The organism is Micromonospora sp. NBC_00821 (assembly GCF_036347035.1).
GTDB lineage: Bacteria > Actinomycetota > Actinomycetes > Mycobacteriales > Micromonosporaceae > Micromonospora > Micromonospora hortensis.
In genome coordinates this window covers 2,467,634-2,524,104 of record NZ_CP108880.1, presented here as the reverse complement: position 1 = coordinate 2,524,104, position 56,471 = coordinate 2,467,634, and the positions used below count along the sequence as shown (strand labels likewise).

The 56,471-nt window shown below is 71.8% G+C and carries 50 protein-coding genes, 3 pseudogenes and 1 riboswitch (2 of these 54 running past the window's edge); of the genes and pseudogenes, 29 read left to right on the top strand and 24 right to left on the bottom strand.

Features of this window, described 5'->3' with window-relative positions:
* The 4 genes and pseudogenes from OHB44_RS11520 to OHB44_RS11505 form a co-directional block, all read right to left on the bottom strand.
* Positions 1-234: pseudogene (locus OHB44_RS11520) on the bottom strand (DNA gyrase subunit A); its annotated part reaches 1,848 nt to the left of the window's first position; the annotation flags it as partial.
* A 393-nt stretch (positions 235-627) separates the two neighbouring features.
* Positions 628-1,509, bottom strand: a pseudogene (locus OHB44_RS11515) (LAGLIDADG family homing endonuclease); the annotation flags it as partial.
* A 12-nt stretch (positions 1,510-1,521) separates the two neighbouring features.
* Positions 1,522-1,923, bottom strand: a pseudogene (locus OHB44_RS11510) (DNA gyrase subunit A); the annotation flags it as partial.
* A gap of 62 nt (positions 1,924-1,985) precedes the next feature.
* The gene (locus OHB44_RS11505) at positions 1,986-4,043 is read right to left on the bottom strand and encodes a DNA gyrase/topoisomerase IV subunit B (protein WP_330440772.1); all 2,058 of its coding nucleotides are present in this window, start codon (positions 4,041-4,043) and stop codon (positions 1,986-1,988) included.
* 170 nt (positions 4,044-4,213) lie between these two features.
* Between OHB44_RS11505 and OHB44_RS11500 the strand changes: the two genes are divergently transcribed.
* From OHB44_RS11500 to OHB44_RS11490, 3 genes are all read left to right on the top strand, one after another.
* The gene (locus OHB44_RS11500) at positions 4,214-4,423 is read left to right on the top strand and encodes a hypothetical protein (RefSeq protein WP_266303136.1); all 210 of its coding nucleotides are present in this window, start codon (positions 4,214-4,216) and stop codon (positions 4,421-4,423) included.
* 184 nt (positions 4,424-4,607) lie between these two features.
* Positions 4,608-5,864: a hypothetical protein gene (locus OHB44_RS11495; protein WP_238686303.1), complete on the top strand. Its 1,257-nt coding sequence runs from the start codon at positions 4,608-4,610 to the stop codon at positions 5,862-5,864.
* Between the two features lie 142 nt (positions 5,865-6,006).
* Entirely contained in the window at positions 6,007-6,870 is an 864-nt protein-coding gene (locus OHB44_RS11490; RefSeq protein WP_266303137.1) for an alpha/beta hydrolase family protein, read from the top strand.
* A 19-nt stretch (positions 6,871-6,889) separates the two neighbouring features.
* Here the strand turns inward: OHB44_RS11490 and OHB44_RS11485 are convergent, their stop codons facing one another.
* Positions 6,890-7,060 (bottom strand): hypothetical protein, encoded by a 171-nt coding sequence (locus OHB44_RS11485; RefSeq protein WP_158629581.1) that lies wholly within the window; start codon positions 7,058-7,060, stop codon positions 6,890-6,892.
* A 197-nt stretch (positions 7,061-7,257) separates the two neighbouring features.
* Between OHB44_RS11485 and OHB44_RS11480 the strand changes: the two genes are divergently transcribed.
* Both OHB44_RS11480 and OHB44_RS11475 read left to right on the top strand, forming a co-directional pair.
* Positions 7,258-7,887, top strand: coding sequence for a hypothetical protein (locus OHB44_RS11480; RefSeq protein ID WP_210784097.1), 630 nt, complete (start codon positions 7,258-7,260; stop codon positions 7,885-7,887).
* A gap of 196 nt (positions 7,888-8,083) precedes the next feature.
* On the top strand, positions 8,084-8,455 hold the full coding sequence (locus OHB44_RS11475) for a hypothetical protein (protein WP_210784096.1): 372 nt from the start codon (positions 8,084-8,086) through the stop codon (positions 8,453-8,455).
* Positions 8,456-8,491: 36 nt separating this feature from the next.
* Here the strand turns inward: OHB44_RS11475 and OHB44_RS11470 are convergent, their stop codons facing one another.
* On the bottom strand, positions 8,492-9,397 hold the full coding sequence (locus OHB44_RS11470; RefSeq protein ID WP_330440771.1) for a DUF72 domain-containing protein: 906 nt from the start codon (positions 9,395-9,397) through the stop codon (positions 8,492-8,494).
* A 134-nt stretch (positions 9,398-9,531) separates the two neighbouring features.
* On the opposite strand from OHB44_RS11470, the gene OHB44_RS11465 reads away from it, so the two are divergent.
* Positions 9,532-10,035, top strand: a complete 504-nt coding sequence (locus tag OHB44_RS11465; RefSeq protein WP_238686306.1) for a DinB family protein — start codon at positions 9,532-9,534, stop codon at positions 10,033-10,035.
* Positions 10,036-10,078: 43 nt separating this feature from the next.
* Here OHB44_RS11465 and OHB44_RS11460 read toward each other — a convergent pair whose 3' ends face one another.
* The 3 genes from OHB44_RS11460 to OHB44_RS11450 all read right to left on the bottom strand — a co-directional run bounded on the left by OHB44_RS11460 (position 10,079) and on the right by OHB44_RS11450 (position 13,130).
* Positions 10,079-12,136, bottom strand: a complete 2,058-nt coding sequence (locus tag OHB44_RS11460) for an amylo-alpha-1,6-glucosidase (RefSeq protein WP_238686307.1) — start codon at positions 12,134-12,136, stop codon at positions 10,079-10,081.
* Positions 12,133-12,540: an SCP2 sterol-binding domain-containing protein gene (locus tag OHB44_RS11455; RefSeq protein WP_330440770.1), complete on the bottom strand. Its 408-nt coding sequence runs from the start codon at positions 12,538-12,540 to the stop codon at positions 12,133-12,135. Before OHB44_RS11455 ends, OHB44_RS11460 begins: the two co-directional genes overlap by 4 nt.
* A gap of 80 nt (positions 12,541-12,620) precedes the next feature.
* Positions 12,621-13,130 carry a mycothiol transferase gene (locus tag OHB44_RS11450; protein WP_330440769.1) on the bottom strand — a complete coding sequence of 170 codons (510 nt, stop codon included), beginning with the start codon at positions 13,128-13,130 and terminating at the stop codon, positions 12,621-12,623.
* Between the two features lie 79 nt (positions 13,131-13,209).
* Here OHB44_RS11450 and OHB44_RS11445 point away from each other — a divergent pair, with 79 nt between their 5' ends.
* Together OHB44_RS11445 and OHB44_RS11440 are read left to right on the top strand one after the other, a co-directional pair.
* A complete protein-coding gene (locus tag OHB44_RS11445) occupies positions 13,210-13,725 on the top strand; it encodes a 2'-5' RNA ligase family protein (RefSeq protein ID WP_238686310.1) in 516 nt (171 codons plus the stop codon).
* 209 nt (positions 13,726-13,934) lie between these two features.
* Positions 13,935-14,120, top strand: coding sequence for a hypothetical protein (locus tag OHB44_RS11440; protein ID WP_238677098.1), 186 nt, complete (start codon positions 13,935-13,937; stop codon positions 14,118-14,120).
* A 15-nt stretch (positions 14,121-14,135) separates the two neighbouring features.
* Here OHB44_RS11440 and corA read toward each other — a convergent pair whose 3' ends face one another.
* Positions 14,136-15,266, bottom strand: coding sequence for a magnesium/cobalt transporter CorA (gene corA / locus OHB44_RS11435; protein WP_238686311.1), 1,131 nt, complete (start codon positions 15,264-15,266; stop codon positions 14,136-14,138).
* 155 nt (positions 15,267-15,421) lie between these two features.
* Between corA and OHB44_RS11430 the strand changes: the two genes are divergently transcribed.
* The 5 genes from OHB44_RS11430 (at position 15,422) to OHB44_RS11410 (ending at position 20,288) form a co-directional block, all read left to right on the top strand.
* A complete protein-coding gene (locus tag OHB44_RS11430) occupies positions 15,422-17,380 on the top strand; it encodes an amino acid transporter (protein ID WP_442932667.1) in 1,959 nt (652 codons plus the stop codon).
* A gap of 86 nt (positions 17,381-17,466) precedes the next feature.
* Positions 17,467-17,578: riboswitch (SAM riboswitch) on the top strand.
* 32 nt (positions 17,579-17,610) lie between these two features.
* Positions 17,611-17,751, top strand: a complete 141-nt coding sequence (locus tag OHB44_RS11425; RefSeq protein ID WP_330440767.1) for a hypothetical protein — start codon at positions 17,611-17,613, stop codon at positions 17,749-17,751.
* 99 nt (positions 17,752-17,850) lie between these two features.
* Positions 17,851-18,732 (top strand): ABC transporter substrate-binding protein, encoded by an 882-nt coding sequence (locus OHB44_RS11420; RefSeq protein ID WP_238686314.1) that lies wholly within the window; start codon positions 17,851-17,853, stop codon positions 18,730-18,732.
* Positions 18,733-18,771: 39 nt separating this feature from the next.
* Positions 18,772-19,548: an amino acid ABC transporter permease gene (locus tag OHB44_RS11415; RefSeq protein ID WP_238686315.1), complete on the top strand. Its 777-nt coding sequence runs from the start codon at positions 18,772-18,774 to the stop codon at positions 19,546-19,548.
* Positions 19,545-20,288: an amino acid ABC transporter ATP-binding protein gene (locus tag OHB44_RS11410; RefSeq protein ID WP_238686316.1), complete on the top strand. Its 744-nt coding sequence runs from the start codon at positions 19,545-19,547 to the stop codon at positions 20,286-20,288. The genes OHB44_RS11415 and OHB44_RS11410 overlap by 4 nt, the downstream gene beginning before the upstream one ends.
* A gap of 8 nt (positions 20,289-20,296) precedes the next feature.
* Here the strand turns inward: OHB44_RS11410 and OHB44_RS11405 are convergent, their stop codons facing one another.
* Together OHB44_RS11405 and OHB44_RS11400 are read right to left on the bottom strand one after the other, a co-directional pair.
* Positions 20,297-21,874, bottom strand: a complete 1,578-nt coding sequence (locus OHB44_RS11405; protein WP_238686317.1) for a Na+/H+ antiporter — start codon at positions 21,872-21,874, stop codon at positions 20,297-20,299.
* A gap of 504 nt (positions 21,875-22,378) precedes the next feature.
* On the bottom strand, positions 22,379-25,720 hold the full coding sequence (locus tag OHB44_RS11400) for a BTAD domain-containing putative transcriptional regulator (RefSeq protein WP_330440766.1): 3,342 nt from the start codon (positions 25,718-25,720) through the stop codon (positions 22,379-22,381).
* A 139-nt stretch (positions 25,721-25,859) separates the two neighbouring features.
* On the opposite strand from OHB44_RS11400, the gene OHB44_RS11395 reads away from it, so the two are divergent.
* The 3 genes from OHB44_RS11395 to OHB44_RS11385 all read left to right on the top strand — a co-directional run bounded on the left by OHB44_RS11395 (position 25,860) and on the right by OHB44_RS11385 (position 27,951).
* The gene (locus tag OHB44_RS11395; protein WP_330440765.1) at positions 25,860-26,738 is read left to right on the top strand and encodes an alpha/beta fold hydrolase; all 879 of its coding nucleotides are present in this window, start codon (positions 25,860-25,862) and stop codon (positions 26,736-26,738) included.
* A gap of 368 nt (positions 26,739-27,106) precedes the next feature.
* Positions 27,107-27,556: a hypothetical protein gene (locus OHB44_RS11390; protein ID WP_266303147.1), complete on the top strand. Its 450-nt coding sequence runs from the start codon at positions 27,107-27,109 to the stop codon at positions 27,554-27,556.
* Positions 27,553-27,951, top strand: coding sequence for a hypothetical protein (locus tag OHB44_RS11385; protein WP_238686321.1), 399 nt, complete (start codon positions 27,553-27,555; stop codon positions 27,949-27,951). Before OHB44_RS11390 ends, OHB44_RS11385 begins: the two co-directional genes overlap by 4 nt.
* 42 nt (positions 27,952-27,993) lie before the next feature.
* Here OHB44_RS11385 and OHB44_RS11380 read toward each other — a convergent pair whose 3' ends face one another.
* Together OHB44_RS11380 and OHB44_RS11375 are read right to left on the bottom strand one after the other, a co-directional pair.
* On the bottom strand, positions 27,994-30,144 hold the full coding sequence (locus tag OHB44_RS11380) for a hypothetical protein (RefSeq protein WP_330440764.1): 2,151 nt from the start codon (positions 30,142-30,144) through the stop codon (positions 27,994-27,996).
* 9 nt (positions 30,145-30,153) lie between these two features.
* Complete coding sequence (locus OHB44_RS11375) at positions 30,154-31,071, bottom strand: SDR family NAD(P)-dependent oxidoreductase (RefSeq protein WP_238686323.1); 918 nt, start codon at positions 31,069-31,071, stop codon at positions 30,154-30,156.
* Between the two features lie 131 nt (positions 31,072-31,202).
* Between OHB44_RS11375 and OHB44_RS11370 the strand changes: the two genes are divergently transcribed.
* Complete coding sequence (locus OHB44_RS11370) at positions 31,203-32,024, top strand: helix-turn-helix domain-containing protein (protein WP_266303149.1); 822 nt, start codon at positions 31,203-31,205, stop codon at positions 32,022-32,024.
* A 25-nt stretch (positions 32,025-32,049) separates the two neighbouring features.
* Here the strand turns inward: OHB44_RS11370 and OHB44_RS11365 are convergent, their stop codons facing one another.
* The 3 genes from OHB44_RS11365 to OHB44_RS11355 form a co-directional block, all read right to left on the bottom strand.
* Positions 32,050-32,817 carry a TetR/AcrR family transcriptional regulator gene (locus OHB44_RS11365; protein ID WP_266303150.1) on the bottom strand — a complete coding sequence of 256 codons (768 nt, stop codon included), beginning with the start codon at positions 32,815-32,817 and terminating at the stop codon, positions 32,050-32,052.
* Positions 32,818-32,903: 86 nt separating this feature from the next.
* Positions 32,904-34,538: an MFS transporter gene (locus tag OHB44_RS11360; protein WP_266303151.1), complete on the bottom strand. Its 1,635-nt coding sequence runs from the start codon at positions 34,536-34,538 to the stop codon at positions 32,904-32,906.
* Complete coding sequence (locus OHB44_RS11355; protein ID WP_266303152.1) at positions 34,532-35,227, bottom strand: SDR family NAD(P)-dependent oxidoreductase; 696 nt, start codon at positions 35,225-35,227, stop codon at positions 34,532-34,534. Before OHB44_RS11355 ends, OHB44_RS11360 begins: the two co-directional genes overlap by 7 nt.
* Before the next feature lie 162 nt (positions 35,228-35,389).
* Between OHB44_RS11355 and OHB44_RS11350 the strand changes: the two genes are divergently transcribed.
* From OHB44_RS11350 to OHB44_RS11335, 4 genes are all read left to right on the top strand, one after another.
* A complete protein-coding gene (locus tag OHB44_RS11350; protein ID WP_266303153.1) occupies positions 35,390-36,682 on the top strand; it encodes a sensor histidine kinase in 1,293 nt (430 codons plus the stop codon).
* On the top strand, positions 36,670-37,335 hold the full coding sequence (locus OHB44_RS11345; protein ID WP_238686329.1) for a response regulator transcription factor: 666 nt from the start codon (positions 36,670-36,672) through the stop codon (positions 37,333-37,335). Before OHB44_RS11350 ends, OHB44_RS11345 begins: the two co-directional genes overlap by 13 nt.
* Positions 37,336-37,430: 95 nt before the next feature.
* Positions 37,431-38,492, top strand: a complete 1,062-nt coding sequence (locus OHB44_RS11340) for a Gfo/Idh/MocA family oxidoreductase (protein ID WP_238686330.1) — start codon at positions 37,431-37,433, stop codon at positions 38,490-38,492.
* Positions 38,493-38,737: 245 nt separating this feature from the next.
* Positions 38,738-39,280 (top strand): DUF1062 domain-containing protein, encoded by a 543-nt coding sequence (locus tag OHB44_RS11335; protein WP_330441217.1) that lies wholly within the window; start codon positions 38,738-38,740, stop codon positions 39,278-39,280.
* Between the two features lie 59 nt (positions 39,281-39,339).
* On the opposite strand, the gene OHB44_RS11330 is transcribed toward OHB44_RS11335, so the two are convergent.
* The 3 genes from OHB44_RS11330 to OHB44_RS11320 form a co-directional block, all read right to left on the bottom strand.
* Entirely contained in the window at positions 39,340-39,498 is a 159-nt protein-coding gene (locus OHB44_RS11330; protein ID WP_238686332.1) for a hypothetical protein, read from the bottom strand.
* 396 nt (positions 39,499-39,894) lie between these two features.
* Positions 39,895-40,116, bottom strand: coding sequence for a hypothetical protein (locus OHB44_RS11325; protein WP_030335934.1), 222 nt, complete (start codon positions 40,114-40,116; stop codon positions 39,895-39,897).
* A 296-nt stretch (positions 40,117-40,412) separates the two neighbouring features.
* Positions 40,413-41,507: a PIN domain-containing protein gene (locus tag OHB44_RS11320; protein WP_210784064.1), complete on the bottom strand. Its 1,095-nt coding sequence runs from the start codon at positions 41,505-41,507 to the stop codon at positions 40,413-40,415.
* Between the two features lie 220 nt (positions 41,508-41,727).
* On the opposite strand from OHB44_RS11320, the gene OHB44_RS11315 reads away from it, so the two are divergent.
* A complete protein-coding gene (locus tag OHB44_RS11315) occupies positions 41,728-43,764 on the top strand; it encodes a glycosyl hydrolase family 28-related protein (RefSeq protein ID WP_238686334.1) in 2,037 nt (678 codons plus the stop codon).
* Positions 43,765-43,809: 45 nt separating this feature from the next.
* On the opposite strand, the gene OHB44_RS11310 is transcribed toward OHB44_RS11315, so the two are convergent.
* The 4 genes from OHB44_RS11310 to OHB44_RS11295 form a co-directional block, all read right to left on the bottom strand.
* On the bottom strand, positions 43,810-44,445 hold the full coding sequence (locus OHB44_RS11310; RefSeq protein WP_238686335.1) for a CG0192-related protein: 636 nt from the start codon (positions 44,443-44,445) through the stop codon (positions 43,810-43,812).
* 13 nt (positions 44,446-44,458) lie between these two features.
* Entirely contained in the window at positions 44,459-45,556 is a 1,098-nt protein-coding gene (locus OHB44_RS11305; RefSeq protein WP_330440756.1) for an SRPBCC domain-containing protein, read from the bottom strand.
* A 67-nt stretch (positions 45,557-45,623) separates the two neighbouring features.
* Positions 45,624-46,673 (bottom strand): nitronate monooxygenase, encoded by a 1,050-nt coding sequence (locus OHB44_RS11300; protein WP_330440754.1) that lies wholly within the window; start codon positions 46,671-46,673, stop codon positions 45,624-45,626.
* A gap of 29 nt (positions 46,674-46,702) precedes the next feature.
* Positions 46,703-47,821 (bottom strand): hypothetical protein, encoded by a 1,119-nt coding sequence (locus tag OHB44_RS11295; protein WP_330440752.1) that lies wholly within the window; start codon positions 47,819-47,821, stop codon positions 46,703-46,705.
* A gap of 151 nt (positions 47,822-47,972) precedes the next feature.
* Between OHB44_RS11295 and OHB44_RS11290 the strand changes: the two genes are divergently transcribed.
* The 7 genes from OHB44_RS11290 to OHB44_RS11260 form a co-directional block, all read left to right on the top strand.
* Positions 47,973-48,785 carry a hypothetical protein gene (locus OHB44_RS11290; protein WP_330440751.1) on the top strand — a complete coding sequence of 271 codons (813 nt, stop codon included), beginning with the start codon at positions 47,973-47,975 and terminating at the stop codon, positions 48,783-48,785.
* A 142-nt stretch (positions 48,786-48,927) separates the two neighbouring features.
* A complete protein-coding gene (locus OHB44_RS11285; RefSeq protein WP_238686607.1) occupies positions 48,928-49,395 on the top strand; it encodes a hypothetical protein in 468 nt (155 codons plus the stop codon).
* Entirely contained in the window at positions 49,395-50,786 is a 1,392-nt protein-coding gene (locus OHB44_RS11280; protein ID WP_330440750.1) for a hypothetical protein, read from the top strand. Before OHB44_RS11285 ends, OHB44_RS11280 begins: the two co-directional genes overlap by 1 nt.
* Positions 50,783-52,138: a VWA domain-containing protein gene (locus OHB44_RS11275; protein WP_330440749.1), complete on the top strand. Its 1,356-nt coding sequence runs from the start codon at positions 50,783-50,785 to the stop codon at positions 52,136-52,138. Before OHB44_RS11280 ends, OHB44_RS11275 begins: the two co-directional genes overlap by 4 nt.
* Positions 52,139-52,152: 14 nt before the next feature.
* On the top strand, positions 52,153-53,265 hold the full coding sequence (locus tag OHB44_RS11270; RefSeq protein WP_091401268.1) for an ATP-binding protein: 1,113 nt from the start codon (positions 52,153-52,155) through the stop codon (positions 53,263-53,265).
* Positions 53,262-56,096 (top strand): DUF5682 family protein, encoded by a 2,835-nt coding sequence (locus OHB44_RS11265; protein WP_330440748.1) that lies wholly within the window; start codon positions 53,262-53,264, stop codon positions 56,094-56,096. The genes OHB44_RS11270 and OHB44_RS11265 overlap by 4 nt, the downstream gene beginning before the upstream one ends.
* 161 nt (positions 56,097-56,257) lie before the next feature.
* A protein-coding gene (locus OHB44_RS11260; RefSeq protein WP_330440747.1) for a M64 family metallopeptidase crosses the window boundary here: on the top strand, positions 56,258-56,471 show its 5' end (the start). It continues 2,090 nt past the right edge of the window; 214 of the gene's 2,304 nt are visible here — the first part of the coding sequence; its start codon is at positions 56,258-56,260; its stop codon lies beyond the right edge, outside the window.

Genomic DNA, 56,471 nt, shown 5'->3' with positions numbered 1-56,471 from the left:
GTGGTTGATCAGCCAGCGGGCCGCGGAGACGACCTCCGCCAGGTTGTGCGGGATCATGTTGGTGGCCATCCCGACCGCGATCCCGGACGCGCCGTTGACCAGCAGGTTGGGGAAGGCCGCCGGCAGCACTGTCGGCTGGGTCAGCGAGCCGTCGTAGTTGGGCTCGACGTCGACGGTGTCCTCGCCCAGCTCACCGACGAGCAGCATGGCCTCGCGAGACATCCGCGCTTCGGTGTTGTGGTTGACGAAACCGCCAGCGAGGAAGGAGTGGTCCTCGGACTTGACCCGAACCGAGTAGACCTCCGCCGGCTCGCAGGGCGTCACCTCGGTGACGCGCTCGAACCGGTAGCCAGAGTCCATGATCGGGAGAATGGTCGCCAGAAGTTCCGGCTCTTTGATGCGATCGATGATCCGGAGGCGCTCGGTCTCCCATCGCTCGACGCGATCGAAGTTGTGCGTCGTCAGCCACTTGCGGCCGCTACCACGACGGTCGAAGTCCAAGGTGTCACGCACGTAACTGGCAACGAAGGGAACGTGGTCCTTGCTCAGCCGATGTGGGCGCAACGGCGCGTGTCGCAGAACCTTGTTCAGCTTTGCCTGTTTGGTGCGGAGGAAGCCCACCCGATTGGCGAATGCCTTGATGTTTCGCAGGCCGGAAATCACCAAGCGATGCTCGACCGAGCCGCTGGGGCGCGTGTAACGGCGCCAGCAGGCAACAACCCCGAATTCGGTGAGCAGCTCCTGGACCTCCCTGGTGAGCCGCTCGCTGTAACTCGTGTACTGGATGGTAAAGCTGTCCTTGGCGACCCGCACCCCGCCGTCCCCTTCGAAAAGGGACATGAGGAAGGCGCGCTTAACACCCCAGCCACCGTTCCAGACGAATTGCGGTACGAACTTGTCCCGGGCCTGGTGCCCGATGAATTCGGCCAGCGGACTTGCACGGAAAGCGTCCATACCGCCGGCATAAATCTGAACATCGATTTCCTGGACACGCTTCCGGTCGCGACGGGTCTGCCGTTCGCTCAGGTACCGCCGACCACCAACCACTTGATCGTACGCATGCAGAACCTCACCGAAGAAGTGCTCGTCGGTGTTGTTGAACCCGGCCCTGGACTCACTCGCGAAGCCCTCGGACGCCCACGCGCCGCCGAGGACGCCCAGCGAGTATTCACGAGCGGTGGGTATGACCTGGGACCAAGCGTTCCGTGCCACACAGACGATCGAACCAACTGCAAGCTCGTCTAGCCGTCGCCATTGGAAGAGGGGAACGCCCGCGGGCGCCTCAAGACAGAGCACGAGGTGATTCTCGCTGCCCCGGAGCGAGAACCCGGCCTCCGTGCCGATCCGGACCGTCGGATGGACGCCGGAGTTGAACACCTTGTCGACCTGGACAGCTTTACCGTCTTTGTCGAGCACCTCGAAGTCAACATCGGCTTCGCTGTCTGCAGGGAGGCTTACCAGGTCAGCAATTCGAGGGCTGGTGCCGTCAACAAGTCGAATGCGGGTATCTCCGGTAACGCAGTATCTCGACGCGGCCGGGCCATCGTCGGGGGAGCCAAAGTTTCCATGCCCGTCGATGAGCGGAACGTTGAGCGAGAAGTCCTGCGCGAGGCGGACCATGGCGTCATAGATCGCCGTGTCACCGTGCGGATGGTACTTTCCCATTGTATCCCCGACAATTCGGGCAGACTTCACGTGCCCGCGATCCGGGCGGTAGCCCTGCTCGTACATCGACCAGAGGATGCGCCGGTGCACGGGCTTGAGGCCGTCACGGGCGTCGGGCAGGGCGCGGGAGTGGATGACCGAGAACGCGTACTCCAGGTAGGAGTCGGAGACCTCGGTGACCAGCGGGTTGTCGAACACCCGCGCCCCGGCCTGGTCGAACGAGGAGAGGTCGACCTTGTTTTCCTTACGGCGTGCCATGACTCAGCTCTCCATCGGAACGGAACGGGCGCTGCATCGAAGATTCGCTCGCTGTCGCTCGCTCACGCGTCGATCGCATCCCGGTCGACGCGGTCGGCGGAGTCGATGAGCCAGTTGCGACGCGGCTCGACCTTCTCGCCCATCAGCAGTTCGAGGATGCGTTCGGCGGCGTCGACGTCGTCGAGGGTGATCCGGCGGACGGCCCGGGTGGCCGGGTTCATCGTGGTGTCCCACAACTCGTCGGCGTCCATCTCACCGAGACCCTTGAACCGTGGGATGGGCGTGACGATCTGCTTGCCGGCCTTCTCCAGCTTGCGGACCGTCGTCTCCATCTCGGCCTGGGTGTAGGTGTAGACGGTCTGCGGGCTGCGCCCCTTGGTGGTGATCTTGTGCAGGGGCGGCATCGCGGCGTAGAGCCGACCAGCCTCGATCAGCGGCCGCATGTACCGGGCGAACAGGGTGATCAGCAGCGTACGGATGTGGGCGCCGTCCACGTCGGCGTCGGCCATGATCAGCACCCGGCCGTAGCGCAGCGCGGCGAGGTCGAAGGTGCGCCCCGAACCGGCGCCGAGGACCTGCACGATGGCCGCGCACTCGGCATTGTCCAGAACCTGCTGGAGGTTGGCCTTCTGCACATTGAGGATCTTGCCGCGGATCGGCAGCAGCGCCTGGTATTCCGAGGAACGGGCCATCCGGCTCGTACCCAGGGCGCTGTCACCCTCGACGATGAACAGCTCGCTGCGGTCGATGCCGGTGGCCCGGCAGTCGACGAGCTTCGGCGGCATGGACGCGCCCTCCAGGGCGGTCTTGCGCCGGGCGGCGTCCTTCTGTTGCTTCTGGGTGAGCCGCACCCGGGCGGCGTCGACGATCTTCTGCAGGACGGTGCGCGCCTCGGCCTTGGTGCGCCGGTCCTCCAGCCAGGCCTTGATGTGCGCGTCGACCAGGGATTGGAGAACCTTGGTGATGCCGGTGGTGGACAGCTCGTCCTTGGTCTGCGAGGTGAACTGCGGCTCGGGGATCCGCACGTGCACCACCGCCGTCATCCCCTCCAGGACGTCGTCCAGGGTGGGCGGCTCCTCCTTGGCCTTGAGCAGACCGCGGGTGTTGCGGATCGCGTCGGCGAGCGCGCGGACGAGGGCCCGCTCGAACCCCTTGCGGTGGGTGCCGCCGTGCGCGTTGCGGATGGTGTTGGTGAAGCATTCGACGGTGCGCTCGTAACCGGTGCCCCACCGGAACGCCACCTCGACCTCGGCGCGCCGCTGCACGTTGGACTGCATGACGCCGTTGGCGTCGGCGGCGTTCTCCCGGTAGGTGCCCTCGCCGTTGACCAGCAGGGTGCCGGAGACCGGCCGGTCGCCGGCCGGGGCGAGGAACTCCACCATGTCGCTGAGCCCGTTGGGGTAGTGGAACCGCTCCTCTGCGGGCGCCTCGCCGGTCAGGTCGCGCAGCAGGTAGGTCACGCCGGGGACCAGGAACGCGGTGTTGCGCAGCTTCATCCGGACGGCGTCGACGTCGAGCGCGGCGCCGGTCTCGAAGTAGCGGGCGTCGTGCCACCAGCGGATCGAGGTGCCGGTGCGTTGGCCGCGCTTCATGGCCCCGGTCACCTGGAGCCCGGGGCCGGCGGTGAAGGAGGCGTCCGGACCGTCGCCGTCGAAGATGCCCGGAACGCCGTGTCGGAACGACATCGCGTGGATCTTGCCGGCGCGGCGGACGGTCACGTCGAAGCGGCGGGACAGCGCGTTGACCGCCGATGCGCCGACGCCGTGCAGACCGCCGGAGGTCTTGTAACCGGAGCCGCCGAACTTGCCGCCGGCGTGCAGCCGGGTCAGCACCAGCTCGACGCCGGAGATGCCGGACTTGGCGTGCACGTCGGTGGGGATGCCCCGGCCGTCGTCGTCGACCTGCACCGAGCTGTCGGCGTGCAGGATCACCTCGACGTGGCTGGCGTGACCGGCGACACCCTCATCGGTGGAGTTGTCGAGGATCTCGTTGACGAGGTGACCCACGCCACGGCTGTCGGTGGAACCGATGTACATGCCGGGCCGCTTGCGGACAGCGTCCAGCCCCTCAAGGTGGGTGAGGTCATCGGCCCCGTACAGGGTGTCAGGCTCTGCGGTCAACTGGTCGTACTCCCCGGTCTCGGCGGTGTGCTGCCGGTCACCGGCGACATCAGCCGGCGTGGCGCGCCGCAGCGAGCCTAGCCCGAGGCTAGGACAACTACCGGAGGACCTACGCGACCCGCCGCGCGCGGCCCTCCGGACGTGAGCCAACGAACAGCCACTGGGTGATCATGGGACCACGCAGAGGCACCGCCACCGGAACGCTCCGTCCGGCGCAGCCGTGGCTCACCCCGTTCGGCAGCGTGCGCCACCCGGTCTCCGGCGGGACGAGCGCCGTGACGTGGGTGCGGTGGCTGCGCGTACTCCTGATCCGGGGTGTCGGTCGGAACGCCGTGGGCGCGGCCCTGCTGCGCCGCCGCGACCGCCCGACCGGTCGCTGACTGCCCGCCGAGGGGCGGTCGACAACCCGGAGCACGGGTCCGATCTCGACGCGGTAGCCCGTCATGCCTACGGGCGCATGTCTTTCGTCGAACGAATCTGTTACGGGCCATTGACGCCTGTCGCGCCGGGGTGATCTGATCGCGCTCTCAGAGAATCTTTCATCTTTCGATGGTTGGGGGCCCCATGCCCAGGTTCCGGCGTACCGCGCTCGCCGCGGGACTAACGATCGCCATGGCCGCGTTGTCGACCGCCGTCGCGCTGCCCGCACCCGCGTCCGCCGCGTTGCCCACCGCCGCGGTGGCACTCGGGGACAGCTTCATCAGTGGCGAGGGCGCCGGGGCGTACACCCCGGTCGTCGACGTCAACGGAGTCAGCCAGGGCTTCCCCGGTTGGACCGCGGCGAACAACAACGCGTTCTTCTGCCACCGCTCGGCGAACGCCTCGCTCAACCAGGCCAACCTGCCGGGCATCCAGAACCGGTTCAACCTGGCCTGCTCCGGTGGTCAGCCACACGACATCGCCAACGCCTCCCAGGCGCGCACGAACGGTCGTACCGTCGCCTCGCAGCTCAGCCAACTGCGCGCCGTCGCGCAGACCCAGGACATCGACCTGGTGCTGATCGGCCTCGGCTCCAACAACAGCTCGTTCACCTTCGGCAGCGTCGCCGAGAAGTGCGCCAACCGGTTCATCGCCGACGCCTGGACCGGTTGGTGGGAGTTCTGGGCGTACCTGAACGGGCCGGTGGAGCAGAAGCCCTGCAGCGACGCCGACCTGGCCACCGCCGCGCAGCTCAGCGCCGCGACCGCGGAGACCACCGCGGCCGTACGCCAGATCCTGACCACCCTCGACCAGGTGGACGCGGACGGGCAGCACCGAGTGGTGTTCCAGGACTACACGAACCCGCTGCCGCTGGACCTGAACCAGCAGTTCCACGAGGAGGACAGCCGGGACGACACCCGGGACAAGTTCCGTGACCTGGGTGCCGAGCGGTACGCGGCCGGTTGCCCGATCCACCGGGCCAGCCTGGCGCCGGGGCATCGCTTCTCCCAGGGTCTGGGCAGCATCGTGAAGTCCACCCGGGACACTCTGGCCGCCGAGTTCCCCGCCGACGACCTGGTGTACCTGAGCGTGCAGCAGGCCTTCAACGGTGCCCGGCTCTGCGAGCAGACCAGCAGCCCGAGCGGCGCGCTGGCCACTCCGATTCGGCTGCAGGACGGCGCGAGCGGCACCTTCGTCACCAGCCTGGCCGGCAAGGACAAGATCGCCATCCAGCGCATCGCCAACACCTGCGTCACCTACTTCCAGACCTGCCAGGAGTCGTGGCACCCGAACGCCACCGGGCACCAGGTGCTCGGCCAGTGCCTGAGCGGCGCGGCCTCCACCAGCGCCCGTGCGGTGGCCTGCGTGCGGGCCAGCAACGGGGCGATCTCGGTCTCCTGACCGCAGCGTCCATCGGAGGGCTCCGCCGTGCGGCGGGGCCCTCCGTCGCGTCCGTCGAGCGCGCGGCACGTCCGCCCACCGCTGTCGTCGCCCCCACGGCCTACTGCTACCCGCCGGTAACGTCAGGTCGTAGGCTGGGCCGGTGAACGGGGACCCGGAGTACGCGCAGGAGTTCGTCGACGTCGACGGTGGCCGGTTGGGTGTGCAGGTCTATCCGGAGCCGGCCGGGGTGCCGGGCGCGCCGGTGGTGGTGATCTGGCCCGCGATGGGGGTCCGGGCCCGGTACTACCGGCCCTTCGCCGCCGCGCTGCGCGCCGCCGGACTGGCAGTGGTCGTGGCCGACCTGCGCGGCACCGGGGCGAGCACGCCCGCGCCGAGTCGGGCGGACCGGCACGGTTACGCCGACCTTGCCAGCGACGTCGGCGCCGTCCTGGCCGCCCTCAAACCACGTCTGGACGGACGCACCCGGCTGCTCCTCGGGCACTCGCTCGGCGGGCAGGCCGCGCTGCTGCACCTCGCCCTGCACGGCAGCGACGAGGTGGACGGGTTGGCGCTGGTCGCGGTCGGCATCCCGTACTGGCGGAGCTACCCGGGCCGGCACGGCCTCGGCGTACTGCCCTACACCCAGGGGATCGCCGCCACGGCGGCGCTGCTCGGGGTCTGGCCGGGCTGGGGCTTCGGCGGTCGGCAGGCACGCGGCGTGATCCGCGACTGGGCCCACACCGCGCGGACCGGTCGGTTCCCCCGGCTCGACGGTACGGACACCGAGGCCGCCGTTCGCGCGATGCGGACCCCGGTGCTGGCCGTCAGTGTGGACGACGACCAGTTCACCCCGCACGAGACAATGGACCACCTCTGCGCGAAGCTCGCCGACGCGCCGGTGACCAGGGAGCGGTACACAGTGGCGCAGGCCGGTACGACGTTGGACCACTTCACCTGGGTCCGCTCCAGCGTCCCGCTGGCGCGGCGGATCGCCGGTTTCGTCGGCGACCTGCCGCCCCGCTGAGCCGTACCGGCCGGTCGGCTCACTCGTCCTGGTCCAGCGGCACCAGTTCACCGTCGCGTTCCACCTGGATCTCGGCGTGCTCCTTGCGGGGTGCGACCTCTGCGGTGTTGCGGTGTGGGTCGTTGTCGGGGTGCATGAGCACCGCGTCGGTTTTGGGGGTCTTCTCCCGGCTCTCGTCCGGCTGCGACATCGCGTTCCCCTCTCGTCGGCGTCGCTCGGGATCTACCCGCCACCGGGCGAACGACTCCTGCTCGGGGCAGGTCGACCCGCCGACGCCACGGATGTCCGGTAGCGGCCCTCCACCACGCGGAGCGGCCCACCCGGGGCGGGGTTAGCCGCCCGACCGGCGGGTAAGCCGCACCGCCCGACACGGCGGAAGGGGATCACATGTCCGAACGGCATACCGCACTGCGCTCGATGCACGATCTGGGCCTGGCGGCCTGGTTCGGGGGCTCCCTCATGGGTGCCTTCGGCGTCAACGGCGCAGCTGCGAAAATCAGCGACTCGACCCAGCGGCTCCCGGTCGCCTCGGCCGGATGGTCCAAGTGGACACCGGTCAACGCGGCCGCGATCGGCGCCCACCTGGCCGGCGCCGTCGGCGAGCTGGTGACCGAGAGCCCACGGGTGGCGGCCCAGTCCGGCGTGGGCCGGGCCAGCGCCATCAAGACCGCGTTGACGATCGGCGCGCTGGCGGTCACCGGCTACAGCCGATTGATCGGCATGCGGTTGGAGAAGGCGGGCGGTCCGTCGGTGAGCGGCGCCACCGAGCCGAATCACCAGACTCCGGCCAGCGTGGCCTCGTCGCAGCGGCAGATGAAGCTGCTCCAGTGGGCCATTCCGGCGCTGACCGGGACCCTGGTCGTGGTCACCGCGTACATGGGTGAGCAGCAGAAGCCCGGCCAGGTGTTCCGCGGGATGCTCGGTCGCGCCGGTGGGATGAAGGGCGCCTCGAAGGGCATGATCAAAATGGCGGGAATGAGCAACGGCAAGCGGCCGATGGCGATGGCCGGACGCTGAACGTCGGGCCGGCCGGCGTCCCGCCGCCACTTCGACGGCGGGGCGCTGGCCGGCCTGCGGCGCGCACCGGAACGATGACGGGTCACGCGCGCGGCGGCGCGCCGGCGACAGGTCGTGCGCCGCGCCCGGGCCGGCGGTCCCGGCCCGAGGACGGCACATCGTCCGCCGTAGCGGCGGACCGACGAGCGGGGTGGCCATGACGGCGCACAAGGGACGCAGCGGTGACAACGACCGGCTTCAGCCGGAGGCGACCAAGCCGTGGGGCACCGGCGACGGCTTCGACGCCGACGCGCCCTGGGGCACTGACGACGACTCACCGATGGACGAGGGCAGCGAGGAGACCGCGGTGCCCGAGGGACGGCGCGGGGAGCGACGCGCGGGTGCTCCGGCGGGTCGGTCGGACCCGGCGGGACGACACGGTTTCGGCTCGGTCGAGCCGACCCGTACCACGATGGCCGGACCGGGTGCCCCACCCGATCCCGCCCCCAGCGGCCGAAGCTTTCCCGACGACGCGGACATCGGCGAGTCGACCCAGGACGCCCTGCGCAGCCGGGGACGGCGGTCCTGAGCGGACCGGCGTCAGGCCGGGCGACCGGTACGGCGATCAGCCGGTCGCCGGGACGGCCTGCTCGACGAGCATCGTCTCGGCGAGCAGTTGTGCCAGCCGGGTGGCGTCGCGCTGGGCCTGCCCGGCGCAACAGTTGTTGAACAGCACGTGCAGCTCGTCGGGGAGATCAGCGAACTCGGCCAGCCGTCCGGCCCAGTGCCGCAGCTCGTCCTCGGCGTACGCGTACCGGAACTTTTCCTGCTTGTCGCCCTCGCCCCAGGCATCGCTGTGACCGTGAAACCTGACGATCGCCGGCTCCGCCGTCATGGTCAGGATCGGCGGCACCGACGACGGGTGCCCCTGTGGCATGTCGACGCAGACCACTGACAGGTCGTGGGCACGTAGCAGGTCCAGAGTGTCCCCCGCGGCGTCGTCGTCCAACCAGGAGCCGTGCCGCAGCTCCACACCGACGCGCCACGGGCGGCAGCGCTGCGCCAGCTCGATGATCCGGCGTTCGGCTGCGGGGCTGCGCACCAGCCACGGCGGGAACTGCAACATCACCACACCGAGCTTGCCGGCCGCCGCGATCGGGTCGAGGGCCGCGCGGAACCGGGCCCACAGCTCGTCGTACGCCGGCTCCGGCAGGTCTCGGCGACGGATCCGGCTCGGGCCGCTGGCCGGTCGCAGGTCCCGGGGCAGCACGGCGACCGGTGTCGGGTGACCGGTGAAGAGGCTGAACGCCTTGACGTCGAAGGTGAAGTCGTCAGGTGTGGCGTCCACCCAGCCCTGGGTCGTCTCCGGCACCGGGATGGCGTAGTAGGACGTGTCCACCTCGACCATCGGGAACTGGCTGGCGTAGAAGCCCAGTCGACGGGCCGGCGTGCTGGCCGAGCGTGGGTACCACCCGGAGCGCAGTAGGGACTGGTCCGCCCAGGACGACGTGCCCACCTTAATCACACCCATGTCATTCAGTGGACCGCCACCGGCGCGGATCGGCAACCGCTGGCGGTTCTTCCGTCGAGGAGGTGTCGTGCCCGGAAAGTGTCGGTGCATCGCCCTACGGTGGCACCGGGTGGACATCAACGAAGGGTGGCGGCATGACCAGCACTGAGCAGCTCACCGGTGAGCGCGCCGACCTCCTGCAGGCACTCCGCAGGCACCGCGGTTTTCTCCTGCAGACGGTCGACGGGCTCACCGACGAGCAGGCGGCGAGCCTGCCCACCGTCAGCGGGCTCTGCCTCGGGGGCCTCGTCAAGCACGTGTCCGGCGTCGAGCACCGGTGGATGCTCTTCGCCGTCGGTGGCGCGGAGGCGATGGGCCGCGAGGAGATCGACTGGGTCGGTCAGTTCCAGATGTTGCCGGGCGAGACCCTGGCGGGGCTGGTCGCGCGCTTCCAGGAGGTGGCCGCCCAGACCGACGAGTTGACCGCCACCCTCGACCTGGACGCGGCACACCCGCTGCCGCAGGCGCCGTGGTTCGAGGCGGGAGCGAGTTGGACGGTCCGCCGGGTGCTGCTGCACCTGATCGCCGAGACGGCCCAGCACGCCGGGCACGCCGACATCCTGCGGGAGTCGATCGACGGCGCCAAGACCATGGGCTGACTCCGACGCCGACCGTCGCCGGGCCGAGGGGTGCCGCACCCCCTCAGCGCAGGCGGTGCCGGCGTTCGGTGGTCCGATCTCTCGCGTAGGCGTCGGAGTGACCCCAACGGCCCGGGATGTCCAGCAGCTCCAGCCGACCGAAACCCTCCGGCACCGCCGGGTTCACCAACAGGTTGTCGCCGGTGGGTCGCAGCCCCAGCATGGTGCCGAGCAGCATCAGCAACGCTCCCGACGCCCACGCCTGCGGGCGGCAGCTCGTCGTCAACTGCACGGGGTAGGTCGTCAGGTCGCGCGCGTAACCGGCGATCACTCCCGGCGCCGCGCCGCCCAGCGTCTGCGCCATGTCGAAGATGCCGTCCGCGATCCGGGCCGCCTGCGCGTCGAGGCGGTAGCGGCGCAACCCGGCGGCGATCAACGCGTTGTCCGACGGCCACACCGCGCCCAGGTGCGTGCCCACCGGGTTGTACGTGCGCTGCCCCGCTGCGAACGTGCGTACTCCCCACCCACTGAACAGTCGCGGCCCGACCAGGTGCTCGGCGACCGCCTCCGCACGGTCGTCCGCGACGATCCCACTCCAGAGCAGATGCCCGATGTTGGAGGCCAGCGCATCGACCGGTTCGCCGTACGGGTCGAGCGCCAACGCGTAGTACTCCCGGTGTGGCAGCCAGAAGTCCCGGTTGAAGCGCTCCTTCAGCGCTGCCGCCTCCCGTTCCAACCGGTCGGCGTACGCGGGGTCGCCCCAGAACTCCCGGGCCAGCCGGGCGCCACGCCGCTTCGCGTCGTACGCGTAGCCCTGCAACTCGCAGGTGGCGCGGGGGAAGGCGGGTTGCCGACCCTGGGCGTCGACGATGGCGTCCGGGGAGTCCTTCCAGCACTGGTTGATCGTGCCGTCGCGCTCGTTGCGACTCTGGTAGCGCAGGTAGCCGTCCCCGGTCAGGTCGCCGTACTCGTCGATCCAGTCCAGAGCCATCCGGGCCGGGTGGCGCAGCTCGCGGACCAGGTCGGCGTCACCGGACCAGCGCTCGTACTCGTCGAGCAGCACGACGAAGAGCGGTGTGGTGTCCGCCGCGCCGTAGTAGAGCGCGCTCGCCCGGTCGCTGAACGCCCCCGTCTCGCCGTAGCGGAGCTGAGCCAGGATCTTGCCGGGCTCCTCGTCCAGCGCGTCGTCGAGTTGCCCGCCCTGCATGAGCGCCAGCATCCGTAGCGTCGCGGGAGCCAGTTCGGGGGTGAAGGCCATCGTCTGGAGGCAGGTGATGATCGCGTCCCGCCCACACAACCCCATCGCCCACGGCAGACCACCGATCGGCACCCGCTCGCGGTACGACAGCGGCCTGTAGCGCAGCGCCGCCAGGTCCGCGAGACTGCCCTGGTAGAGCTCCTCCAGGCCCTTGCGTTCGGCCACCAGCTGCGGTGCCCGGTCCAGCCACTGCGCCAGGTCCTCGCGCATCCCCGTCCGCACGGTCTGCTGGTGCGACTGGAGGTCGGCGCGGAGATCCCGGCCGTCCTCGCCGCCCATCGTCACGCTGACGTGCAGGTCGGTCTCCCACTTGCCGTCGGGTGCGACCCGGATCCGGAACGTCATCCCCCGCTCGTCCACCTCGGCGGGGACGGTGGTGCGCACTGTGGTCTCGCGCACGAACCGGTCCCGCTGGTAGCGCAGCACGAGCCGCTGCCTCGCCGGGTCGGCGCTGACCTCGACGGCCCGCCGCCGGAGCTGCCCGACCTCGATGATGTCGGTGAAGTCGCTGGCCATCTCCACCCGGACGGTGAACTCGGCGGGCTCCGACGAGTGGTTGAGCACTGTGATGTTCTCGTGGAGGCAGTCGTGCACCGAGCGGTGCCTGATGATCGACACGTCGGCGTCGACGTAGTGACTCGCCGCACCGGGGACCAGGAAGAACCGGGTTTCGAAGTAGGTGAGGTCGTCGCGGGAGAGCGCGTTGATCCGTTCGCCGTCGATCCTGAGTACCCAGTGCGACAGAAACCGGGTGTCGTAGGCGAAGAGCCCGAGCGGAACCTGCGGATCGGCCTCGATGTCGCCCTGGGCATCGCTGATCGCGAACAGGTTGCCGGCGATGACGTGCACCTGTTCCTGCTTCACGACCGCTCGTTCCGAGCTGTCGTCGCGGCCCGGCCAACCAACGCGGCACGGCCCAGCTCGTGCGGATGACGGGCGCCGTCCGGTCCGGAGAAGATCCGCCGCAGCAGCATCAGCAGTTGCATGTTGCCCTGCACCGTCAGCTCGTTGCGCAACAGGCCCGCGCCCGGGTGCAGCTCACCACGGGCCATCCGGTCGAAGACCGCCCGGTCAGCTCGCACCACCAGCTCGGCGTCGTCGGCCGAGCGGGTCACCCGGACTCGTTGGTCGGCGATGGTCAGGTACCAGTGATCGGTCCTGCCGTCGTCGCGGACGTCCAGCCGCAGCGTCCCGGCTGTGGTCTCCGGCAGGTCGGGCCGCCGACCGGTGTCCAGCTGTCCCAGGTACTGCTCGGCCGTCGCGCCCATCGGGTCCCCTCCCCACGGTTTCCCGCAGGATCACCCGCGTCGGGGTGAGCCCGGCTCACCTGAAGAGGGTGAGGGGCGCGTCAGCCGGCCTCGATCAGGCCGCGTACGTAGGCGGCCTGGCCCACGTGTTGCAGGTCGTCGTCGACGATGCTGACCAACCGGACGCCGAGGGTGACCGGCGGGTCCCACGCCTCGTCGACCACGCGGTCCAGGTCCGCCGGGCCCAGACCGGCCAGGAGGCTTCCGGTACGCGCCGCGACCGCCTGGTAGTAGTCGATCAACGCCTGCGCGCTCTCCGGCCGCACGGCGGCGACCTGAGCGGGCGAGTGCCCGTAGCCGGTGTTGTCGGGGTCGGCGGCGAGCCCGAACCGACCCGCCCAGTCGCCGCTCACCCAGATCTGCTCGGCGTCGAGCAGGTCGGCGACGTGGTGGTCCTGCACCCGGGTGAGGTGCCAGACCAGCCAGCCGACCGAGTTGACGCCCGGCCCGGGCTGGTGGCGCAGTTGCTCGGGGCTGAGGCCGTCCACGGCCGCGCGGACGAGGTCGGGCAGCCTGTCGTACGCCTCGGTCAGCAGCTCACTCACGTCCACGGGTACGCCTTTCTGGTCGCTTTCGGCAACAGGTACCGCCGGACCGGGGCGGGCAAACCTCGGCCGCTACGGTGATCGAATGGTCGCCGCGGTGGAGTTGCACCTGGACCCCGACGCCACCCGCCGGATCCGGGTTCTCTGGGACGCGCTGGAGGCCGAGGGGGTGCAGAGCATGCGCTCGCTGCTGGAGCAGCGCCACCGTCCGCACGTCTCGCTCATGGTGGCGCCCCGTTTCGACCCGGAGCAGGTCGCCGAGGCGCTACAGGGGACGGTGGTGGCCGCCCCGCTGCGGCTCGACTTCCAGCACGCCGGTCAGTTCGTCGGTCGGGTGCTCTGGCTCGGCCCGGTGCCCACCCCGGAGTTGCTGGCGCACCACCGGCTGGTGCACGACCGGCTCGCCGGCGCCGGCATCGCCCTCGCCGCGCACTACCAGCCGGGGCGGTGGGTGCCGCACTGCACGCTGTCCATGCGCGTGCCGAACACGCTGATGGCCGCCGCGGTGCGCCGCTGTCTGGAGGTGTTGCCGCTGGCCGCGACAGTGGTCGGCGCGGCGCTCACCGACCACGCGCGTGGCATCGCCCACCCGCTGCCTTGACCACGCCTCGACCGTCAAGGCGTAATGTCCGGTTTGGCGGGCGACAGTCGGAAACCCGAAAACAAGCGGTGCGGATGCGGCCGGGCGTGGGAAGGTTCGAGTGGCTGTCGTACCGGTGGTGGGCTGCTCACAGGCGGTCCGCCCGGCCGGTGTGGCGCGAGGTCACCCCGCGCCACCCACGGCGGCTTCGACGAGGAGAGGCAGGGCCCATGCAGGCTCAGCGCAGGCCACCGCGCACGGAGCGGAGCCAGACCCGGGACGACCGGACCGGCGGCGGAATGACCGGGGCGGCCACACCACTGACGATCTGGGCGGCCGCCGTACTGCTCGGCCGGATCAGTGCCGGCGACGACGACGTCGAGGACGAACGGCACATCCTGCGCGGCATCGAGTGATCCCGGCCGCACGGCTCAGAGCCAGCCGCGCCGCTTGAAGATCACGTAGAGGGTGCCGCAGACCAGCAGCATCAACAGCAGCGCGAAGAGGTAGCCGAAGCGCCAGTTCAGCTCCGGCATGTGGACGAAGTTCATGCCGTACACGGTGCCGATGAGCGTGGGAGCGAAGAGGATCGCCGCCCAGGAGGAGACCTTCTTCAGCTCCTCGTTCTGGCTGTAGCTGGCCGCGGTGAGGCTGCGCATCTCCTCGTTCTGCTGCTGCGAGACGAGAGTGGCGTTGACGGTGAGGATGTTCTGCAGCAGGTGCCGGAAACCGTCCACCCGCTCGACCACCTGGGTCAGGTGGTCGGTCACGTCGCGCAGGTAGCGGCGTAGCTCCTCGTCGGCGCTGGCGCTGCCGGCGCCGTCGGCCAGCGCGTCGAGCACGCTGAGCAGCGGGCGGGCGGCCCGCTGGAACTGGATGACCTCGCGGCTGAGCCCGTAGATGCGGCGGCTGGCGTTCGGGTCGCCACCGAACACCTGCGTCTCGATCTCGTCGATGTCGTTCTCCAGTCCGGCCACCACCGGCGCGTACCCGTCGACGACCTGGTCGAGGATCGCGTACAGGACGGCCTCCGGCCCCCGGGCGAGCATCTGCGCCTCGGTCTCCAGCCGCCGCCGCACCGCGGCCAGGTCGGGCGCCTCACCGTGTCGGACGGTGACCACGAAGCCCGGGCCGATGAACAGGTGCAGTTCGGAGAACTCGACCTCCTCGCGGAGGTCGTCGTAGCGGGCGGCGCGCAGGACCACGAACAGGGTGTGCCCGTACCGCTCCAGCTTGGGCCGCTGGTGGGCGTTGATCGCGTCCTCGACCGCCAGGTCGTGCAGCCGAAACTCCCGGGCCAGCGAGGTGATCTGCTCGATGTCGGGCCGGTACAACCCGATCCAGGCCATCGCGCCGTCCTGCTCCTGGAGGCAGCGGTACGTCTCGGCGAGGCCGGACGGCGAGGCGAACCGGTGCCCTCGGATGTAGACCGCGCTGTCCACCAGGCCGCCGTGGGACGCGGCGGGTGACTCCGTGGACGGCGGCACACCGACTCTCGTCTCGTACTCGTCGAGTTGGCGGCCGAAGCCACCACCCGGGCGGAAGCGACGGCCGCCGACCATGCCCTGTCCCCTCCCCCGGTGCCGTCCCCACCAGCCCGGGGCGCTGCTTCCCCGCTGTCCCGGGCCCTGAAACCCGCCGCGGCGTCGGCTGGGTTCCGCGCACCGGCAGACGGGGGCGGCCCGTCGGGCGGATACTCACGGTGACCGTGGGCGGGATGACGGGGGACGCGCCGGTGACTGCCGACAGACGCGCCAGCCGGTTGCGGGGGTGGCTGCTCGACGCCGGCTCGGACCAGGCCGTGCAGCACCCGGGGCCGCACGGGCGCCCGCCGGAGCACCGGCATCACCCGTGGTGGAAGGTGATGTGCCTGACCGGGGTCGACTACTTCTCCACGTTGGGTTACCAGCCGGGCATCGCGGCGCTGGCCGCCGGGGCGCTCTCACCGGTGGCGACCCTGGTGCTGGTGCTGGTGACTCTGCTGGGGGCGCTGCCGGTCTACCGGCGGGTGGCGGTGGAGAGCCCGCACGGTGAGGGTTCCATCGCGATGCTGGTACGCCTGCTGAGCTACTGGCCGGGCAAGTTGCTGGTGCTGGTGCTGCTCGGTTTCGCGGCCACCGACTTCATCATCACCATCACCCTCTCGGCCGCCGACGCGACGGCGCACATCGACGAGAACCCGTTCTGGCCGAGCGGGCTCAAGGGTCACGAGGTGCTGGTCACGCTGGTGCTGGTGTCGCTGCTGGGCGCGGTGTTCCTCAAGGGATTCACCGAGGCCATCGGGATCGCCGTCGTCCTGGTGGCTGTCTATCTGACGCTGAACGCGGTGGTGGTGGCCGACGCGCTGTGGCGGGTGGCGACGCATCCGAGCGCGCTCGGCGACTGGACCACCACGCTGACCACCGGGCACGGCGATCCGTGGCTGGTGGTCGGGCTGTCGCTGTTGGTCTTTCCGAAGCTGGCGTTGGGTCTGTCCGGCTTCGAGACCGGGGTGGCGGTCATGCCGAGCGTACGGGGTGACCCGCAGGACTCGGAGGCACGACCGCTGGGCCGGATCCGTGGCGCCCGCCGGCTCCTCACCACCGCGGCGGTGATCATGAGCGTCTTCCTGATCACCAGCAGCGTGACGACCACCGTGCTCATTCCGCCGGAGGCCTTCCAGCCGGGCGGGCCGGCGAACGGGCGCGCGTTGGCCTATTTGGCGCACGCCCACCTCGGCGAGGTGTTCGGCACCATCTACGACCTGTCCACCATCGGAATCCTCTGGTTCGCCGGGGCGTCGGCGATGGCTGGTCTGCTCAACCTCGTTCCGCGCTACCTGCCCCGCTACGGCATGGCGCCGACCTGGGCGCGAGCCGTCCGGCCGCTGGTGCTGGTCTTCATCGCCGTGGCGTTCCTGATCACGATCGTCTTCGAGGCCAGCGTGGACGCGCAGGGTGGCGCGTACGCCACCGGGGTCCTGGTGTTGATCACCTCGGCCGCGACGGCGGTGACGCTCGCGGCGCAGCGTCAGCGTCAGCGCGGCCGCACCATCGCGTTCGGAGTCATCGCGGTGATCTTCGTTTACACCACCGTGGCGAACGTCGTGGAACGCCCGGACGGCGTCAAGATCGCGGCCTGTTTCATCGGCGGGATCATCCTGGTGTCGGTGCTGTCCCGGGTGATGCGGGCCTACGAGCTGCGCGTCGACCATGTGGAACTGGACCACGCCGCAGCCGGCATGATCGACGAACGCGCCGGGCGACGGATCCGCCTCATCGCGCACGAACCCGACCGGCGCGACGAGGCGGAGTACCGCGCCAAGCTGGCGCAGACCATGGCCGACAACGACTTTCCCGACGACGGCGACGTCATCTTCGTCGAGGTCACTGTCACCGACCCGTCCGACTTCGAGACCGAGTTGCTGGTCCACGGCAGTGTGGTCGACGGCCGCTTCCCGGTGCTCAGCCTGGCCAGCTCATCGGTGCCCACCGCGCTCGCCGCCCTGCTGCTGGAGATCCGTGACCGCAGCCGTCGGCGCCCCCACATCTACTTCGAGTGGTCCGAGGGCGGCCCGACCCGCAACTTCCTGCGCTACCTGGCGTTCGGACAGGGCGCCATCGCCTCGGTGACCCGGGAGATCCTGCGCCGCCAGGAGCCCGACCCGCACCGTCGACCCCACGTGCACGCCGGCTGACCTGCGAGCCGACAGCCCGTCGCGCACCGTGAGCGTGGTCATAACGACTGGACGATCCACCCGTTCCTGCTGCTAGCCTCGGCGCAGGTCATGAGTGCCAGCGCGAAGCCCCGGCTCGCTGGCCGGCAACCCTCCTCCGCGGTGGGGTGCCCCGGGTGAAGACCAGGCACCGGCAGGACGTCGGTGCAAGCGTGGCCTGGCACCCAGGTCAGCACAGACCCGGGAGAACCATGAGCATCCTCAGCACCACCCCACCCACCGACGTCGCGGGCCCCCGCACCGGTCGGCCCTCGCCCGCACTGATCCGGCGACGGCACGTGGACATGATGCGAATGTGCAGCGCCGCCTGTCGTCGCGGCACCGTGCTCTAGCACCCCCTTCCCCAGCTCGTTCCCACCGGTACGCCCATCGGGCGCGCCGTCGGTGGCGCACGTCCGTGCGCGCCGAGACACCACCCTTCGGAGACACCAGTGCGACTCCTTCCTGCCCTGACCCGCGTCGCCGCCCTTGGCGCTGCCACGATCCTTGCCGCCACCGCCCTGACCGCCTGCGGCGACGACGGTTCGTCCGACGCCACCGCCAACCCGTACCGCCTGGCCCAGGCGGGTGTGCTGCGTGCCGGAACGCTGACCGACGCCCCGCCGAACGTGTACCTCAAGGACGGCACGTTCACCGGCTTCGACAACGACCTGCTGACCGCCGTGGCCGGCAAGCTCGGCCTCACCGTCGAGTTCGTCGGCACCGACTTCTCCGCGCTGCTCAGCCAGGTCAACAACCGCAAGTTCGACGTGGGAAGCTCCTCGATCACCATCACCGAGGCCCGCAAGAAGACAGTCGACTTCGGCAACGGCTACGACTTCGGCTACTTCGGCCTGGACGTCCCGGCCGGCTCGCCGATCACCGGCTTCGACCAGCTCACCGGCAAGCGGGTAGTGGTGGTGCAGGGCACCGTCCAGGACGACTACGCCACCGGCAAGCAGCTCAACCCGGTGCGGGTGCCGGACTACAACGGCGCGATCAACCAGCTCAAGGCGGGCACCGCCGACGCCTGGATCGCCCCGGCGGAGATCGGCGAGAAGTCGGCCACCGACAGCAACGGCAAGATCACCGTAGCGGCCAAGCAGCTCAGCCCCGCACCGACCGCGTACGCCGTGGCCAAGGGGAACGACAAGCTGCGCGAGGCGCTGAACAAGGGCCTCGACGAGGTCATCGCCGATGGCACCTGGAGCCGGTTGCAGGCGCAGTACTACCCGGGCCGGCCGATCCCGGCGGACTTCACGCCGGGCAGCGGCACTGTGAAGGCCCCGTCCGCGTCGGTCGCGCCGTCCGCGTCCGCGTCGACGGCGTCCTGAGCCGGTGACGAGCGAGCAGGGCGGTAGGAGGAGCGACCGATGGATCCGTTGAGCACCCTGTGGGAGACCTTCTTCGACTGGGACGCGATGCGCGAGGCGCTGCCCGAGATGCTGACCGTCGGGTTGCCCAACACGCTGATCCTGGCGGTCTCCGCCGCCCTGCTCGGCTCGGTGCTGGGCCTGTTGCTGGCCGTCGCCGGGATCTCCCGCAGCCGCTGGCTGCGCTGGCCGGCGCGGGTCTACACCGACGTGTTCCGGGGGCTTCCCGCCGCAGCGACGATCCTGCTGATCGGCGTCGGGTTGGCCCCGCTGGGCATGCAGGTCTGGGGGCCGGATCCCTACCCGCTGGGCATCCTGGCGCTGTCGCTCATCGCCGCCGCGTACATCGGGGAGATCTTCCGCTCGGGTATCCAGTCGGTGGAGGCCGCCCAGTTGGAGGGCGCGCGGGCGCTCGGCTTCTCCTGGGCCGACTCGATGCGGCTGGTGATCATTCCGCAGGGCATCCGGCGGGTGTTGCCGGCCTGGGTGAACCAGCTCATCGCGCTGATCAAGGACTCCAGCCTGGTCTACTTCCTCGGCCTGGTGGCCAGCCAGCGGGAGCTGTTCCGGATCGGGCAGGACTACGCGGCCACCACCGGCAACGAGTCGGCGCTGCTGCTGGCGGGGCTCTGCTACCTGGCGTTGACAGTCCCGCTGACGCACGTCGTCAACTGGATCGACAGGCGGCTGCGCAACGGTCGGCCGGCCACCGCGTCGACCGAAGAGGACGACGACGACATCATGTCGTACGCCGCGACGGAAGGAGATCGGCGATGACCACCGCCACGACGACCTCGGTCAGCCTCGACGTACGCGATGTGCACCTCGCCTTCGGACCGAACCGGGTGCTGCGGGGCGTCGACCTCTCGGTGCCCCGGGGCGCGACGGCGTGCGTCATCGGGCCGTCCGGGTCGGGCAAGTCCACCCTGCTGCGCACCATCAATCGGCTGATCGAACCGGACCGGGGCGACGTGCTGCTGGACGGGCGCAGCGTGCTGGACGACGACCCGGACGCCCTGCGGCAGCGGGTGGGCATGGTGTTCCAGCAGTTCAACCTCTTCCCGCACATGAGCGTGCTGCGCAACGTCACGCTGGCGCTGCGCCGGCTGCGCCAGCTCGGTGCGGACGAGGCGGAGACCGTCGCCCGGGCCCAGTTGGAATTGGTGGGGCTGGCCGGCAAGGCGAACTCACGGCCGGCGCAGCTCTCCGGTGGTCAACAGCAGCGGGTGGCGATCGCCCGCGCACTGGCGCTGCGGCCCGAGGTGATGCTCTTCGACGAGGCCACCTCGGCACTCGACCCGGAGTTGGTCAAGGGCGTCCTCGGGGTGATGGCCGACCTGTCCGCCGCCGGCATGACCATGGTGGTGGTGACCCACGAGATGGGCTTCGCCCGGCAGGTCGCCGACACCGTCGCCTTCATGGACCGGGGCGTGGTGCTGGAGGCCGGCCCACCCGAGGCGATCTTCGAACGGGCCGAGCATCCGCGGCTTCGCCGGTTCCTCGACCAGGTGCTCTGAGCCGACGATCACTCGTTGGGCCCACGCCCCAGCAGCCGGATCTCCTCGTTGTCCAGCGCGGATTGGAGTTCCTGAAGCACCAGGTCGTCGATCTCCCGGCTGTCGCGCAGTCGGGTGACCTCCCGCCTCTTGTGGGCGAGGACGCCAAGGCGCAGTCGGCGTTCCAGCCGGCGCTCCTCGGCGGTGTTCCCACCGCTCTCGTCGAGGTCCTCCAGATGCCGGCGGTACTCGGCCTCCAGCCGACGCACGGATTCGTCCTGAGCACCGATCTCCGCGGCGACCTGGGGAAGCGCGGCGAGGCCCACCTCGGTGGCCCGCCGCCGGGCGTTGCGGGCCTCGTCGACGCGTTCCGGGTCGCCCCTCAGCCCGGCCCAGCGCACCACAAACGGCAGGGTGGTGCCCTGAAGCAGCATGATCAGTACGATCACCAGCGCGGTGACGAAGATGATCAGATCGCGTTCGACCACCGGTTGACCGTCGACCATCACCGTCGGGACGGCAAGGGCGGCGGCCAGCGATACCGCGCCCCGGAAACCGGACCAGCCCGCGACGGTCCCCACCCGCCAGCCGGAGGGACCTCGGCCGTCGTCGTCCACCATCCGCCGGCGCCGCAGCCGCGCCGACTGCGCGGTGAGGTAGATGAAGAGCAGCCGGGTGCCGATCACCACCAGGGTGACCACCAGCACGATCACCAGAGCCCGCTCGGGCGAGGTGCTGGTGATGCTCCGGACCGCGCGGGGAATCTGCGTGCCGAGCAGGACGAACAACCCGCCGTTGATCAGGAACGTGGAGAGGTCCCAGAACGCGTACGCCAGCACCCGGGACCGGGCGCGGATCACCCGTGGGCCGGCGTAGGCCAACACCAGGCCGGCGACCACCACCGCCAACACACCGCTGGCGTGCACCGAGTCGGCGAGCAGGAAGGCGCCGAACGGGGTCAGCACGCTGAGTGCGCCTTCGCGCAGCGGATCGTCGAGCCGCTTGCGGATCAACACCACGGCGGCCCCCACCAGCAGACCGGCGACCACGCCGCCGACGCTGGCGCCGACGAACTCCTCGCCGATGCCCAGCACGCCCGGCTTGTCGCTGTGGCTGAGCAGACCCACGGCCACCGCGAAGACCACCAGCGCGGTGCCGTCGTTGATCAGGCTCTCCGCGTGCAGGGTGGTGAGCAGCTTCCGGGGCAGCCGCTTGGCCAGGCCGGTGACCGCTGCGGCGTCGGTCGGCGCGAGGACCGCGCCGAGCACCCAGGCGGCGGCGGGGTTCACGCCGAGCGCCTGCGCGGCGAACGACACGGTGACCATGGTGAGCACCACCAGCACCACGGCGAGCAGCCCGATCACCGGCAGGTTGGCCCGGATCTCGCGCAGGCTGATGGTGAGGCTCTCCCGGTACAGGATCGCCGGCAGGAAGATCAGCAGGACCAGGTCGGGTTCCAGGGTGACCTCGGACAGCGGCGGCGTGAGCCCGAGCAGCACGCCCAACGCGATGAGCAGGACCGGCGGGGCGACCCGGTACCGACCGCCGAGGGTGGTGCCGACGAGGACTGTGACGCCGAGCAGCACGATCAGGATGAGCGCCTCCACGCGTACACCCCCTCGGACCGTGGCCGACGGTGGACGCGCCGGTGGTTCCATCTGACCGCACCCGCCGGTGGGTTCCGGTGGAAACCGGCAAGTCGCCGGGTAGCCAGAGCGCGGGGTGCAGTGTCGTGGGGCACCAGAAGGGGCACCGGAAGAACGCGCGAGCTGGGGAGAAGGGCTACGGGCTACTTCCCACGCCCGACTCGATCTGCCTCGTGATGTCGTCTGCGTCGCCGTGCGACAGGCGCCGCGCGACAGGCACCGCGCGACAGGCGCCGCGCGACAGGCGCCGCGCGGCGATTGTTCGCAGATCTTGGAAACTTTCCGTTCGCACAAGACGGAAAGTGTCCAAGATCTCGCGGTACGCGACCCCTGAAGCGGTGCGGCCGCCAGGCGGGGCGGTCGAGGTGCCGATCGGGATGGTCCAGGTGGACGTACGTCACCAACGGTGCTGCCCACCGCGCACATCCGCTCGGCGCCAGCGCAGCATGCCCTGGCTGACGACGCTCAGGTCGGGTCGCCGGCGCGGACACGCGCGGTGAGCGCGCGAGCGATCCGGCGGTGCTCGGCGGCTTCATCGTCGCGGCCCAGAGCAGCGGCCAGATCCGCGAGGTGCCCGGCTACCGGGCCGACGGTGACCACTCCACTCCCGGCGGCCAGTTCGGTGGCGGCCGGGCGGAGCGCGGCGGCGACGCGTTCCATGGTGGACCGGTCGTCAATGGCCAGCGCTGCCCGAGCGGTGAGGCACAGCCGCACCTCTCGCAGCAGGTCGTGCGGCCCGTCCGGCAGGGCCCGCAGCGCCGCCCGGGTGCCACCGCGGTCGCCGGCAGCGGCGAGCAGCAGTGGTCGGACCCAGGGCTCGTGCGGGCCCCAGTCCAGCCGCGCCCAGTCCTCGTCGTCCGGCCCGACAATCGGTCGCCGAACGGGAACCAGCCCGGCGTCACCTGCCGGCGGGGCGTCGCTGACGGCGTCAGCCAGCCGCAGGCCGAGCAGGGCGAGCGGCAGCAACCCCTGGGCCAGTCCCGGCATACCGTCGGCGGGCAGTTCTTCGGCGGCAGCACGGTAGGCGGTCGCCGCGGCGTCCCGGTCGCCGCCCAACGCCAGGCGCAGCGCGGCGTACCACCGGGTGAGGACACCGACCAACGGCAGCTCGTACCGTTCGGCGAGGCGGTCGGCGGCGCGGGCGTGCGCGTCGGCGGCGGGCCGGTCGGCCAGCGCACAGTTGGCCTGGAGCAGGACGAGGTGGCCGAGCACCTCGAAGGTCACCAGGTGGTGCCGGGCGGCCAACTCGACCAGTTCGAGGCCGATCCGGGCCCGCGTGTCGGCCAGACCGACGCGGTGGAAGGCGTGCATGAAGCGGGCGTTGAGCGCGAAGGCCACCAGCCCGGGATCGCCGATGTCGCGGGCGATCGTCTCGGCCTCGGCGGCGGCGCGGCGGCCACGATCGGTGGTGGTGCCGCGTAGCTCCAGCGCGAGGGTGCTCAGCAGCCGGCTGCGATGTGCCGAGCCGGTCGGGCCGAGCGCGGTCAGGGCGTGTTCGGCGGCGCGGACGATGTGCCCGGAGAGCAGGTCGTCGTCGTTGCGCGTCCAACTGGCGGGCACGTCGAAGCCCGCCAGGGCCTCCTGGATCAGCAGGGGGTCGCCGGTGGACTCGGCGACGGTGATCGCCTCGGCACGACGTAGTCGCGCCTCGGCCAGTCGGCCCGTCACGGCCAGCGCCCGCCCCAGGCCGAGCAGCGCTGCCACCCGCCCACGCGGCTCGACCCCGCCGGCCCTGTCGTACGCCTCGATCGCCTGGCCCCACAGACGGGCCGCCTCGTGCGGGTTGCCGCCCCGCTCGGCCCGCTCGGCCGCCACCTGGGAGTACGTCGACGCCTCGGCGGCGTGGACCGGCCCGCCGGCGCGCAGCAGGTGGTACGCGAGAGCCGCCGGCTCGACGGGTTCCCGCTGTCGCAGCGCCTCGGCGACGGCCGCGTGCCAGGCGGCGCGGCGTGGTGCGGACAGGTCGGCGTAGAGCGTGTCGCGGACCAGGATGTGGGTGAAGCGCAGCCGCCCGTCGGACTCCCGTTCGGTGAGGAACCCGGCCGTCAGGGCGCGGTCCACGGAGTCCAGCGCTGTCGTCGGGTCACCGGCCAACGTGCCCAGCATGTCCTGGTCGAGGTCCCGACCGAGCACTGCCGCCTGCCGCAGCACGGTACGGGTCGAGGCGGGTAGCTGCGCCAACCGGTGCCGGATCACGTCGCGTACTCCGGGCGGCACGGCGGACAGCCCCGCCGGCCCCGTGCTCGCGTAGAGCTGGGCCAGCTCGCGGACGAAGAACGGGTTACCGCCGCTGCGCTGGTGGATCGACCGGGCGGTGGCCGGCTCCAGTTCCGCCCCGACGATGGCGCCGGCCAGCTCACCGGTCGCCGACGCGGGCAGGCCGGCGAGATACTCCCGGGCCGGCTCCAGCCGGGCGGCGCGGGCCAGGGCGGCGGTCAGCTCCGGGCTGATCTCGGTGGCCCGGTAGGTGCCGAGGATCAGCACCGTCCCGCTGACCGGCTGCGGGCCGGTGAGCAGTGCGGTCAGCAGGTCCAGGGTGTCGCCGTCGGCGCGGTGCAGGTCGTCGAGGACCAGCAGGACCGGCTCGCGGTCGGCGACCGTCGAGATCAGCGAGGCGACCGCGCGGTGTCGACGGAACCGCACGGTGGCGGGGTCAGCCGAACCGTCGGCCGAGCGGTCCTCCGGCGCGGCGGGGGCGACGACGGGCGCGGTGGGCCCGGCGAGCGTGTCGGTGATCTGGGTCCACGGCCAGGCTGGTGGGGCGCCGTCGTACTCCGGGCTGTGTCCCCATGCCGTGGTCCAACCCTCGGCGGCGAGTCGCCGGGTCAGGGCCTCGGCAAGCGCCGTCTTGCCGGCGCCCGGATCGCCGCTGAGCAGGGCGAGCGTGGGCTGGCGGCGGCGGGACGCGGCCTCGGCGGAGTGTCGCAGCCGCTCCAGCTCCGCGTCGCGGCCGACGAAGGGGCGCTGCTCGGCTTTGACGGGGCGAACGGGTTCCCCGAGCCCGGGGGTGGCGGCCGGGGCGAGGTGCGGCGCCTGGGCCAGGATGTCGGCTTCCAGCCGTCGCAGCTCGGGCCCCGGGTCCACGCCCAGCTCGGTGACCAGGACGTGGCGGGCCTCTCGCAGTGCGGCCAGCGCGTCGCCCTGCCGGCCGGCGCGGTACCGGGCCGTCGCGAGCAGCCGCCAGGCGTCCTCGCGCAGCGGATGACTGGCCAGGTGTGCCGGCAGGTCCGCGGCGGCCTCGTCCGGTCGGCCCACCGCCAGGAGCGCCTCCGCCCGCCGCTCGACGGCCAGCATCCGCAGCTCGTCCAGCCGGTTGATCTCCGCGACCGCCCAGGACTCGTTGGCGCAGTCGGCGTACGCGGGCCCGCGCCAGAGCCCGAGCGCCGACTCGAGCGCGGCCAGGGCCGGCGCGGGACGCCCGGCCGCCAGCAGCCGGGCCGCCTCGCCGACGGCCGCCTCGAACTGTCCGGCGTCCACAGCGTCCGGGGCGGCCTTCAGCGCGTACCCGGGCGGCTCGGTGACCAGGATCCGGGGTGCCTGGCGGGGTGGCCGGTCGGGTTCCAGGGCCCGGCGCAGGTCGGCCACGAAGGTCCGGATCGCGCCGACCGCGCCGTCCGGTGCGACCTCCCACAGGTCGTCGACGAGACGATCCACCGGCACCACCCGACCGTGGGCGATCAACAGCCGGCCCAGCACCAGGCGCTGCCGGTGTCCCCGCAGGGGGACCGGGCCGCGCTCGGTCACGGCGGTCACCGGCCCGAGTACGCCGAAGGTCACCGCGACGGGCGCCGTGAGCTGCCTGGTCATGGCACCAATCTAGGCCCGTGGCCCGACCGGCACTGATCCGACGCTGACCGGCTGCTGATCACCGCCGGGCAGGCTCGGTGAGGTACGACGGCGACGGGCCACCGCCCCCCGCCGGCACTGCTCACCAGGAAGGTTCCCCGTGGACCCGAAGATCAACGGATTCGACTACCGACGTGTCACCGTCGCCGACGGGGTGACGCTCAACGCCGCCGTGGGCGGTTCCGGCCCGGCGATCGTGCTGTTGCACGGCTTTCCGCAGACCCACCTCATGTGGCGGCACGTCGCCGCCGATCTGGCCGCCGACCACACTGTCATCTGCCCCGACCTGCGCGGCTACGGCGACAGCGACAAGCCCCTCGACACCGACGGCACGGAGTACGCCAAGCGGACCATGGCCGCCGACATCGTGGCGCTGGCCGGCGCGCTCGGTCACGATCGGTTCGCCTTGGCCGGGCACGACCGGGGTGCCCTGGTCGCGTTCCGCGCCGGCCTCGACCATCCGGCGGCGATCAGTCAGCTGGCCCTGCTCGACGTGCTACCCACGCTGGACATGTGGGATGTGCTGCACGGTGCCAGCGCCGCTGTGGCATTTCACCTCTATCTGATGGCGCAGCCGCCCGGCCTGCCCGAAGAGCTGATCGCCGGCAGCCCGGACGCCTTCTTCGGTCACTTCCTGGACGTCTGGACCCGTGATCCGGGCGCCCTGCCGGCGGAGGTGCGGGCCGCGTACCTGCGCGCGTCCCGCGACGCCGTTCCCTCGATCGTCGCCGACTATCGGGCATCCGCCGGGATCGACGTGACCCACGACGCCGCTGACCGGGCGGCCGGCAACCGGCTGCGGATGCCGGTGACGGTGCTCCAGCAGGACTGGGGCGCGGCGCTGGGCTACGACGCGGCGGCGGTGTGGCGGGCCTGGGCGCCGGGCCTGGACCACCAGACGGTGACCTGCGGACACTTCATGGCGGAGGAGGCCCCGGCGGAGGTGCTCCGGGCGTTGCGCGCCCTGCTCGTCCGTTGATCGATCGGCGACCCGGCCACCACTGTCACCCTGGGCAAGATATCCGACACTCCTTGTCACCGGGTGGCCGTGCGGCCGGGTCGCCGCGTCCCACCCCGCCCCACGCCTCGAAAACCGGTCACGAATGGGCTCTGACCTGCGGTAATGCGACGTTACACGAGGTGGACGGAAACCGGTCATCGGTGATACACAGGCAGATACCGGCAGCCAACGACGTCGAGTCGATCCATCTTCTCGCCCAACGACCGTCCACAGGCACCGCACCACTGGGCTCCGCCGCACGGACCGCAGCTCCACAGTCGCGACCCACCGAACGGCACTGGCCCACCGGTCGCTGCCGGACGCCGGTCCTCGACCAAGGAGTTGCCGTGGGAAACCTACGAATCCGATCCCGCCACCAGCCGTACGAGATCGCTGTCCTGGCCGCCGCACCGCTCTGCGGCATTCTCATGATGGCCCTCAACGTCCGGCCGACGTCCGTACAGACGTCGATGCCGCATCCCATCCAGGTCGCCTGGGAGTTGGGTCTGATCGCGGTGGGCGTGGGTGGACTACTGGGCATCCTCTGGCCCGGCCGGCTCTCCACCGGGCTCGGCCTCGAACTCGCGTCGGTACTGGTGCTCGGCACGCTCACCGGCATGTACTCGGTAGCCCTGTTGGTCATGTCGGGTCGAAATTCCATCGTCGCCACGTCGTTCGTGATCGCGGTGACGGTCGGGTCGCTCTGGCGGGCCGCGCAGATCGCCATCGATCTGCGTCGCCTGGCCCGAGCGTGCGAATTTGTGACCTACGAACAGTTGCAGGCAGGTGTCACGTGATTACCGCACCCGCACCGGCTGCACCGCACTGGGTGCAGGTGGCGCTCAGCGTGCTCGGCATCCTCGGCGGAGGCACCGGCTTGGCCGCCATCGCCACCGTCGTGGTGCAGCGCGGCAAGTTCAAGGCCGATGCCGCCGACACGCTCACCGAGGCCGCCCTCACGCTCGTGCAGCCGTTGCAGACACGGATCACCCAGTTGGAGGGCGAGGCGTTCAGCGCCCGGTCCGAGCTGGGCATGCTCCGCGAGCAGGTCAACCAGTTGCAGTTCGTGGTCCGGGTGCTCACCCGGACGCTGGACCGCTGGCGCGCTGCGATCCGCGCCCCAGACGCCACGCTGCGCAAGGTCCGTGCGACGGTGGCGGAGTCCGACCGGATTCCCGGGTTGGACCGTTGACCACAGTGGTGTCCCGCACCGCCCGGCCCACTGCCGGCAGGCTCAGCCAGCGCCACGAAGGCGTTCGGAGAGTTGGCGCACCGCCGCCCGGAACTCGGGGTCGGTCTCGCCCGGATGGTGCCCCCGCAGCGGCGGCGCAGACCGCTCCCCCGGCGCGGGCAGCAGGTTCGGTGGGTCCCGCAACCGCCTGTCGACCTGGCCCGCCGGATCGGCCGGGTCCGGGGGTGGATCGCCTGGGCGGTGCGCGGCGAAGATCCAGCCGCCGACCGGGTCGGTGTCCCGCCAGAGGTTGAGCCACCGCCACTCGACCCGCTCCCCCACCTCACGCAGCACCTCCTCGTTGAGGTAGGCCGGAAAGAGCCGGGCGTACAGACGGTCCAGCGGCGACCCGTAGGTGAGCAGCGCGACCCGTTGACGTACGCGCGGGGGCAGCCGCAGCACCGCGAGAGCGAGCAGCGCGGAGCCGTGGCTGTGCCCGCAGAGCAACACACCGACGTGCCGTTCGGCCAGTTGGCTGATCCGGTCGGCCAGTTCCGGCACCGCGCGGTCGGCGTAGCTCGGCGGTGCGAACGGGTGCGCGGCCCGGGGCCAGAAGGTGCCCAGGTCCCACAGGATGCCGACGTGCCGCCGGAACCACGCGGTCCGGTAGGCGAACACGCCGCCGGCCACCAGCGTGAGCAGCAACGCGGCGAGGAGAAAACTGCCCCCGCTGAGCCCCATCTGAACGGCGCCGGCCGGCAGCCCGAGCAGTTGCCGGGTCAACTCCTCCGGTTCGCGCCCGGTACGCCCCACCAGACTCGTGGCCAGTCCGACCACCGCGAGCACCGCGTACGCGGCGGCCAGCAGGCCCAACCACTCGGTGAACCGAGCCCGGGCGATCGTCTTCGTGGCCAGCCGTAGCCGCCCGACCGCCTCCGGTGGCACGACCGGAAAGTCACGGGCGGTGATCGCCGCCGCCGCACGCCGCCGGCGCCGCCGCGACACGACCGTCAACGCGCCACACACCAGCACCGCCGCGACCACGTGCAGGAAGAACGCCAGCAGCGTCCAGCGGTACGGCGACGGTGGCCCACCGTCACCGCGGTAGCCACCGAGCAACTCCCCCGTCTGGTAGACGAGGCCGGCGGAGAGCGCGCCGGTCAGGCCGACCGCGATGGCGGCGAGGACCGCCGCGCCCAGGCCACCCGGCAGCGCGGACCGGCCGCCCACCCGACCGCGCTGCCACAGCACCACCGCGCTGAGCAGCACCAGCAACATCATCTGGCCGAACAGCGCCACAGCCGCGAGCCCGTCGTAGCCGGGAAGCCCGGTCGCCGACGACCAGTCGCGCCGGTCGCTCGCCACCGTGGCGAGGGTCACCACGCTCAGGACGGCCGCCACGACGCCCGCCGTGCGGGCGGTCCAGGTGGCAGTTCGCGCGGTAGCCGCCCGGTCGATCAGTCCCGGAGCGGCGAGCAGACCGACGCAGGTCAGCAACACCGCCGCGCTGAGCGCCAGCAGCAGGGTCGTGGAGAACGTCGCGCCGCTGGCGCGACGGGCCGTGAGCAGCACGACATCGAGTGCGGCGAGGGCTGCGGCCACGTGGATCGCGCGCAGCCGGTGCACCAGGGGCTCCACGGCCCACAGTGGGTTGTCGGCCGGGCCGGACCGACGGGTGCCGAGCAGGCGCAGGAGCGCTATGGCGACGATCGGCAGGAACGCCAGCACTGCCAGTCGCTGCCCGACGTGCCGGCCGTCGAGCCCGGCCATGGTGTCGAAGGGCGGGCGGCAGCGGGCCGCACCGAGACACTGCCAGGCGAGCAGGTCGAGGGCGACTCCGGCGATGGACACCACGTACAGCACTGTGAGGTTGAGTGCGAGGAGCCGACACAGCACGCTGACCGCAGCGGCGCGGCGGCGGCCGGTCGGGCGCATCCACACGGCCACGTTGCTGAGCATGAACGGCAGGAGGAAAACCATGGCGAGGGTCCGGCCGACGGTGCCCGAGGGCAGGTCCCCCCAGCGGTACGCCTCCAGCGTCACCCCGTCCGGGCCGACCCCGTCCGACCCGGCGGACCGGTGGAAGCCTCCGCTGCCGTCGCCGGCGACCTGCCGGACCTGCGGCTGGTCGAGGATGACCGTCGGGTCCGCCCCGGACACACCGTGCACCCGCAACTCCACCACGTCGTCTCGTCGCGGTTGGTCGCCGGCCATCGCCATCCTTCAGGCGATCAGGCCGGACGCCACGGTCCAGAGCCGCTCGGCGTTGCCCGGATCGACCGCGTACGCGGCCACGCCGCTGTAGTCGGCGGGCCGCTCGGTGACGACCGGGGCCTCGGCGCAGTCCTCGAAGTAGCGACCGCCGACGCCGTCCAGCAACGGGGACGCCGCGAGTAACACCGAGGTCGCGGCGCCCTGTTGCGGGGTCTTGTGCATCTCCTTGGGCGACTTGAGCCCACCGGTGTGCTTCTGCAGGCCGGTCGCGATGGCGCCCGGGTTCAGCGCGTTGGAGTAAATGCCCTCGCCGGCCCAGCGGCGGGTGGCTTCCACAGCGAGCAGGGCCTCGGCGCTCTTGGACTGCCCGTAGGCCAGCAACGGGTCGTACGGCCGGAACGCGAAGTGCAGGTCGTCGAAGATCACCGGGGAGAAGAGGTTGCCGCTGGAGCTGACCGACACCACCCGGGCGCCGCCGGCCGCGGCGAGGGCGTCGTGCAGGCCGACTGTCAACGCGAAGTGCCCCATGAAGTTGGTGGCGAACTGCATCTCCCAGCCCTCGGCGGTGCGCTCCAGCTCGGGCAGCGCCATGATCCCCGCGTTGTTGACAAGGATGTGCAGCGGCTGGTCCCAACCGGCGACGAACTGGCGTACCGACGTCTGGTCGGCCAGGTCCAGCGCACGGACGGTGACCCGCTCCGCGCCGATGCTGGCCGCGATGTCGGCGGCGGCCTGCTCGCCCGCCGCGACCCGGCGGACCCCGAGCACGACCTCGGCGCCGGCGGCGGCGAGCGAACGGGCCGTCTCGATGCCGATACCGGCGGCGCCGCCGGTGATGATGGCCCGCTTGCCGCTCAGGTCCACCCCGGCGATGACCTCGTCGGCGGTCGAGGCGAAACCGAAGGGGGTCGTGATGCGCTCTGTCATTGCTGTCCCGTCTCCCGATCACGCTTACTCCGACACTGTCACCCCGGCGGCAGGCGGTAGCCGGTTCCCTGTTTTTCCTGGTAGTGGCAGGACCAGGCTGGGCGGTCCGTGGCGGCTCCTACGATGGGCGGGTGAGCACGGCCGGCCCGCTGGGCGAATACCTGCGTGCCCGGCGCGAGCTGATCGGGCCGGGTGACGTCGGCCTGCCCGCGCATGGCCGTCGGCGGGTGCCCGGCCTGCGCCGCGAGGAGGCGGCCCTGCTCGCCGGCATCAGCGCCGACTACTACCTGCGGTTGGAGCAGGGCCGTGACCGGCACCCGTCGACGCAGGTGGTCGAGGCGCTGGCCCGCGCGCTGATGCTGGACGCGGACGCCGCGGCGCACCTGCACGGTCTGGCCCGCCCGGTGCCGGCCCGCCGGGCGGCGCGACCCTCGGAGCGGGTGCCGGTGGGCATCCGGCAGTTGGTCGATTCGTGGGCCGAGACGCCCGCCTTCGTGCACGGTCGGCACCTGGACGTGCTGTTCGCCAACCCGGCCGCGACCGCGCTGGCGCCGATCTTCACCACCGGGGTGAACCTGCTGCGCGCGGTCTTCCTGGACCCGAGCGTGCCGGCGCTCTACCCGGCTCTGACTGCGGTCGCGGCCAACGCGGTGGCTGGCCTGCGCGCACAGGTCGGCCCCGAGGTGGACGACCCCCGCCTCATCGAGCTGGTGGAGGAGCTGACGGCCGGCAGCGAGCGGTTTCGGCGGTTGTGGGCCCGGCACGACGTCACGGCCCGTGCGGGCGGCGGGGTGCGGGTGTTCCAGCACCCGGAGCTGGGCGAGTTGGCGCTGCGCTACGAGAAGCTCACGATCAGCGGCACCACCCAGTCGCTGGTGGTCTATCACGCCGAGCCGGGCAGCCCGTCGGCGCGCTCGCTGGCCCGGCTGGCTCGCCGGGCGGCACCGCCCTAGCGTCGCCGTTCCCGAAGCGGGCCGACTATCGGTTGGCCGCCCGCTCGGCGACCACCACCGAGATCCCGTCGAGAACACGTTGCAGACCGAACTCGAACGCGTACTCGGGGCCGTACGCGGCGCCGTGCTGCTGGCCGGCCGCGGTGCCGACCCGGGACGCGGTCGGGTAGGCGCCGGGCTTCAGGAAGGTTTCCAGCCAGGGCGCGTGCGACTGCCACCACTGACCGTCGGTCATGCCGGTCTCGCGCTCCAGGTCGACCACCTCGGAGGCGGCTCGGGCGGCGCTCTTCACGTGGCCCAGCACGAGGGTGAGCACCGCGTCGACCTCGACGTCGGTGAGCCCGATGTCGACGATCGCGCCGAGCTCGTAGTCGTACTTGGCCATCAGGTGCGGGCCGAGCACCGGCCGGGTCGTCTCGGCCCGCAGCATCCAGGGATGCCGCTGGTAGAGAGCCAGATTGTCGCGGGCGATCCGTTCCAGCCGGGTCCGCCAGTCGCCCTCGACGGCGGGGCGCGGCATCTCGCCGTACGCGGTGTCGATCATGACGGCGACGAGTTCGGCCTTGCCCGGCACGTAGGTGTAGACCGACATCGTGCCGACCCCCAGCGCCTCACCGACCCGGCGCATGGTCAGCGCGTCGAGCCCTTCGGCGTCGGCGATGTCGATCGCGACCCGGACGATCCGGTCGACGCTGAGCGCCGGACCGGCGCTGCGGCTGGTCGGCTCCCGGGTGCGCCAGAGAAGGGCCAGGCTGCGGGCCGGGTCCGCGGTCGCCTTGCGCTCACTCGCCATGGTGCGGCCATCCTAACAACGAGGCCGTACGCGGTACGGCCGCGCCGGCCCGCTCCCGGGGGTCCGCGGTCTCGCCAAGGCGTGCGTCAGAGCGCCTCGCGGTCGTCGGACAGCGTCGGGCCGGCGGCGGCGGGCACCAGGTGTCGGACCTCCGGCTCCCCGTCGGTCAGTTCCCGGGCCCGTTGCTCGGCCGCGCGGTCCTCACCGGTCAATCGGCCGCCGTGCTGGCGCAGGTGCTCGTCCCAGGACGGCACGAGATACACCTCGACGAACCGGTCCACCGTCTCGGCCGGGCGGAACAGCCCCCAGCGCATCGCGCCGGTCCGTTGCCGCGCGCCGCGCACCAGGTCCATCGCCGCGAGGAACCGTTGGGTCCGCTCCGGCCGGACGGTGTACTGCACGGTCACCAGCACCGGCCCCACTCCCGGGTCCGGCTCGTGCGCCAGGTGCAGTTGCGGCCAGTAGGCCGCCGGTTCCCGGTCCACCGACCGCAGGTCCGGCAACGGCCAGAGACGACTCGTCAGGGTGCCGACGAGCATCAGCGCCGCCGCCGCCAGGTACGCGAGGAGCAACCCGGCCATCTCGGCCACCAGACCCCAGAGCAGCGCGCCGGCGGCCTGCCCACCGGCGAAGCACACCTGGTAGACGGCCAGGCCCCGGGCCCGCACCCAGCTGGGCAGGAAGAGCTGCATCTCGGCGTTGACGTTGGCCAGCACCGTCACCCAGGCCATCCCGGCGGGCAGCAGGGCCAGCAGCACCAGCGGCACCACCCGCACGGTGCCGACCACTGTCAGCGCCACTGTGAACAGCGCCCCGGCGATCAGCAGGAGCTGGTTGGCAGACAGCCGGGTGCGGATCACGGCCAGCAGCACCCCACCCGCGATGGCGCCGACCCCGAGGGCGGCCAGCAGTACCCCGTACCCGCCGGAGCCCAGCCCCAGTCGCCGACTCGCCACCAACGGCAGCAACGCCCAGAGCGCACTGGCCGGGACCACGAAGACCAGCGCACGGCGCAACAGCCGGCGGACGGTCGGCGAGTGGCGTACGTAGCGGCTGCCGGCGCGCAACGCGGCGGTGAACCGCTCCGGCACCTCGACCGCGCGCGCGTTGGCGGGCCGCCAGCGCCACAACGCGTACGCGAAGATCCCGAAAGCGACCGCGTTGATACCGAAGACCGGGGCGACGCCGGTACGGGCGATCAGCACGCCGGCCACCGCGGGCCCGACCGCCCTCGCCACGTTCACGCTTATCGAGCCGAGCGCGGACGCCGACCGCAGTTGGTCCTGCGGCACCAGCTCCGGGATCACCGCCGCCCAGGCCGGCAGGGTGAGCGCCTGCCCTACCCCGAACGCGAAGGTGAGGGTCAGGAGCAGCGCCGGTGGCATCCGACCGGTCAGGGTGAGCAGCGTCAACGCCACCGCCACCGCCACCAGGAACAGCTGCACGGCGATCAGCAGGTGCCGGCGGTCGAAGCTGTCGGCCAGCACCCCGGCGGGCAACGCCAGCAGCAGCACCGGCAGCAGACTGGCGGTCTGCACCAACGCGACAAGGGTGGAGGCGTTGGAGTGGTTGATCAGCAGCCACTGCGCGCCGACGGTCTGCATCCAGGTGCCGATGTTGGCGGCGAGCAGGGCCAGCCACAGGTTGCGGTAGACCGCCGTCCGCAGCGGCGCCCAGGCAGAGGCCGGACGGTCGGCGGGTCCGGCTGCGGCCGTCACCACCGCCCGTCCGCGCGCAGCACGCGCTCACCGGAGACGTAGAGGTCGTCGGGTTCGAGCAGCAGCAACCGGACGACCTCGGTGGCGACCTGTTCGGGCATGGCGTACACCTCGTCCAGGAACTCGGCGCCCACCCGTTCCTGTAGCCGCGTCGGCATCGGCCCGGGATGCAGCTGCATCACCTTGACCCGGTTGCTGTGCTGGGCCTCGGCCAGCGAGTCGACCAGGCTGTTGCCGTAGCTCTTGGTGGCCCGGTAGACGGGGATGCCGGGCCGGGGGGCCGCCAGGGCCAGCGCGCCGATGTAGACGACGTTGCCGTGGCCCTGCCGGTGCAGGTGCTGCACCGCCTCCCGCAGCAGGTACGTGATGCCCAGAACGTTGATCTCCACCGCCCGGCGGATGTGTTCCACCGACAGGTCCCCCAGGTCGCCGCCCGCCCACATGGAGGCGCAGGCCGCCACCCCGTCGATGGTGCCGTAGCGCTCGACCACCTCGGCGAACCCGTCGCGGACCTGCTCGTAGGAGGAGATGTCGCAGACGGCGCCGTCGCAACCCAGCTCGTCGGTCGCGGCGGCGACCTCGGCCGGAACGTTGCCGAACACCACCACCTGATGCTCGTCGACGAGCAGTCGGGCCACAGCGAGGCCGAGACCGCTGGTCCCGCCGACCACCACGAAGGTTCTGGCACCCATGTCTCTCCAGCCGCCGCCAGCACAGGTCACGCGGGCCGCGCGACGGCGCGTTCTTCCCGTTTCCGGACCCGGCACACCCGTTCGCCGGTAGTGCTGGGCATACCCCGAACAGTGGATCTGGACGGCTGGGGCACCCGGTCGCTCCCGATTAGCGTCTTCCGCATGACCACGGAACACCCTTCGCACCTGGCCGAGGCGCTGCGCCGTCGCCGCTGGCTGATCTCCGCGTGGCCCTGGCGCGCGCTGGCCTACCTGGTGACCACAGTGCCGATCGCCGGCGTGCTCGGTGTCGGGCTGCTCGTCATCGGCGCGCCCCTGCTGGCCGCCGCCAACAGCCTCCGCCTGCACGGCCGACCGCCGAGCATCGCGCTGATGCTGTTCCTGGCGACCGGCAGCCTCACCCTGTTGGCGTTGGCCCCGCTGGTGAGCTTCCCGGTGGCCGTCGTCGAACGGTGGCGCGTCGGGCTCGTCGACGGCCGTCCGCTGGCACCGTCGCCGTGGCCGGGCCTGGTCGCCCGCTACCGCAGCGCCGCGACCTGGCGGGAGGTGGCGTACCTGTTCTGGCTGGGCGGGTTCGCCCCGGTCGCCTACTGGGTGTTCCTGGTGCTGGTGCTGCTCGACCTCGGGATGATCACCAGCCCCTGGCTGGCCGGCGACGCCAACCAGCCGGTCGTGATCTGGCAGCCGATCGACAGCACCGGGGAGGCCATTCCGTACGCGATAGTGGGGGTGCTGCTGATCCCGGTCCTCTGGTACGCCGTCGGTCTGCTCGCCGCCGTCCAGGCAGCCGTGGCCCGGTGGTTGCTGGCCCACCCGGTGGACGCGGCGGCGCTGCGCGAGGTCACCCGCTCCCGCACCCGACTGGTCGGCGCGTACGAGGCCGAACGCCGCCGCATCGAGCGCGACCTGCACGACGGAGCGCAGCCCCGGCTCACCAGCCTCACCCTCCAGCTGGGGCTGGCCCGGCTGGACGTACCCGACGACTCCCCCGCCTCCCGACCACTCGCCGTGGCGCACGACCAGGCCCGGGGGCTGATGGTGATGCTGCGGCAGCTGGTGCACGGTATCCGCCCGCAGAGCCTCACCGATCTGGGCCTGGCCGGGGCCGTACGCGAACTGGCCGACGCCGCCACCATCCCGGTCGTCGTGCACGCCGACCTGCGCGACGAGTTGCCGGAGATCGTGGAGACGACCGCCTACTTCGTGGTCTCCGAGGCGCTGGGCAACGTGGCCCGGCACTCTCGGGCGACCCGTGCCGACGTACGCCTCACCCGGGCCGGCGGTGATCTCGTCGTCGAGGTGGCCGACGACGGCCACGGTGACGCCGACCCGGCCCGGGGTACCGGCCTGACCGGGCTCGCCGACCGGGTCGCCGCCGTGGACGGCCGGCTGCTGCTGTCCAGCCCGCCGGGCGGGCCTACAGTGGTCCGGGTGGAGTTGCCATGTCGTCGGTGACCCGGGTGGTGCTCGCCGAGGACGAGGTGCTGCTGCGGGAGGGTCTGGTCGCGCTGTTGACCCGCTTCGACTTCACTGTGTGCGCGGCCGTCGGCTCCGCACCGGACCTGCTGACGGCGGCCCGCGACCACAAACCGGACCTGGTGCTGACCGACATCCGGATGCCGCCGGGCCACCGCGACGACGGGCTGCGCGCGGCCGTGGCGCTGCGCACCGAGCGACCTGATCTGCCGGTCGTGGTGCTCAGCCAGTACGTGCAGACCGGGTACGCGGCGGCGCTGCTGGACAGCGGCGACGGCCAACGCGTGGGCTACCTGCTCAAGGACCGGGTCGCCGAGGTCACCGAGTTCGTCGACACGCTGCGCCGGGTCGCCGACGGCGGCACCGCCATCGACCCGGACGTGGTCCGGCAACTGCTGCACCGCCCCCGCGACCCGCTCGCCGCGCTGTCCGCCCGGGAACGCGAGGTGTTGGCGCTGCTCGCCGAGGGACGGTCCAACGCGTCGATCGCCGGGCGGCTGCACGTCAGCGAGGCGGCGGTCGGCAAGCATGTCGGCAACATCCTGCTGAAGCTCGACCTGCCCCCCAGCGACGACACCAACCGTCGGGTGCTCGCGGTTCTCACCTACCTGCGCGCCGACCCGGTGAGCTGACGGGCCGAGATCGGGCCCGACCGCCCCCGGCGTAGATTCTTCTCAGCGGTACCGGCGCCAGGTCAGGGCGCCGACCAGGGAGACGGGGGCACGGCATGGCAAAGGCGCTGCGGGTTGGTCTGCTGGGGTACGGGTTGGCGGGCCGGGTGTTCCACGCGCCGTTGATCGCCGCGACTCCCGGGCTGCGGCTCGACGCCATCGTGACCCGCGATCCACAGCGACGCGAGCAGGCGCGACAGCACTTCCCGGACGCCCGCCTGGTCGACGACGCCGACGAGCTGTGGCGTACCCCCGACGCCCTGGACCTGGTCGTGGTGGCGACGCCGAACCGGCAGCACGTGCCGATGGCGCGTGCGGCGATCGCCGCCGGTCTGCCGGTCGTCGTCGACAAGCCCCTCTCCCCGACCGCCGCGGAGGGCCGCGTGTTGATCGACGAGGCGACCGAGCGGGGGGTGCCGCTGACGGTCTTCCAGAACCGGCGCTGGGACGGCGACTTCCTGACCGTCCGCCGTCTGGTCGAGCAGGGCGAGTTGGGGCAGGTGCTGCGCTTCGAGTCCCGGTTCGAGCGGTTCCGTCCGACGATCAAGCCGGGCTGGCGGGAGCTCGCCGGTCCGGAGGAGGCCGGCGGCGCCCTCTTCGACCTCGGCGCCCACCTCGTCGACCAGGCGGTGCAGTTGTTCGGCAGTGTCGAACGGGTCTACGCGGAGGTGGACCGCCGCCGCGCGGGCGCGGCCGTCGACGACGACGCGTTCGTGGCGTTGACCCACGCCAACGGGGTCCACTCGCACCTGTGGATGGGCGCGGTGACCGCGCAGCTCGGGCCGCGCCTGCGGGTGCTGGGCGACCGGGCCGGCTACACCAGCTACGGGCTGGACGTGCAGGAGGCGGCGCTGCACGACGGTGGCCGACCGGACCAGCCGGGCTGGGGCGAGGTCCCGTCGGACCGCTACGGCCTGCTCGGCGTCGACGGTGACCTGCGGCCGGTGCCGACCGAACCCGGCGCGTACCAGAGCTTCTACGCCCAGGTGGCGGCTGCGCTGCGCGACGGCGCGCCGATGCCGGTGGACCCACGGGACTCCGTCCACACCGTCGAGTTGATCGAGCTGGCCCACCGGTCGGCGGCCGAGGGCGTGGTGCTGCCGGTTCCGACCGCCTGACCGGGTCGGACACCCGACCGGTCGACACCTCCCGCCACCCGGGCTCCCTGACGCGTACGCGAAAACCAGTGGAGCGGCGCCACCGTGCGCCGTTACCGTGCTGCGCAATCAGGTCGTCTAGGCAAGGACGTGCCGTTGTACACCCTGTGAGACCTCCCAAGAGCTGATCTGTCGCGCGTCGCGCAGTTGCGCCGCGCTCCTTTTTGCTGCGGACTTCTCACTGAAACCGGTGTACTTCTGTGCTCATGAATTGGGCCGTCGTGCCCACCTGCCTACCCATCGTCCGCCGCCGTTGCCACGCGTGCGCGTCCCAACGCCTTCGGGCGAGCGGCAAGTTCCGGGTCAACGCCAACCACAAGATCCTCGACGTCTGGCTTCTCGCGCTCTGCGTCGAGTGCGGGGAGACGGCCAAGCTCACGGTCCTGGAACGGATGACCGTGCGCTCCATTCCACCCGAACTGCTGGACCGGCTCCATGCCAACGACCCGGGCCTGACCGCCGAACTGCTCCAGGATCCGGCCGTCCAGCACCGAAACCGATTCGTCCTGGACTGGGACAACGCCTGGCGTTTCGACACCGGCGGATCGGCGCACCTGGACCTCGACGTGATCGACGTCGTGGTCCGCAACGCGGCACGGATCCCGGTCCGGCCGACCCGCCTGATCGCGGTGGGTTGCGGTCTGTCGCGGGGCGAGGTCGACCGACTGATCGCGGAAGGGAAGGTTGTTTCGGCGTTCCGGTTGAGCGGCAAGCTCTCCGGGGACTTCACCTTCACGCTGAAGCGCTGACCCGCCTCGGGGCCTGTCCGGCAGAACGCCGGGCGGGCCCCTAGTCGGCGGGCGGGCCCCTAGTCGGCGTCCTGCTCGGAGGGAGCCTGGTCCGGCGTCCGGGCGTCGTCGTCGGTGAGCGCGTCGTCCGACGTCTTGGGCAGGTTGGCAAGCCGACGCTCGGCCTCCCGGGCCTCATCGTCGATCCGGGGACTCTCCTCGTCGGGACCGTGCGACATGAGGACCTCCATCGGGCGCGACCGGCAGACCTGCGTATACCCGACCTGAGGGCGGAGACACGGAGCCAATCATGCCGATCGACGAACCCGCGTCCACGGCGACCGAGTTGTTCACGGCCGAACGTGTATTGGACACCCACTGGACTCGGGCACTCGGGAGGCCATGGCGAGCTGGTGGCTGCCTTGAGTGCCACGGTCGCGACAACTGCTCGCAACTGGATTGGGCGTTGACGCTTCTGGCCGACGTTGCTTCCGTCATGCTGCAGAAGCGGTGACGTGGGAGTTGAACGTGAACCGCTGTGCGCTTTCGGCGGACCAACGTACCGAGCGCCGGGCCGGTCGGCGGGCGCGCCGGGCTGGAGCCCGGGAGCGTTGCCGACCCGGCCCGGTGCCGGATCAGCGCTGCTTCAGCTCGCGCCAGGATGGGTGGGTGCCGCGCCAGGCGTCGGCGAGGATGGCCGCCGAGGCCCGGCTGGGGCACTGCTGCACCCGCTCACGACCCGACGCCCCACCGATCTGGGCGCGGACCTCCCAACCCTGCCCGTCAGTACGGATGTACACGTCCCTGCGCCCGCGCGGGGTCGTGTCTCCGTTCCACCAGTGTTCCTCCACCTTCATTCGCCGACCGTATAGCAATTCCCGCGCCGAGGGTACGGCGCAGGTATGCCCGGACCGGGGCAAGAGCGACATTCCAGGCGCATTTCGGCCCAACCGTTGACGGTTCGAAACCATAACGGGCGGTTATCCCGCTCCTGACTTGCGAATCAGGAACCCCGCCCCACTGTGCCCCCTCCCCGCAACCCCCGCCCCCAGCCCTTGTTGATCAAGAGGTTCGCGTCACGAATCGCGTTCCCGGTGACGCAAACCTCTTGATCAACGCGAGCCGGGCGGGAGACACGCGGAGGGTGAGGCGGTCAGGTTTGGGTTGTCAGGAGGTAGTCGTCGGCTTCGGGGCTCCAGCGCAGGTCCAGTACGCCGGCGGTGGCGGCGGCCTTGCAGAACTGCAGGAAGCTGCGGTAGCCGAGCTTCTTCTCGCTGAAGTCGGGGCGGGCCCGGCGTACCTGGTTCTTCAACCCGGACAACGCCACCGGGTTGCCGCCGCTACCCAGGTCCGCCACGACACCCCGGAGTAGGCCGAACGCCACCTCGCGGTCGCCGTGCTCGGGCAGCGAGACCTCGGGGTCACCCTTCGCCGGGCCCTCGGCCAGCTCGATCACGTTGCGCTCGGCGAGGTGGCGCAGCAGTTCGCCGAAGGTACGGAAGCCGTAGTCGGACTCGCTGAAGGTGGGGTCCTTGCGCAGCAGGGTGCGCTTGAGCCGGGACGCGGTGACCTCACCGTTGGCGCTGCCCTGCAACCCGGCGACCGACTGGGCGACGAGTACGGCGAGGGCGTCCACGTCGCGGCCGGGCTCCTCCCCCGCCGGCCGGCGGTCCACCTCCGGCTCGTGCTCCCGCTCCGGCTCGGGTGGACGTTGCTCCGCACCGGCCTGCCGGGTGGCGGGACGGGCGCGGCGACCACGGGCCGGCGGGATGTCCACACCCTCCAAGCGGTCGTAGTACAGGAACTCGTCGCACGCCGGGGGAAGCAGCCCCGAGGTGGACCCCTCGACCCCGACGCCGATGACCCGCTTGTTCAGCTCGCGCAGCTTGTGCACCAGCGGGGTGAAGTCGCTGTCACCACTGCAGATCACGAAGGTGGAGATGTAGTCGCGTTCGAACGCCAACTCGATGGCGTCGACGGCCATCTTGATGTCCGCGGCGTTCTTACGGGACGCGCCCATCCGCTGCGGGATCTCGATCAGCTCGACGTGGGACCGGGTGAGCATCCGGCGGTCCTCGTCGAAGTAGGACCAGTCGGCGTACGCCCGGCGGACCACCACCCGACCTCGTTCGGCCAGCGCGTCGGCGATGGGCCGGAAGTCGAAGGCCGCGCCGCCGCGATGGTCGCGCGCGCCCAACGCGAGGTTCTCGTAGTCGAGGAAGAGGGCAATCCGGTCTTCTTGATCCACGCGGATCAGCCTACGCCCGGCATGAGCTGGCCGGGGCGGGCGACGCGCGACACCTCAACTCGACGACCGTCCATTTCTTGCGGCCTGATAGTCGTTTATTTTCGTTGTTCGATAGGTGTCTTGCAGTGCCCTGTCCGGTGCTGCATCATGGCGATCAATGTCGGGCGTTGGGGGGAACGCCGGGCGGACCTCCACCACCACCCACCCAGGAGGGTCACCGATGTTTCGCAGCCTCACGCCGGCGCGGGGACGCCCCGGCCGGCCCAGCGGCACCGCCGTCGCGCTCGCGGCCGGTCTCGCCGTGCTGGTCGCCGGGCCCACCGCGGCCGCCGCCAGTCCACCCGCGTCCGCCGGCGCGCAGCCGGTGGTCACCCGGGCCGCACTCGATCCGGCGCTGGTCGCCGGACGCGGCGCGGACGTCGACTTCCTCGAGCAGGAAGCGGAGAACGCCCGCACCAACGGCGAGATCATCGGACCCGACCGGACCGCCTACACGCTGCCCGCGGAAGCTTCCGGCCGCCGGGCGGTCCGGCTCACCCCCGGCGAGTACGTGGAGTTCGTCCTGCCCAGCGCGGCGAACGGGATCACCGTGCGGTACAGCATCCCGGACGCGCCGCAGGGCGGTGGGATCACCGCCCCGCTGAAGGTCGCCGTCAACGGCAAGCACCTGCGCACCATGACGCTCACCTCGCAGTACTCGTGGCTCTACAACCAGTACCCGTTCACCAACGACCCGCAGGCCGGGCTGCTGCACCCGGACTGGTGGATCACCGAGTGCCAGTGCGTGCCGTCGGCCACCACGCCGTACCCGAGCATCGACAAGCCGTTCCGGCCCACCCACTTCTACGACGAGCAGCGGCTGCTGCTCGGACGTACCTACCGGGCCGGCGACAAGGTCCGGCTCACCGCGCCGCCCGGTAGCGCCGCCGCCTGGACCGTCATCGACCTGCTCGACTCCGAGCTGGTAGCGCCGCCGCACGTCCGGCTGCTCGCCGCGAACGTGCTCGCCTTCGGCGCCGACCCCACCGGCCGGCGGGACTCCGCCGACGCGCTGGACCGGGCCATCACCTTCGCCCGGCGCGCCCACCTCAAGGTGTACATCCCGCCGGGCACCTACCAGGTCAACAGGCACATCATCGTCGACGACGTGACCATCGAGGGCGCCGGCAACTGGCACACCACCATCAAGGGCCGCGAGGTCGCCCTGCCGACCCCCGCACCGGACGGCTCGGTGCACACCGGGGTCGGGTTCTACGGGCGGGACGCCGCCGACGGCGGCAGCCGTAACGTGCACCTCTCCGGCTTCGCCATCGAGGGCGACGTGCGGGAGCGCATCGACACCGACCAGGTCAACGCGATCGGTGGGGCGATGAGCGACTCCACCATCGACGGGCTCTACCTGCACCACACCAAGGCGGGCCTGTGGTTCGACGGCCCGATGCGCAACGTCCGGGTCACCAACAACATCATCGTCGACCAGATCGCCGACGCGCTCAACTTCCACACCGGCGTGACCGACTCGCTGGTCGCGCACAACTTCGTCCGCAACACCGGCGACGACGGCCTGGCGATGTGGTCGGAGAAGACGGCCAACGCGCGGAACACGTTCGACCACAACACCGTGCAGTCACCGACCCTGGCCAACGGCATCGCCATCTACGGCGGCACCGACACCACCGTCTCGCACAACCTGGTCGCCGACCCGGTACGCGAGGGCAGCGGCCTGCACGCCGGGGCCCGCTTCGGCGCGGAGCCGTTCACCGGGCACCTGCGCTTCACCAACAACACCACCGCCCGCGCCGGCACGTACGAGCTGAACTGGAACATCGGGCTGGGCGCGATCTGGGTCTTCGCCCTGGATCGCAGCATCGAGGCGCCCATCGAGGTGACCGGCGACGCCTACTTGGACAACACGTACAACGCGATCATGCTGGTCAGCGACTGGCCGGTGAAGGATCTCTACTCGATCTCCGATGCGCGCTTCCGGGACGTCCGGGTCGACGGCACCGGCACCTCGGTGGTCAGCGCCCGCGCGGCCGGGTCCGCCTCGTTCGCCAACGTGGACGCCCGCAACGTCGGGGCGGTCGGCGTCAACAACTGCGGATCGTTCCACTTCACCCCGGCCGGTTCCGAGTTCACTCTGACCGACCTCGGCGGCAACGACGGCGGGTGGCTCGCGCCGTGGCTGCTGCCCAACACCATCACCTGCGACGACCGGCCGCCCGTGTCGCCGCCCCCGCCTCCCGCGCAGTGGTGACAGCGGTGGGCGGCCCGATCGCTCGGGCCGCCCACCGCACACAGATCAGCGCGTCCTGACGTACGCCAGCGGCACGGTCGAGGACTGACCGTGCCATCTGCCGCCCAGCGTGCCCCTGGCCGGCCCGTCGGCCCCGGCCCCCGGCCGGCGCACGACCACCAGCTCGACGGTGTCGGTGTCGATGAGCGTGCGGTCCTCGTCGACCACCCGTCGCACCGCGCCGACGGCCGGCACCTGGGCGTCGGCGGGCCCGTCGACGACGACGGTCACCGTCGGCTCACGCACCTCACGCCGACCGTCGACCTCGAAGTACTGCTCCGCCTGGCCGCTGCCGGTGAGGATCGCGTGGGCGAGCGCGGCCGCGTACACCGGGTCGACGCAGCCGTCGTACACCCAGCGCCGGCCGAGCACCGAATGCTCGGTGGTGCCGACCAGCCAGCCGTCCGCACCGTCGAGGGGCGCGGCGCGGTAGGTGAGCGGAACATGGTGGACCGGCCCGTCGGCGGCGCCGACCAGCATCGTCTCGATGCCGACCTCGCCGGCCGGGTCGTCGAAGCGGTAGGCGCCCCGGCTCACCACCTCGACGCCGGTCGGTCCGGCGAACCACTGCCGGCCGGGCAGCCAGGCCGTCAGCAGGTCCAACTTCGTGGGGTGCAGGGTCGCCCTGTGCAGCAGTGCCATGACGGCAGCCTAGTCAGAGGCCCGCACACTGTTGCCCGCCGATCGTGCAGCTCTCCGGCTCCCGGGCGTTGGGCCGGCTGTCGCGGACGTCGAAGCTGATCGTTTGGGATCCCCCGGCCGGCACTGCGGCTCCGGTGAAGGTGATCACCTGTTTGTCCTGTCGCCAGTTCGCGCCGTCGACGTCGTCGACCGTGGTGCCTTCGGCGAGGGTGACGACCACTGCCCAGTCCGCCACCAGGGCGCCGCCGGGGTTGCGGACCACGATCTCGCCGGTGTAGCCGAACAGCCGGTCGGAGTCGGTCTCGTATCGGGCGGTGACGGGCGCCGGTGGTGGAGGTGGAGGTGGCGCGGCCGACGCGGGTGTCCGCGAGGGCTTCGCCGACGGGGTCCGACTCGGCGAGGTGGTCGCCGAGGCTGTGGTCCGGGAGGGGCGCGCCGAGGGGGTCGCCGTGGGGGCGACTGTCACTGGGCCGGCCGTCACGGTAGGCGACGCGGTCGCGGTCGGTGCGGGCGCGGCGGCCGGCTTCGGGTCGGGCGGCAACGTCACCCATGCCGTCGTCCCCGCCACCAGCACGGCACCCGCGACCACGGCGACGAGCGTGCGACGCCGACGGGGGTTGCGGCCGGCCCTGCCGCGTACGCCGATCAGCGGCAGTTCCGCGGTCATCCCACCGTCGGCCCCGCGCAGGTCGACCTGTTGGAAGGCGAGCCAGTCGAGGATGGCCGGCAGCCGTACCGTCAGCGCCTGGCGGAGCTGTTGCTCGCGCGGCTCGTGCTGCTCGGCGGACCACGCGCCGTGCGTGCTGACCTCCCGTAGCTCCAGTCGGCAGCCCTGCTTCGTGGTCGTGACCGCGCAGGTCAGCTCGCTGAGCCGGCCGGCCTCGTCGCAGGCCAGCACAAGCAGGTCCGGCTCCTGCCGCTCGGTCACCTCGACCTCGACGTTGGCCTCGAAGCCGGGCAGGCCGGCGGTGTGCAGCAGCATCCGGTCCGGTACGCCCTCGACCATCTCGGCCTCGGCGAACCACCGGCCGAGCAACTCCCGATCGGTCAGGGCGCGCCAGACCCGCTCAGCCGGGTGGGACAGCTCGACCTGCGCACCGATCTCGATCACGGCGAGACTCTAACGGGTTGCCGGCCCGGCCTGTCCCGCCCGCCCGAGCCGGTTGCCGGCGTCCTGGTCAGCCCCAGCGGCTGGACCGCTCGACCACTGTGGCCAGCGCGGCCCGGGCGTCGGCGCTGACCTCGGCGACCACCTGCGCCGCCGGCACGTCCCGGGCCAGCGGGTGCGCCTGCCCGGCCCACAGATTGGCCACCGATGCGTCAGCGTCGCGCCGGGCGGCGGCGAGCAGGGGACGCGTCAGGTGCAGCACCTGGGGGTAACCGCTCGGTGCCACCGAGTCGTGCTCGCGCAGGAAGTCGTTGGCCACGCCACGGGCCCGCTTACCGGTGAACGCCCGGGTCAACGCGGTCGGCGCGGCACTGGCCACCGCGGCCCGGTGCATCGGCGAACTGCCCGCCTCCGGGCAGCGCAGGAAGGCCGTGCCGAGTTGCGCGGCGGCGGCGCCGGCAGCCAGCGCGGCAGCCACCGAGGGGCCGTCGACGAGGCCACCCGCGGCCACCAGTGGCCGGTCACAGCGGGCGGCGGCCAGCCGGAGCAGCGGCAGCAACCCGTAGTCGTCGTCGTCCGGCAGGCCGCCGCGATGCCCACCGGCCTCGGTGCCCTGCACCACCACCGCGTCCACACCCAGGTCGGCAGCGGCGCTCGCGGCGTCCGGGCGGGTGACTGTGGCCCACACCTCGGTGCCCCGCTCGCGCAGCGCGGTCACCGCCGCCCGGTCGGGCAGCCCGAACACGAAGGACACGACCGGGACCGGGTCCGCGAGCAGCGCAGCCAGCTTCTCCGGGTACGCGTCGTCGCCGCCCACGGGCTCGCCCAGGCTCACGCCGCGTTGCGCGGCCTGCGGGGCGAGCCGTTGCGCGTACGCCCGGACGGCGGCCTCGTCGACGCCGCCGGGGTCGGGCAGGAAGAGGTTCACACCGAACGGCCCATCGGTACGCGCGCGGACCTCGGCGACGTCGGCGACCAGCCGGCCGATGTCGATCATCCCAGCGGCGAGGAAGCCCAGCCCACCCGCGGCCGACACGGCGGTCACCAGCGCGGGCGTGGACGGGCCACCAGCCATCGGGGCGGCGACGATCGGGTGGCGCAACGCGGACAGGACGGACATCCCCCCATCCTGCCGCAGGGCCGGTCCGCTCACCGGCGCGCGGTGTGCCTCCACCGCAGCACGCCGGCCAACCCGAGCAGGACCAGCACCGTTCCCGCGCCGAGCGCCAGCGGCCAGGTCCGCCCGCCCTCTCCACCGCCGACCTCTCCGGCGGCCGGACGGACCGCGGTGGGCGACAGCGGGTCGACGGACTCCGTGGAGGGCGCTGCGGTGAGTGCGGTGGCCGTGGCCGGGTAGCGCAGGATCGTCGAGCGGGTGCCGGCTGGTTGACCGGCGGACTCGGAGACGGTGAGCAGCGACCGGCCGTCGCGACTGTAGGTGATCGACTCGCCCTGGGGCTCGTCCGGCAACGGGGTGATCCGCGGGGTGCCGGTGGTCAACGCGCGGACCACGTCGCCGTCGGGCACGTCGTACTCGAAGGCGTCGGCGTAGCTGCGCAGCACCACCCGCCGTCCGTCCGGCGCGCTCGCCGCGCCGGTGATCACCCCGCGCCCCAGGAACGAGAACGGGTTGCTGGTCGTGGTCGACGGCACTGTCACCTGGCCGAGCGCGGTCAGCGGTGTCGACGCGTCCGGCCGCAACGCGGTGGCCGGCGCGTACAGGAAGACAGTGCCGCTACCGCCCTTGGTGACGATCAGCGGCCGACCGGACGCGTCGAGCAGCAGCGCCTCGGCGTCGTGCGGACGGTCCGGGTAGGTCATCCGGTGCAGCACCGGCTGCTTCGCCCCCGGCCCGAGCCGCCATACGCCGACGGTCGACCGGGAGCGGTCGTTGTCGCCGATGTCGGCGACCCAGACCGTGCCGTCCCGGCCGATGGCGAGGTCCTCGGTGTCGCGGGGCCGGGAGGGGAAGGAGACGGCGCGCACCACAGCGCAGCGCTGGTCGAGGAAGAAGATCCGGCGGCGGGCCTCGTCGTCGGCCCCGTCGTTGATCACCACGTACCCGTCGTCGGTGGCGACCATCCCGGAGATCTCGCGCAGCCGGTCGTCGCGCACCTGGCAGACCGGCGTCCCCGCCGCCGCGGCGGCCGCCGTGGCAGCGCCCGGCGCCAGCACCACGGCCGGCGGCAGCACGCCCGCGAGCATCGCGGTCACCACCGCCCCCGCACGAGCGCGCCGCCCCCAGGTCAACCGTCCACGTACCCGCATCGCCCACCCTCCTCGTCGTGGCCGTGACCGGCCACCCGCCCATCCTGGCCGATCCCGGCCACGGCCGACGGTCATCGGGGGGACGCGCCGGGTTCCCTGGTCGATGTACTGTCGCTCCGCCTGATCTTCACGCCGGAGGGTGGCCATGTCCGTGAGCGACACCGCGCCGGCCACAGGGTTCGGACGGCGGTTGCTGCGCCGCCTCGGCCGCCCGGCCGGTGGCGCCGCCGTCGCGTGGGTGCCGCTCGCCGCGGTCATCTGCGGCCTCTTCACCGGCGCGCTGGCCAGCCGGGCCGCCTGGGAGACGTCCCGACCGCAACCCGACCGGGCCGAGGCCGCCGTCATCCTCACCGACGTCTTTCCCGGCCACGACCTCGGCGAGATCGACACCCCGCCGGCGCTCTTCGTCGTCTACGGGCACGCGCTGCGCCTGGGGACCGTGCGGACCCTGGTGTTCGGTGACGGCGGCGAGTATCAGGAGAGCGCCACCGGCGCCGGCGCACTCGGCGCGCTGACCGCCCGACGTGGCGACACCATCCTGAACGCCTCGATCTCCTCGCAGACAGCCGTCGACGCCAGTTACCTCTCGGTCGAGCTGCACCGCGCGCCACCGCCCCTCGTGGTCCCCGCCGGAGTGCTCGGCACGGTACTGGGCGCGGTGGCCGGTTGGCTGGTCTTCGGCTGGGTCACCCGACGCACCGAGGGCCGCCGTAGCCGTGGCACTGTGAACGGCCTCATCGGTGTGGCCACTGTGCTGTGGTGGCTGCCGGTGCCGCTGGCCGCACCACAGCTGCTGCACCACCACCTCGGCGAGCCACACCCGGCCTGGCACCCGTACTGGGAGTGGCTGGGCCAGCCGGCGGCGTCGCTGCTCTTCCTGGTCGGCGCGGTGTGTGTGCTGCTGGCGCTGGGGGTGGCCGCTGGCACCCGCCGGCACACCACCCCCGGGGCGACGACCGACTGACCGAAGCTGTCGTACCCGTGGTCCATGATCGTGTCGTCGCAGCGGCGCCGGGAGGGGCCGACATGCACATCACCCTGGGGATTCGATGGTGGGAGGGCGTGACGTGACGGACGCCGACGGCGCCGGATGGCGACGGCGCAGCGTGCTGGCGGTGGTGCCACCCGCCCGGCCTCGCAAGCTGACCAAGGTGCCCTTTGTCGAGCTGGCCGACGGGCGGTTGCAGGGCGTTGTCTCCAGCGGGTCGGACGTCGAGCGGGTCTACGTCTCGTCGGTCGCCGCCGGCACCCACGCCTACCAGTGCAGCACCAACAACAACCGGCCCTGCGGCGGTCTGCGCGGCGCCCCGTGCAAGCACCTGCAGGCGCTCACCGATGAGGCTCTGCTCCAATACGGCGTCGACCGGGTCGCCCGTTACCTTCGGGTCGACGTCGGCGGCGGGGTGTCCGGCGGCGCTGACCTGCTGGCCCGGCTGAACGGCCAGCCCGAGCCGGCCTCGGCGGCGGTGGTGTTCAGTCGCTTCCTGCGTCACCTGTCCTATCTGGAGCTGCCGGGGAGTACGGCCACCCTGCCCGAGCTGCACTGGTTCCCGGCCACCGGGGCGGGCCGCTGATGCGCGGCGTTCAGGTCGCACAGCTGCGCGAGGTTCCGGCCGGGTTGGTCGACACGCTCGAGGTGGTAGCCGGCTTCGACGACGCTCTCGCGGGCGGCTTCGGCCGAGTCGGCGAACGGGGTGCGACGGCGCTGGCCGCGTTCGCCAGCGCGCTGGCCGGCACCCCGCTCGTCGACCCGGTGGCCGCCGCGGTCGACGCGGTCGTCGCCGGGTCGGTCACCCCGGAGCACATCGCCGCGCTCGCCGGGGCGCGTTCGGCGTTGCTCGGCGCTGCGCACGACGCCCTGCTCGGGCAGCTCGACACCGCGCTGGGCCGGGCCCGCTCACCATGGACGGCGCCGGGCATCAGGCCCGCCGAGACCCCGTCCGCCCTGGCCGGTGCGCGGGCGTGGTGGCACGAGGTGGCGGTCATTGGCTGGCACGGCGTCGACGACGAGCTACTCTCCGCCGCCGCCACGGTGATCGAGGCGACCCTGGCCGTTCCGGAGCTTCGCCGCATCGCGGTACTGCTCGACGGTTTCGCCGCGGAGCTGCGGGCCTGCGTGCCGATCGCCACCATGACCGAGGTGCCGGCCCGCCGGTGGGCCGATCTCTGGGCCCGGGGCGTGCTGCTCACCGAGGGCGTGCCGCCGCCCGGGGAAGCGCCACTGGTGTCCGGGCGGCTGCTGCCGCTCGGTGTGGACGTGCACACCCACGACACGGCAGTGCAGGTCCAGTTGCACGCCATCCTGGAACCGGCAGGCGACGGACCGACGCGGCTGGTGCGCACCGCGGTCGCCGCCGCGAAGGTGGACACCATCATCGGTCCGGCGGTCTGGCGACTGCTCTCGGGGCACCCGTCGCTACTCACCGCGTTGGCCGAGCGGCGGGCACTGACCATTACCGACCTGCCGCTGCACGGCGGCGACCTGGGCTGGGCCGACGATCGGGTCCGGCTCGACGAGCCTGCCGACCCGTTCGCCACCGCCCGGGTGGTGTTGCCCGCGGCGAGTGCGGCAGCGACCGCTCCGCTGGATCGCCACCCGGCGGGCATCGCCGAGCCGGTCCTCATCGAGGGCACCCCGGTGCGCGACGACGACGGCGGGCTCGCCGTCGAGGTGGACGGCGAACGGATTTCGCTGGCCGTCGACCGACTGCCGGCCGCCGGTCCGCTCAACGCCGACCTGCTCGGTGCCGCGTCGGCCCTGCTGGGTCTGCTGCGCTGGGACGACGGTCGGTGGCAGCTCCAGCCGTTGGCGGTGTCCGCCACTGTGAAGCGGCGGGCCGTGCAGGCGCACAACGGCGACTGGGCGTGCGGCGTCACGGATCCGAAGATCGCCAAGGAGGAGGCCCGAACGGGCGACGCCGTGGCCGTGCTGCGCGAGCGCGCGGGACGGTTGCTGCGCCGATGAACGCGCCCATCCCCACCGGCGGGCTCGCTGACGCCAATCGCCGCCAGGTCCTCTACTGGCGATTGCTGTCCCGCCTGTTCGACAGCGACGAGCAACCCAGCCTGGAGTCGGCGAGCATGGCCGTCGTCGACGACCTCGATCTGCCAGCCGCACTGCTGGACCCGGCGGTCTCGGTGGACACCATCGTGCAACGCTTCCCGGCGCTCACCGCCGAGCTACGCGGGCTGCTCACCCCCGACGACGCCCGGACGGACGACGACGGGCCGGACGACGACGACACGGCCTACCGTCCCGGTGCGGCCGAGGTGCGCCGGGCCGCGCTGGTGTCGAAGGTGCTGCTCAACGTGTTCGCCACCGGCTCCGGTCCGGTCAGCGCCACCCAACTGGCCCGTTGGCAGTCCGACGCCGGCTGGTTCGAGCAGGCTCTCGGGGGCGAGCCCGGTGACCTACGCCGCCAGGGCGGCGAACTGGCTGCCACCCTGGGAGGGCTGGAGGGCGACCTGGTCCGGCGGATGCACCTGCGGGAGGTGTTGGCGAACCCCACGCTGGCCAACAGGCTGACGCCGAGCATGTCACTGATCGAGCAACTGCTGCGCGACAAGTCCAACCTTTCCGGGGTGGCCCTGGCCAACGCCAAGGCGCTGATCCGGCGCTTCGTCGACGAGGTCGCCGAAGCGCTCCGGACGCAGGTGCAGCAAACCAGCGTGGGGGCCCTGGACCGCTCGGTGCCACCCAAGCGGGTGTTCCGCAACCTGGACCTCGACCGCACCATCTGGCAGAACCTGACCAACTGGAGCCCGGAGGACGAGCGACTCTACGTCGACAGGCTCTACTACCGACACACCGCCCGGCGCACCACCCCGGCTCGGCTCATCGTCGTGGTCGACCAGTCCGGCTCCATGGTCGACTCGATGGTCAACTGCACGATCCTCGCGTCGATCTTCGCCGGGCTGCCGAAGGTGGACGTGCATCTGGTGGCCTACGACACCCGGGCACTGGATCTCACCCCGTGGGTGCACGACCCGTTCGAGGTGTTGCTGCGTACCCGGTTGGGGGGCGGCACCGACGGCACGGCGGCGCTGGCGCTGGCCCGACCGAAGATCGCCGAGCCGAAGAACACCGTGCTGGTGTGGATCTCCGACTTCTACGAGGTCAACAACCAGGCGGTCTTCGACGGTCTGCAGGCCGTCCACCGCTCCGGTGCACGGGTCATCCCGGTCGGCTCGGTCAGCAGTTCCGGGCAGCAGAGCGTCAACCCCTGGTTTCGGCAGCGCCTCAAAGACCAGGGCACCCCGGTCATCTCCGGCCACATCCGCAAGCTCGTCGTCGAGCTGAAGAACTTCCTCACCTAGGAGACCCACCCCTCATGTCCGAGATGCTGCGCGCCCCCGCCGAGGTCACGTACGCCGACGAGCTGGATTTCCTCGAGTCGGTCGACACCGGCCCGAAGCCGTTCTCGTGGCGCCTGAGCCCGCGCATGGTCCGGCTGTTCGTCCTCGGCTCGGAACGGGCCGACGGCCTGTCCCGGGAGATCCCGCAGAAGTGGTTCGGCGACCGCAGTTTCGTCGAACGCGCCATCGTCACCCTTGCCTCGGACCGTGGCCTGCTGCTGATCGGCGACCCCGGCACCGGCAAGAGTTGGCTGGCGGAGCTGCTGGCCGCCGCGATCTGCCGCAACTCGACCCTGGTCGTGCAGGGCACCGCCGGCACGACCGAGGACCACATCAAGTACTCGTGGAACGTGTCCATGGTGATCGCCAAGGGGCAGTCCCGGGAGTCGATGATCCCGTCACCGATCATGACGGCGATGGAGCGCGGCGTGGTCGGCCGCTTCGAGGAGCTGACCCGCTCCACCAGCGACGTCCAGGACGCGCTGATCTCGATCCTGTCCGAGAAGTACGTCGCCATCCCCGAACTGGACCAGGACAACATCGTCTTCGCCCAGCCCGGCTTCTCGATCATCGCGACGGCGAACAGCCGCGACCGGGGCGTCAACGACCTCTCCTCGGCGCTCAAGCGACGGTTCAACTTCGTCCGCATACCGGTGGTGACAAACAAGCGCAGCGAGGCCGAGATCGTCCGCTTCCGCACCGAGGAGCTGCTGCGCCGGCACCGCATCGAGCTGGACGTGCCGCCCACCCTGCTGGACATCCTGTTGCAGAGCTTCGCCGACCTGCGGGCCGGCGCCGCCTCGGCGACCAGTGACGACGAGAAGCTGGAATCGGCGCTGTCCACCGCTGAGCAGATCGGTGTCCTGGAGGACGCCATCCTGCACAGCCAATTCTTCGGCGACCGCACACTGCGCGCCGCGACCCTCGCCGGGTCGCTGGTCGGCTCGCTGGCCCGCCGCAGCCCGGAGGACCTGGCGATCCTCAACAAGTACCTGCACGGCGTGGTCGAGCCGCGGGCGCGCAAGGACGACGACGGGTGGGCGGGCTTCCTCGACGGCGGTCGCCAGGCGATCGCGTCCCTGTCGTGAGCGCACCCACCGTCGCCGGTGCCTTCGGCGCGCTGCGCGAGCAGCTCACCGACGCGGCCGCGGCATTCGCGGGCAGCCCCGACGCGCTCGGCGCGATCCTCTCCGGGATGGTCGAGGACGTCGACCGCGCACTCGGCGAGCGGCTGGAGATCTTCCCGGTCTGCCACCACTCGCCGGCCTCCGCGCTCGCCATGGTGCGCCGGCTGCGGGCCAAGCAGCCCCGGGTGATCTACCTGGAGTTGTGCGAGGATCTGCAGCCCCTGCTCGGAGAACTGCGCAACTGCCGCCTCCCGGTGGCGGTGCAGGCGTTCGCCTCGGAGCTGTCCGGCTTTCCCGCCGACTGGGGGCCGCTCAGCGTCGTCGCGCCGGTGACCGAGGCGTCGGCGGAATATCAGGCCATCGCGTACGCGCTGGAGACCCCCGGCGTCGAACTGGTGCTGGTGGACCGCTCCACCGATCACGTCTTCCAGTGGTCACCGAGGGACCAGTCCACCTCCGACGCGGGCCCGGCCGCCGAGGGCGGCGACGTCGGGACGGCCGCGGACACCGGCGAGGAGTCCGCGCTGCACGGCGACGCCGTCGGGGTGGAGATCGGTGACCTGCGACCCCGGTTCGCGGAGTTGGAGGCGTACCTGCTGCACCACGGCAAGGTGCGGCACTGGTCGGAGTGGTGGGACCAGTACATCGAACGCCCGCTGGCTGACGCCGACCACGACACCTACCGGCAGGTGATGGTGCTGATCGGCAGCCTGTTCCGGCGGCTACGCCCGGCCGGCTCCGACCGACTGGACCGTGACGAGGACCGCGAGCGGTACATGTGGACCCGGATGCGTCAGCACCTGGCCACCTCCGGCGTCGACCCGACCGACTGCCTCTACGTCTGCGGCGCGTTCCATGCCGCCAGCCGGGTCGAGCAGTTCGGGTTAGGCTCCACGGCCGACGATTTCGAGATCACCCCACGCACCGGTACCCGCTGGCGGTACGGGCTCATCCCGTCCAGCCACTCCGCTATCGAAACGCAGTTCGGCCTGGCGCCCGGCTCTGTCTCGATCGCGGCGGCGACCTGGACGAAGGCGGTGAGCCGGCACGGGCTGTCCCCGTACCGGCTGGACGGCCAGCGGACCTCGACCACCCGGAGGCGGCGGGGTCAGGCCCCAGCGACACCTTCCCGCGCCGCCGAGCCGGTCAGCGACCGGCTCACCGGCTTCCTCGCCGCGCCGCCCGACCTGAACGGCCTGGACGAGGCGGAGCTGCGCGGCTGGTGCGTCGACATCGTCCGGTTGGCCCGGCGTAACGGGTACCTGGCCAGCACCGCCGACGCGATCGCCGTCTTCGAGACCTCGGTCCTGCTGGCCGGGCTGCGCAACCGGGCCCGACCCACCCCCTACGACTTCGCCGACGCGGCGGTCACCTGTATCGAGAAGGACGTGGTGCCGGGTCGGCGCGACGTCCGGCGGCTCTGCGAGATCCTGCTGGGCGGCGACCGGCTCGGTCAGGTCGGCTACGACGCCCTTCCGCCGTTGGCCCGCGACGTGCTCGACCGGCTTCAGCCGCTCGGCCTGGCCCTGGAGAAGCGAACCGTCCAGCGGGCGCTGCTGGATCTGGCCGGCCAGCCGGAGCTGGCCCACTGCTCGGACCTTCTGTGGATCCTTCGGCACCTGCTGCCCCCGGACGCGGTCCGTCCGATCATGGGTGAGCGTCGGCTCGGGCACCGCTCGATCCAGGAGAGCTGGGACCTGGCACTCGGCCGCAACCAGCGCGCGCTGATCGAGCTGGGCTACGAGGGGGTGACCGTCGAGCAGGTCCTGGAGCAGCGGCTGCGCCGGGCGGTCCGCGGCCCCGACGCCACCGCCGCCGGTGCGCTCACGGCCGTCGAGGACGCCATCCGGCTGCTCGACAGCCCGCGACTGGTCGACGAGTTGGGCGCCCGGGCGGTCGACCTGCTCGCCGCCGAGCGCACCGTCGACGACGCCCCGGACGTCCTGCGCCGCGTCCGTCGCCTGCTGGCCCACTACCGGGCCACCTCGTCGACCCTGCCGGCCTGGTGCGAGGCGTTCGTGACCACCGGATACGCCCACTACTGCACGCTGCTGCCGACCGCCATCGCCGCCGAGGAGACGGAGGTCCGGCAGGTCGCCGCGATGCTCGGCTTCCTGTTCTCCATGGAAGGCCTCGCCCTGTCGCTGGGTTGCGACCGGTCCCAGTTGGAGCTGGCGGTGGCACAGGCGCACCCGACCGCGCCGCCGAAGGTCGCCCTGCTCTGGGCAGGTCAGCACCAGCTCGGGCTGCTGCCGCTGGCCGAGCTGCGGGCCCGGTGCGCCGAACTGCTGGGCAATCCGCTGGTGCTGCCGGCCTTCCCGCAGTATCTGGCCGGCTTCGTGCACGCGCTGGAGCCGGTGCCCGGGCTGGCGCCGTTCGTCGTCGAGACGATGTCGAACGCGTTCGCCCGGCTGCCCGACCCGGTCCTGCTGCCCTGGCTGCCCACCCTGATCTCGACCCTGCGGGATCAGGGGCCGGAGCTGGTCCCACTGCTGGTCCGCGAGGCGGGGCGCACCTTCCCGACCGCGCTGCCCGAGTTGGATTCCTGGGTGCCGCCGTGGGTGGCGCCCTCGTCACCAGCCCGGCCGGTCACCGTCGCCGCGCCGCAGCGATCGGTCGGCGCGCTGCTCGCCGCCCATCCGGAGGCGGTCGACGCTGTCGCGGCGCTGCTCGGCTGTCCGGGCGGGTGGCAACCGTTGCCCGATCCGCCCACTGACCGATCCGCGTTGTCAGCCCTGCTGAACGGGCACCCCGACACCGCCGCGGCGGTGGCCACGCTCCTGGGGGTGTGACCGGCCTCGACGTCCAGCGAGGACCGCCGAGGGTTACCTGTCGGTGCGCGGACCGGTACGGTCCGAGATGTCCACGGTCACAGCAGGCCCGGACGACGGCGCCCCCGCCGGGCCCGGCGCCCGGCGCCGCCAGGCCGACCGGCCATGGAAAGGGGCGCAGCGTGCGGATCAGAGCGGGGTTGTGTGTCGCGGCGCTCGTCGCGGCGGGACTGACGGTCGGCACACCGGCCGCCGCCACACCGGCCGCCGCCCCGGTGGCCAGTGCCACAGTGGTGCCGATCCAGGTCACCGGTGATCCGGCGACGCGGTTCAACCTGGTGCTGCTGGGCGACGGTTACACCGAGGCCGACCTGCCCACCTTCCGAGCACACGTGG

Bases quoted from the DNA above. Each gene is read 5' to 3' on its own strand.
- OHB44_RS11500 (WP_266303136.1), top strand. From the start codon at position 4,214: ATGGGACCACGCAGAGGCACCGCCACCGGAACGCTCCGTCCGGCGCAG.
- OHB44_RS11495 (WP_238686303.1), top strand. From the start codon at position 4,608: ATGCCCAGGTTCCGGCGTACCGCGCTCGCCGCGGGACTAACGATCGCC.
- OHB44_RS11485 (WP_158629581.1), bottom strand. From the start codon at position 7,060: ATGTCGCAGCCGGACGAGAGCCGGGAGAAGACCCCCAAAACCGACGCG.
- OHB44_RS11480 (WP_210784097.1), top strand. From the start codon at position 7,258: ATGTCCGAACGGCATACCGCACTGCGCTCGATGCACGATCTGGGCCTG.
- OHB44_RS11475 (WP_210784096.1), top strand. From the start codon at position 8,084: ATGACGGCGCACAAGGGACGCAGCGGTGACAACGACCGGCTTCAGCCG.
- OHB44_RS11470 (WP_330440771.1), bottom strand. From the start codon at position 9,397: ATGGGTGTGATTAAGGTGGGCACGTCGTCCTGGGCGGACCAGTCCCTA.
- OHB44_RS11465 (WP_238686306.1), top strand. From the start codon at position 9,532: ATGACCAGCACTGAGCAGCTCACCGGTGAGCGCGCCGACCTCCTGCAG.
- OHB44_RS11455 (WP_330440770.1), bottom strand. From the start codon at position 12,540: ATGGGCGCGACGGCCGAGCAGTACCTGGGACAGCTGGACACCGGTCGG.
- OHB44_RS11445 (WP_238686310.1), top strand. From the start codon at position 13,210: ATGGTCGCCGCGGTGGAGTTGCACCTGGACCCCGACGCCACCCGCCGG.
- OHB44_RS11440 (WP_238677098.1), top strand. From the start codon at position 13,935: ATGCAGGCTCAGCGCAGGCCACCGCGCACGGAGCGGAGCCAGACCCGG.
- corA (WP_238686311.1), bottom strand. From the start codon at position 15,266: ATGGTCGGCGGCCGTCGCTTCCGCCCGGGTGGTGGCTTCGGCCGCCAA.
- OHB44_RS11430 (WP_442932667.1), top strand. From the start codon at position 15,422: ATGACGGGGGACGCGCCGGTGACTGCCGACAGACGCGCCAGCCGGTTG.
- OHB44_RS11425 (WP_330440767.1), top strand. From the start codon at position 17,611: ATGAGCATCCTCAGCACCACCCCACCCACCGACGTCGCGGGCCCCCGC.
- OHB44_RS11415 (WP_238686315.1), top strand. From the start codon at position 18,772: ATGGATCCGTTGAGCACCCTGTGGGAGACCTTCTTCGACTGGGACGCG.
- OHB44_RS11410 (WP_238686316.1), top strand. From the start codon at position 19,545: ATGACCACCGCCACGACGACCTCGGTCAGCCTCGACGTACGCGATGTG.
- OHB44_RS11400 (WP_330440766.1), bottom strand. From the start codon at position 25,720: ATGACCAGGCAGCTCACGGCGCCCGTCGCGGTGACCTTCGGCGTACTC.
- OHB44_RS11380 (WP_330440764.1), bottom strand. From the start codon at position 30,144: ATGGCCGGCGACCAACCGCGACGAGACGACGTGGTGGAGTTGCGGGTG.
- OHB44_RS11375 (WP_238686323.1), bottom strand. From the start codon at position 31,071: ATGACAGAGCGCATCACGACCCCCTTCGGTTTCGCCTCGACCGCCGAC.
- OHB44_RS11365 (WP_266303150.1), bottom strand. From the start codon at position 32,817: ATGGCGAGTGAGCGCAAGGCGACCGCGGACCCGGCCCGCAGCCTGGCC.
- OHB44_RS11355 (WP_266303152.1), bottom strand. From the start codon at position 35,227: ATGGGTGCCAGAACCTTCGTGGTGGTCGGCGGGACCAGCGGTCTCGGC.
- OHB44_RS11350 (WP_266303153.1), top strand. From the start codon at position 35,390: ATGACCACGGAACACCCTTCGCACCTGGCCGAGGCGCTGCGCCGTCGC.
- OHB44_RS11345 (WP_238686329.1), top strand. From the start codon at position 36,670: ATGTCGTCGGTGACCCGGGTGGTGCTCGCCGAGGACGAGGTGCTGCTG.
- OHB44_RS11340 (WP_238686330.1), top strand. From the start codon at position 37,431: ATGGCAAAGGCGCTGCGGGTTGGTCTGCTGGGGTACGGGTTGGCGGGC.
- OHB44_RS11335 (WP_330441217.1), top strand. From the start codon at position 38,738: ATGAATTGGGCCGTCGTGCCCACCTGCCTACCCATCGTCCGCCGCCGT.
- OHB44_RS11330 (WP_238686332.1), bottom strand. From the start codon at position 39,498: ATGTCGCACGGTCCCGACGAGGAGAGTCCCCGGATCGACGATGAGGCC.
- OHB44_RS11325 (WP_030335934.1), bottom strand. From the start codon at position 40,116: ATGAAGGTGGAGGAACACTGGTGGAACGGAGACACGACCCCGCGCGGG.
- OHB44_RS11315 (WP_238686334.1), top strand. From the start codon at position 41,728: ATGTTTCGCAGCCTCACGCCGGCGCGGGGACGCCCCGGCCGGCCCAGC.
- OHB44_RS11310 (WP_238686335.1), bottom strand. From the start codon at position 44,445: ATGGCACTGCTGCACAGGGCGACCCTGCACCCCACGAAGTTGGACCTG.
- OHB44_RS11300 (WP_330440754.1), bottom strand. From the start codon at position 46,673: ATGTCCGTCCTGTCCGCGTTGCGCCACCCGATCGTCGCCGCCCCGATG.
- OHB44_RS11295 (WP_330440752.1), bottom strand. From the start codon at position 47,821: ATGCGGGTACGTGGACGGTTGACCTGGGGGCGGCGCGCTCGTGCGGGG.
- OHB44_RS11280 (WP_330440750.1), top strand. From the start codon at position 49,395: ATGCGCGGCGTTCAGGTCGCACAGCTGCGCGAGGTTCCGGCCGGGTTG.
- OHB44_RS11275 (WP_330440749.1), top strand. From the start codon at position 50,783: ATGAACGCGCCCATCCCCACCGGCGGGCTCGCTGACGCCAATCGCCGC.
- OHB44_RS11270 (WP_091401268.1), top strand. From the start codon at position 52,153: ATGTCCGAGATGCTGCGCGCCCCCGCCGAGGTCACGTACGCCGACGAG.